Genomic DNA, 57671 nt, shown 5'->3' on the forward strand with positions numbered 1-57671 from the left:
CGCCTTCAAGGAGCTGCTGCGCGCGGCGGGGGAGAGGTTCGACCGCGTCATCCTGGACAGCCCGCCGCTCAACGCGGTGGTGGACGCGGCGGTGCTGGCCACGCAGGCGGACGGCGTGGTGATGGTGCTCAAGGCGGGGCGGACGGACCGGGGCGCGGCGAAGCGCGCGCTGCGCTCGCTGGCGGACGTGCAGGCGCGGATGTTCGGCGCCATCCTCAACGACGTGGACCTGCGGCAGCCGCGCTACGGCGACACGTACCTGGGCTACCAGGGCTATGGCCCGACGCAGGACGAGCCCAAGGGCGGGGTGGCGCCGTCGTGAAGGGCGCGGGCCTGCGGGTGCTGCACCTGGGGAAGTTCTACCCTCCGGCCTCCGGTGGCATGGAGGCGCACGTGCGCACGCTGGCGCTGGCGCAGGCGGCGCTGGGCGCGCAGGTGGAGGTGCTGTGCGCGAACCACTCGGTGGACGGCACCGGCACGAGCCACGAGTTCCACGGGCGCAGTCCCACGCGCGAGGACTGGGACGGGCCCGTGCGCGTGGTGCGCCTGGGCCGGCTCGCGTCGGTGGCGCGCATGGACGTGATGCCGTCGCTGCCGCTCGTGCTCCGGCGGGCGCTGGCGTGGGGCGTGGACGTGGTGCACCTGCACGTGCCCAACCCGAGCATGGTGCTGGCGCTGGACGCGGTGCCTCGCCTGCCCGCGGTGGTGGTGACGCACCAGAGCGACGTCATCCGGCAGAAGGTCGCGGGCGCGCTGTTCCGTCCCTTCGAGTGGATGCTGTACTCGCGCGCGGCGCGGCTCCTGGCCACGAGCGAGGCCTACGTGCGCGGCTCTTCGCTCCTGTCCACGTTCAGGTCGAAGGTCCGCATCCTGCCGCTGGGCATCGAGCTGGATGCGTACCTGCATCCCTCCGCGGAGGCGCGCGAGGCCCAGGCGCGGTGGACGGCGGTGGCGGCGGGCGGGCCGCTGTGGCTGATGGTGGGCCGGCTCGTCTACTACAAGGGCTTGTTCACGGCGCTGGAGGCGCTGGCGCACGCGCCGGGGCGGCTGGTCATCGTGGGCGAGGGGCCGCTGGCCGAGGAGGGCCGTGCGCGGGCCCGGGCGCTGGGCATCGAGGACCGGGTGACGTGGGCGGGGTATCTGTCGCCGGAGGCGCTCTCGGGTGCGTACCGGGCCGCGACGGCCCTGTGGTTCCCGAGCAACGCGCGCAGCGAGTCGTATGGCCTGTCGCAGGTGGAGGCGCTGGCGAGCGGACTGCCCGTGCTCAACACCGCCGTGCCGGACTCCGGCGTCTCGTGGGTGAGCCTGCACGAGCGCACCGGGCTCACCGTGCCGGTGGGGGATGCGCTGGCGCTGGCGGCGGCGGCGCGGCGGCTGGTGGAGGAGCCGGGCCTGCGGGAGCGGCTGTCGCGGGGAGCGCAGGAGCGTGCGAGGGCGGAGTTCGCCCATGACGTGATGGCGTCGCGCAGCCTGGACCTGTACGCGGAAGTGCTTGGACGCCGGCCCGTGGCGGAGGACCGGGGCGATGCCTCCGTCCGGCACGTCGCGGGCGGGCGCTGAGGGGCCGCACATGCACGGGGTTCGCGAGACCCGCGGCGAGCGTGGTGGTGGCGCGGAGGGTGGAGGCAGCTCCTCGCGTGAGCCGTATGCGTCAGGGGCTGCTCCGCTTCGCGTGCTGCACGTGTCCAGCGGAAACCTCTACGGTGGCGTCGAGACGCTGCTGCGCACGCTGGCGCTCACGTGCGCGGACCGGGAGGGCGGCGCGGTGCACGCGTTCGCGCTCTGCTTCGAGGGACGCATCGCGGAGGAGCTTCGCGCGGTGGGTGCACCCCTGACGTTGCTGGGGCCGGCGAAGGTGAGCCGTCCCTGGCGCGTGTGGGAGGCCCGGCGCTCGCTGGGGGCGCTGCTCCAGCGGGAGGCGTTCGACGCGGTGGTGTGTCACGCGGCGTGGCCCCAGGCCCTCTTCGGGCCGGTGGCGCGCGCGGCCGGTGTCCCGCTGATCTTCTTCCAGCACGACGCGCTGTCGGGCTCGCACTGGGTGGAGCGGTGGGCCCGGGTCACCTCGCCGGACCTGGCGCTGTGCAACAGCCGCTACACGGCGAGCACGCTTTCGAGCGTGTACCCGCGCACGCCGTTCAGCGTGCTCCATCCTCCCGTCCGCGACGGAGGCCCTGGGCTCACAGCTTCCGAGCGCGCGTCGCTCCGAGGCGAGCTGGGCGCGGACGCGGCGGAGGTCGTCATCGTGCAAGCCAGCCGCATGCAGGAGTGGAAGGGGCAGCGGCTGCTCCTCGAGGCGCTGGGCCGGCTGCGCCAGGTGCCTCGCTGGAAGGCGTGGCTCGCTGGCGGCGCGCAGCGTCCCGAAGAGGTCGCCTACGAAGAGGGCCTGAAGGCCCAGGCCTCGGCTCTCGGGCTCGGGGACCGCGTGCGCTTCCTGGGGCAGCGCTCGGATGTGCCCCGGCTGCTGCGCGCGGCGGAGGTGCACTGTCAGCCCAACACCGGACCGGAGCCCTTCGGTCTGGCGTTCGTGGAGGCGCTCTACGCCGGGCTTCCCGTGGTCACCACCGCGCTGGGCGGACCGCTGGAGCTCGTCGATGCGTCTTGCGGCGTGCTCGTGCCTCCGGAGCCGGAGGCCCTGGCCCAGGCGCTGCGCGCGCTCATCGGCGATGAGGCGGCTCGACGGAGGCTGGGCGGCAACGGCCCCTCTCGCGCGCGGGCGCTGAGCGATCCGGCCGAGTTCCTGGAGGGAGTGGAGGACGCGGTGCGCTCCGTGCTCCGGGGAGCTGCTCCGTGAAGGAGGCCCGCTCCGCGGCTGGCCCGCGCCCGCAGCTCCGGGGCCCTGGCGTGCTGCACCAGCGCTACGTGCGCCGTGTGCCGCAGCCCGCGACAACGCAGGCCGTGCCCACGCCGGCGCCAGCGTCACCGGGACTGCTGGGGTCGGGTCACGTGGTCGTGGCGTTCATCGCGCTGCTCTTCGTCTGCCAGCTCGCGCTGCTGGTCGAGGCGCTGGCGCCGGTGCGCGTGGTGTTCCGCATCCTGTCGTTCGGCACGAGCCTGGCGCTGCTGGTGCTGGTGAAGGGCCAGCGCCTCAAGCATCCGGCGATGCCCTTCCTGCTCGCGTCGGCGGGGCTCACCGCGCTGAACTTCTTCCATCCCGGCACCAACACCCCGCTCGCGGCGGCCGCGCAGATGGGCATCCAGGTGTCCGTGTTCGCGCCCCTCTTCTGGGCGAGCCGCCTGCGCATCGACGCGAAGATGTTCGGACGCGTCGTCCTGCTGCTCTTCCTGTTCAACGCGGCGAGCGCCTCGCTGGGCATCCTCCAGGTGACCTTCCCCGGACGCTTCCAGCCCGCGCTGTCCGCCATGGTCGAGAGCCAGGGCGAGGGCTACGTGCGCAGCCTCCAGTTCGAGACCGCGAGCGGCGCGCGCGTGTTCCGCCCCATGGGCCTGACGGACGTCCCGGGCGGCGCCTCCTCCGGCGCCTTCTACTCGGTGCTGCTGGGCGGGGCCCTGCTGCTCAGTCGCCAGGGCATGGCTCGCAAGGCGCTGGGCGCGGCGGGCATCTGCGTCGGGCTCATCTGTCTCTATCTGGGCCAGGTGCGCGTCGCGGCGGTGACGCTGCTGGTGTGCATGGCCGCCATGGCGCTGGTGCTCACCGTGAGCGGCCGGTGGGGGCGGCTCGTGACGCTGGCCGCGGTCGTGGGCGGCTTCGCGGTGGTGGCGTTCGGCTGGGCCGTGGCGGTCGGCGGCGACGCGGTGCTCTCCCGGTGGAGCACGCTCACCGCGTCCAACCCTTCGCAGGTGTATCAAGCCAACCGGGGCCGCTTCCTCGACGAGACCTTCGACGTGGTGCTCCCGGAGTTCCCCCTGGGCGCGGGCCTGGGCCGCTATGGCATGGCCAACGCGTACTTCGGCGACAACACCGACCGCGCGAGCCCTCCGCTCTGGGCCGAGATCCAGTGGACCGCCTGGGCCTATGACGGTGGATGGCTGGGGCTGGTCTGCTATCCGCTCGCGCTGCTGGCGACGTTGGGGTGGGGCTTCCAGGTGGCGCGGCGCCGCGATGATTCAGCGGGCGAGTTCTGGCTCTGGGGCAGCCTCCTCTTCGCGTATGACCTGGGCGCGATCGCGCAGACCTTCAGCTATCAGTTCTTCATGAGCCAGATGGGCATGGAGTTCTGGCTGCTCAACGCGGCCTTCTTCAGCGCGTACTGGAACCGGAATGCGGCCCTACACCCTCATCAGCGGTGACTTCGTCTCCACCGGAGGCATGGACCGGGCGAACCTCGCGCTGGCGGACTGGCTCGCGCGGCAGGGGGGGCCGGTGCGGCTGGTGGCGCACCGGGTGGAGGACTCGCTCCTGCGCTACCCCAACGTGCACTTCGTCCGCGTGCCCAAGCCCGCGAACGCGTACCTGCTGGGCGAGCCCCTGCTGGATGCCGTGGGGCGCTTCTGGGCCGCGCGCACGTTGGCGCAGGGCGGACAGGTGGTGGCCAACGGCGGCAACTGCGAGGTGGCCGCCGCCAACTGGGTCCACTACGTCCACGCCGCGCATGCGCCCGAGCCCGTGGGCAGTCCGCTGCGCAGGCTGAAGGGCCACGTGAGCCACCGGCTGCACCTGCGCGGCGAACTGCGCGCGCTGCGCCGGGCGCGGATCATCCTGGCGAACTCGGAGCGCACCCGGCGGGACCTGCTGGCCGCCACCGGCGTGGAGGCAGCCCGCGTCCACGTCGTGTACCTGGGCGGCGACCCGACGCGCTTTCCGCCCACGTCTCCGTCGCTTCGGCGCGAGGCGCGGGCGTCCCTGGGGTGGGCTCAGGAGCGCCGGGCGGCGCTGTTCGTGGGCGCGCTGGGCGACCGGCGCAAGGGCTTCGACACGCTCTTCCACGCGTGGGCGCGGCTGTGCGCGCGGCGCGAGTGGGACGTGGACCTGGTGGTGGCGGGGACGGGCGCGCAGCGGGAGCGCTGGGAGCGCGCGGCGCGTGAGCAGGGCCTGGGCGAGCGGATCCGCTTCCTGGGCTTCCGCGACGACGTGCCCCGCCTGCTGGCCGCCGCGGACCTGCTGGTGGCCCCCACGCGCTACGAGTCCTATGGCCTGGGCGTGCACGAGGCGCTGTGCGTGGGCATCCCCGCGCTGGTGAGCCGCGCGGCCGGCGTGGCGGAGCGCTACCCCGCCTCGCTCCAGGGGCTGCTGCTGGATGACCCCGAGGACTCGGGCGAGCTGGTGCGGCGCCTGGGGGAATGGCGGGCGCGGGGCGGGGACTGGGGGCCCGCGGTGGCGTCGCTGTCGTCGGAGCTGCGCGCCTGGACGTGGGACGCGATGGCGGCGGCGGTGGTGGCCCGGCTGGAGGCCTGAGCCTCAGCTCCCTCGTTGGAGCACCTGGTCGAAGAAGTCGAGGTGTGCCTTCGCGACCACAGGCCAGGCGAAGCGGGACACGGCGCGCTCCCGGCCTCGCGCGCTCAGGTCCTGACGTTGCGCGGGGCTCTCCAGCAGCTCCGCGAGCGCGGTGGTCCATGCCGGAGCGTAGGACTCCGGCAGGATGCGCCCGGCATCGCCCACGGTGTGCGGAATCTCCCCGGAGTCGCTGGCGAGCACGGGCACGCCACACGCGAAGGCCTCCGCGAGCATGCGGCCGAACTGCTCCTTCCACGCGGGCGTCGTCTGGCTGGGCGCGCAGAGCACGTCCATGGCGTTGAGCGCGCGCGGCACCTCCGCGTGCTTCACGCCAGTGACGACGCGCACCCGGTCTCCGTGGCGCGCGGCCCAGGCGCGCAGGTCCGACTCCAGGGGACCGCCGCCGACGAAGAGGGCGCGCCAGGGCGTCTGTAATCCGTTGAGCGCATCCATCAGGAGGCGCAGGCCCTTCTCCGGCACGAAGCGGCCCAGGTAGCCCACCACGGGGGGGCCTTCGGACTTCCAGCCCAGGCCTTCATGGAACGCTCGGCCCGCGTCCGGATCCGGACGGAAGTGCTCCACGTCCACGCCCACGGGGATGAAGTTCGAGGGTCGCTGCGCGTAGCCGGGACGGGCCATGAGCGTGTCGTGCACCGTCTGGCCCCAGGCGATCCACCCGGCGGCGCGGCGCACGACGAAGCGCTCCGCCTGCGCGAAGGGGGGCGGGTAGCGCTTGGCCAGGTTCTGGAACGTGCAGAAGACGAGCGGCACGTGGCGCGGCGTCAGGAGCGCCACCTCCAGGCCGGAGAAGACGTAGGGCTCCTCCCACAGGTGCACCAGGTCCACGCCCCGCGACAGTCGGGCGCGCAGCTCCGGTCCGTAGACGAAGCCGTGCAGCGAGCGGCTGAAGAACGCGCGCACGCCCTCCAGGTTCACGGCCTCGCTGGGGTCTCGCTGGAGCACCAGCGGGCCCAGGTCCCCGTGGAAGGACTTGGGCGCCACGGCGGTGACGTCCCAGCGTCCCGCGCCCACGCGGGACATCTCGTTGGCCAGCCGCCGGTTGAGGGTGACGACGTAGGAGTGCGAGACGGTGACGAGCTTCCGGGGACGCATCATGAGTGCCCTCGCGCGGGGACGAGGCTCCGGTACACGGCGAGGATGTCCCGGGCATAGCGCTCGCGGGAGAAGCGGCGCACGGCGGTGTCGCGGGCCGCCCGGGCGAGGGCGTCTCGCAAGGCGGTGTCCTCCAGCAGCCGGCGCAGGGCCTTGGCGAGCGTGTTCGCGTTGCCGGGTTCGATGGCCAGGACGTCCGCGCCATCTCGCAGCGCTTCGGCGGCGCCGCTCGATTGGGAGACGACGGCGGCCCGGCCGCAGGCGAGCGCCTCCGCGATGGTGAGGCCGAAGGGCTCGCGGCGGGTGCTCGCGTGCACGAAGACGTCCAGGGCCCGGTAGACGCGGGCGGGCTCGGGCTGGAAGGGCACGAGGCCCACGCGGCCAGTGAGGCCGTGGCGCTCCACCTGTTCACGGAGCTCGGCCTCGGTGAACTGTGAACCGGCGGTGCGGTAGAGCGGCGCGCCGACCAGGTAGAAGCGCACGGGCAGGGATGGTGCTTCACGCGTCAACCGCGCGGCGGCCTCCAGGAAGACGTCGTGGCCCTTCCAGCGCGCATACGTGGCCACCAGCCCCACGCGCAGCGTGCCCGGAGGCGCGGGCGGCAGCGCGGCCAGTGCATCCAGGTTCGCGCCGTCACCGGGCGCGGGAGAGAACCGCTCCACGTCCACGCCATTGGGCACGACATGCACGGGCACGTTCCGGAGCACCGCGCGCGCGTCGTCGCCCACGGCGTGGGAGTTCGCGATGGCGGCCGAGGCCAGCGGATGCAGGCCGGAGAGCGCGCGCCGCACGAGCGGACGCTCGCCGAGGAAGTCGTGCACGTGCCACACGCGCGGCGCTGCCAGCCCGACCGTGGCCGCGCTCAGCAGGTGCGTCTTGATGCCATTGGAGTGCAGCAGGTCCGGTGCCGCATCCCGCACCGCGCGTCTCAAGTCGAGGCCGTAGCGGCCCAGCAGCAGGGGCGTGGGGGCCAGCTCGCGCGTGAAGCGCCAGAGCGCCGCGCCGCCCTGTTCCCGCAGGCCGCTGTCCCCGAGCGCGGAGAGGCGGTCAGGCAGGGCGAGCACCCGCGCCTCCACGCCGAGCCCCCGAGCCGTCTCCACGAGCGGCCCGTCCGTGCCCGCGAGGAGGTGCAGCGACAGGCCGGGCTCCAGCGTGCGCAGGCACGCGAGGAGGTCCACGAGTGCGCGCTCGGCACCGCCCAGGATACCCACGGGGTTGAGGAACAGGATCCGCACGCGGACCCGACCGAATCAGACCCGCCCGGGGCGGTCAAGGCGATGCAGGTACGCATCCAGCACGGTGCGCGCATGGGCGCCCCAGGTGAAGCGCGCGGCCCGCGCATGCCGCGTCTCCGCCGATGGCGTGGGCCCGTGACCCGTGAGCAGTGCATCCACCGTCTCCGCCCATGCGGCCACGTCGCCCACCGGGCAGTACGTGCACGCGTCCGCGCCCACTTCGCGCAGCACCGGCAGGTCGCTGGCCACCACCGGGACGCCACACGCCAGCGCTTCGATGACGGGCAGGCCGAAGCCCTCCGCGTCGCTGGGCACCAGCACCGCGCGGGCGCGGCGGTACATGCCCGCGAGCGTGGCCCGCTCCTGCCGGGGTGGTTGCAGCAGCGCGTCCTTCAGTCCGAGCCGTGTCACCTGCGCCTGCTGGGCCGCGTCCAGCTCGCCGCCCTGCTGCACCAGCATGAGGTCCGGGTGGCGGGCTCTCAGGGCAGCGAAGACGTCGAAGAGCACGTCCAGGCGCTTGCGACGGATGGCGCTGCCCACGTGCAGCAGATAGGGCCGGCCCTCCAGCGGCGCGAGCACCGCGTCGCTGTCGTCTCCATGGACGGGTTCGAGCCGGTACTCGGGTGATACGCCGTAGGGCGCCCAGACCAGTCGCTCGGGAGGCACCACGCCGTGCGCGAGCAGTTCATCGCGGACCTGCTGCGTGCTGTGGAAGACGATGGCCGCGCGCTCCAATCCCTTGAGCGTCGCGCGAGCCATCATGCGGAACCACGTGGGGCGTGGTTCACGGTGGGGCTCCAGGACGGAGCGGAAGGCATCCAGGTCATGGCAGAAGACGCCGGTGCGCTCCGCGGGCAGCGCGTGGACGAGCTGCGCGTAGGTGTGGTCCACGACGTGGAACGCATCGTGGCCCAGGCGCTCCCGCAGCAGCCGCGCGGGATAGAGGCCGAAGCGCGTGAGCAGCCGGTCCGCGTTGAAGGCGGCCTTGCGGCTTCCCACGCGGGGCAGGGCGCGCACGGCGTGAGGGATGGACGGCCGCACGCGGGTGACGTCGACCTCGGCGGGAAACGCCGCGAGGCCGTCCGCGAGCGCCTCGCCCACCAGGTCCATGCTGGGCCAGCCCTCCTCGCGCGGATCCATCAGGACCTTCAACCGCAAGGGGCTCACGCGGTGTCTCCACGGCGCAGCAGGTGCGCCATCGTGCGCTCCAGCGCGAAGCGCTCACGGTACACGCGCGACGCTCGCTCTCCCTGGACCCGGCGCTCCTCCTCGTGCTCCAACAGGTGCTCCGCGAGCGCCAGCAACGCGCTGGGTGACGCCTCGTCCGCGAGGGCCACCGGCCGCAGTTCACGCCACAGCGGTTCGCTCAGGTGCCCGGTGTGGGTGACGATGGGCAGGCCCAGTCCCAGGCCGGCCATCGCGCTGCTGCGCCGGGCGCTGATGCCATCCGGGTAGGGCTGCAACATCAGCTCCGCCGCGCGCAGGTGCGCGGCCACGGCCTCCGGTGCCAGTCCGTCCCTTGCATGGAGCCTGCGGGCCAGCGCGGGATGCTTGCGTGAGAGCGCTTCACACCAATCCTGGCTGCCTCGTCCCAGCAGCAGCGCCTGCCGTTGTTCGTCCCGCTGCAACAACGGCACGAGCACCGCCTCCAGCCCCCCCACGATGGCTCCGCCATACGTGCCGAAGTGCGCCACCGTCGGGCCGCCTCCCAGCGCCTCGCGCACCGCGCTCACGGCCTCCACCGGGACGTCGAGCGGCAGGGGGCTGGGAATGGGACACCACCGGGCCTGGCTTCGCAGCGGCTCGGGCAGATGATCCGCCCAGGTGGGGATGGAGACGTAGGCGCGCTCCACGCCGAGCGCCAGCGTGCGCAGCATCACCCGCGTGACCCCCGCGAGCACCTGGTGCTTCCACGGCGCGCCGGGACTCCACGGGTACACCGCCTCGTGGAGGAACAGCGCGCGCTCGTCCTGCCGCCTCGCCGCGAACCAGGCGCAGAACGGCACGTTCATCGCCTTCAGCCCGAACGCGTGCGGCACGTACTGGAGCAGCAGCCTCCGAGGGCCGGGCGTCGCGTCCAGCTCGCGTGTCAGGCGCACCAGCCCCGGCGGCGTGAAGATTCCGGGCCACCGGTGCACGGTCACGCCCTGATCATCCGTGACGCCGTCCGCGCCGGACGTCCAGACGTGCACCGTCTCTCCCTCCTTCAGGAGGGCGTGGGCGATGCTCCGGGAGTGGTCGGAGACGCCGCCGGGAGCGGGCGGGTACTCCCCCGTCAACAGGTGCCACGCGCGGCTCACGGAGGGGCCCGCCTCGCGCGCAGGTGCTGGACCACGGCGCGCAACTCGCCCAGGAGCGACAGGCCGCGCCGCGTGGCCTCGCGCGCGAGCACCAGCGCGGTCAGCACCCCGGCCCCCACCAACGCCTGCACCAGCAGCCCGCCCTGTCCCGTCGCGAGCCGCGAGAAGCCCAGCGCCAACGCGAGCAGCGCGCCCACCGTGAGGAACGGCTCCATGACCTCGAACTCGAGCCGCGAGAGGTGCGGGTTGCGGCGCGACACCAGCCGCGCGGTGACCCACAGCTCCGTCAACGTGACGGCCGTCGCGCTCACGCCGACCCCGACGATGCCCCAGTGCATCACCGCCAGCGCGCCCAGGCCGAAGCGCAGCACGCTGGAGGTGGTGGCCACGTACATCCGCTCCCTCGCGTGGCCGCTGGCGTGCTGCTGCGAGTGCAGCAGGCCCTGCACCGCCTGCATCGACGCCTCGATGGTGAACCACTGCACCAGCGCGGACGCGAGGCTCCACCGCTCGCCGAACACCACCGGGATGAAGGGCGGCAGCGCGATGACGCCGAACGGAATGGCCAGGCACAGGAGCGCGCTCACGCGCCGGATGGACGTGCGCAGGTAGTCCGCCAGCGCGACCGTGTCCTGCTGCATGCGGCTGTAGGCCGGATACGCCACGCGGGTGAGGACGCTGCTCAGCGCCAGCGGCACGGAGGCCAGGGCGCTCGCCCAGTTCACCAGGCCCACCGCGTCCTTGCCCTCCATGCGCCCCACCACCAGCGGAATCCAACCCTGGAGCGCCGCGGGGATGATGCCCGTGAGCTGGAACCAGATGCCGAAGGACAGGAGGCGCTTGACGATGTCCCACCGGAACGCGCCCCGGGGCCGCCAGCCCGCCGCCGCCCAGAACATCACCATCCCCAGCCCGCCCCGCATCAGCCCACCGCCGATGAGCGACCACGCGCCGCAGTGCAGCCAGGCCAGCAGGATGGTGGTCGCCGTCTGCGCGATGCCCTCGATCAACTCGATGCGCGCGAGCGCCGGGAAGCGCAGCTGCCGCTCCAGCATCATGATGGGGATGACGCGCAGCGAGTGGAAGAACAGCCCCAGCCCCATCACGCTCACCATGGCGGCGCCCGAAGGGCCCAGCTCATAGGAGCGCGACAGCCACGGCGCGAGCAGCAGGATGACGCCCACGATGAGCACCGTGAACGCCTGGTGGCTCCAGAAGGCGGTGCTGATTTCATCCTGCGTGGGTTCGTGCTGCTGGCGCACCAGCGAGGCGCTGAGCCCCAGGTCCCCCAGGAACGCGCCCATCGCGGCGGTGAAGGCCACGATGGCGAACGCGCCGTAGTCCCCCGGGAACAGCAGGTGCGACAAGGCGAGCGAGCTCACCACGCGCAGACCCAGCGAGCCGAGCGTCCGCAGGCCCAGGGCGATGATGGAGCGCTGCGCGCGGACCTTCACGTCCGAGGTGTCCAGGGGCTGGGCCTCGGGGGCGTCCGGCGCGGGAGGGGGACGGCTGCTCATGGGAAGGCGGGGCGCTCCACGGAAGACACTCCGCCGGAGCCTATATGCGCCCCCGCGTCCGGCGAACAGGGGCTCGCGGAGGAGGGCGCCCCACGTCCTGGAAGGAGGGCCCGCATGCCACCCCGAGGAGCGGGCGGGCGGCCGCGGGGTGCCCGGCGCGGCGGCCCGGGCCGCGACCGCGCTGCGCAGATTGTGCCGCGTGCGGCCACCGGGGCCGCGAGCCGCGGGGGCGTGACATGGCCGATGCGTCAGTGAAGAACGGGCACCGTGTGGGGAACGGGACTCCGGCAGACAAGGCCCGCATCTGGGGAGGCATCGACCTGGGGGGCACGAAGATCGAAGCCGTCGTCGTGGACGCGCGCGGCGAGGTGCTGGGCCGCGCCCGCCACATGACCCCCGCGACGGGGGGCCCGGGCGAGGTGGTGAAGGAGCTCTACGGCACGCTGGACGAGGCCTCGCGGACCGCGGGCGTCAAGCCCGTGAAGCTCGCCGGCGTGGGCGTGGGCGTGCCGGGCTCGGTGGACGCGAACACCGGCATGCTGTCGCACACGGCGAATGTCGCGGGCGGCTGGGACGCGCCGTATCCCCTGGCGTCGGACCTGGGCGACCTCGTGGGCGGGAGCAAGGTGGTGCTGGGCAACGACGTCCAGGTGGCGGTCGCGGCCGAGTACAAGCTGGGCGCGGGGCGCGGCTACCGCTCGGTGCTGGGCGTGTGGTGGGGCACGGGCGTGGGGGGAGGCCTGGTGCTCAACGGCGTGCCGTGGCGCGGGCAGGGCTCCGCTGGGGAGATTGGCCACATGGTGGCGAAGCCCAACGGCGCGCGCTGTGGCTGCGGCCGGCGCGGCTGCCTGGAGGCCTACGCGGGGCGCGCGTGCATGGAGCGCAAGGCGCGCGCGGCCGCGAAGAAGGGGGAGAAGACCGTCCTCTTCGACATCATGCGCGAGAAGAAGCGCACGCGCCTGTCCAGCGGCGTCTGGGCGAGCGCGCTGAAGCAGAAGGATCCGCTGGCGACGCGGCTCATCGAGCGCGCCATCGACATGCTGGGCGCGACGCTCGCCTCCGTCATCAACCTGCTGGACGTGGAGGCCATCGTCCTCGGTGGCGGGCTGGGGTCGCGGCTGGGCCCCCTGTACCTGGGCCACATCCAGGACGCCATGCACCCGCACCTGTTCATCACGGAGCGCAAGCCCGCGATGCGCATCGCCGAGCTGGGCGACCTGTCCGGCGCCATCGGCGCTGCTCTGCTCGCCGGCCCTCGGATGTGAGCTATGAAGCGCGCGCATGCGCGTGCTCCTGGCCATCCACCACCCGCTGTCCCAGGACCTGGGCGCTCCCGGCGTGACGCTCGCGCTGGGCCGCGCGCTCCAGGCCCGGGGCTGCGCCGTGGACTTCTACAGCTACGGCGAGGCCTTCCCCGGCGTGGAGCGCCTCACCGCGCTCCACAACCTGCGCTTCCCGTGGGTGCTCTCCGCGCACCTGGCCCGCGCGGCGCGCCGCTATGACGTGCTCGACGTCACCACCGGGGACGCGTGGCCCTGGGCCCAGGCGGGCCGCCCCGGCGCCGCCCGCCGCCACGCGCTGGTGACGCGCAGCCACGGCCTGGAGCACTCCCTCTCCCGGCGGATCCGCGCCGACGCTCGCGAGGGCCGGCTGCGCCTGAGCTGGAAGTACCCGCTGTACCACGGCGGCTTCCGCCTCTGGGAGGTGGAGCGGACGCTGCACCTGGCGGACCACTCCATCCTCCTCAACGAAGGCGACGCCGTCTTCGCGCGCGAACAGCTGCGCGTCCCCGCCTCGAAGCTGAGCGTCATCGGCCACGGGCTCGACGCGGCCTTCCACGGCCTGTCCCTGCCGGCGCCGCCCGCCGAGGGCCCCTTGCGCCTCGCGATGGTGGGCTCCTTCCTCCCGACCAAGGGCATCGGGGACGTCATCGCCGCCGCGACCCGGCTGCGGGCCGAGGGGCTCGCCTTCACCCTGACCCTCTACGGCACCGGCGTCCCCGAGCCCGAGGTCCGCGCCGCCTTCCCGGCGTCGCTCCAGCCCCAGCTCCACGTCGTCCCCCGCTACGCGAACGCGGCGCTGCCCGGCCTGCTCGCGCGCGAGGAGGTGCTCCTCTTCGCCAGCCGCACGGAGGGCTACGGCATGGCGCTGGTGGAGGCCATGGCCGCCGGGCTCGTGCCCGTCTCCACCCCTGTGGGCGTGGCGCCCTCCGTCGTACACCCCGGCCGCACGGGCCTGCTCTTCCCCCTCGGGGACGTGGACGCGCTGGTGGCCTCGGTGCGCGAGCTGGCGGCGGATCCGCCCCGGCGGTACGCCCTGCGCCGCGCGGCCCAGGCGGAGGTGCGGGGACTCACCTGGTCCGACATCGCCGCCCGGACCCAGGCCCTCTATGAAGAGGTCCTGCGAGGCCGGGCTGACAGCAGGTAGTCAGGCGCATCGTTCCAGCCCCGTGACGTCGGGACATTGACGTGCCGCTCGGGGGGCCGTCACGATGCGGGGCGGACGCTCCTCTCGCATGGTCACCTTCTTCGTCGCCTTCCTCGTGTCGCTCCTCGTGGCGCTCGTGCTCACGTGGCGCGTGCGCGAGCGCGCGCTGGCGTGGGGCTGGCTGGACCCGGTGAGCTCCAGCCGCAAGGTGCACGTGCGGCCCATCCCGCGGCTGGGCGGCATTGGCATCGTGGGGGGCTTCTTCGCGCCGCTGTGCGCGCTGTTCCTCGTGGACTCGGGGGTGGGGGACCAGTTCCTCGCGCAGACGTCGCTCATCGTCGGCCTCTTCGTGGGCGGCGCCATCATCGCGGGGCTGGGCTTCTACGACGACCTCAAGGGCGCGGGCGCGAGGCTGAAGTTCTCCGTGCAGTTCGCGGTGGCGCTGGGCCTGTACGCGCTGGGCTTCCGCATCGAGGTGCTGGCCAACCCCTTCGGCGCGGAGCTGACGCTGGGGCTCCTGAGCCTGCCGCTGACGGTGCTGTGGGTGGTGGGCGTCATCAACGCGCTCAACCTCATCGACGGGTTGGACGGGCTGGCGGGCGGCGTCGCGTTCTTCGGCGTGGGCACCCACCTCCTGCTCGCGCTGATGCGCGGGGACGTGCTGCTGTGCCTGCTGATGGTGTCGCTCGCGGGCGCCATCCTCGGGTTCCTGGTGTTCAACTTCAACCCGGCCTCCATCTTCATGGGGGACACGGGCAGCATGTTCCTGGGCTTCGTGCTCGCGGCCGTCTCCATCAAGACGTCGTCGAAGAGCGGCACCGCGGTGGCGCTGCTCGTGCCGGTGATGGCGCTGGGCCTGCCCATCATGGACACGCTGCTGGCCATGGTGCGCCGCTCGATGCTGGGCAGGCCCATGTTCAGCGCGGACAGGGAGCACATCCACCACCGGCTGATGAGCCGCCTGCTGCTGTCCCACCGCACCACCGTGCTGGTGCTCTACGCGCTGTGCACGCTGTTCATGGTCACCGCGCTGGCGCTCCACTTCGCCAACAGCGTGCAGAGCGCGCTGCTGCTCAGCGGCATCGGCGTGGTCATCATGGTGCTGATGCGCAAGCTGGGCTACCTGGACATGCTGCGCCACATGGACGTGCTCCAGCAGACGCGCCAGCGCAACCTGGAGCTGCGCTCGCTGGTGCGCTCCGTCACCGCCGCGGTGCGCGCGGCCGGCTCGTTCCAGGAGGTGTGGAGCGCCGTCCGCCCGCTGTCCGCGGGGCTGAGCCTGTCCGCGCTGGAGCTGCGCCTGCGCCGCCCGCACGAGGACGCGAGCGGCGGCGTCGTCTTCGAGTCCCAGCACCCGGGGGCCGGCGCCGGGGCCGCGCTGGAGGTGCGCCTGGACGTGAAGGAGGCGGACACCCCGCGCGGCGCGCTGCGCCTGGTCTGGCGCGACGGCCGGGCCGCCATCGACCGGGACGAGGAGCTGGCCCTGGAGGTGGTGGCGGACGCGGTGGCGGAGCGCGTGGGCCAGCTCGTGGCGCTGGAGGCCGCGGACCCCGCGCGCATCATCGCGCTCCGGCGGTGAGCCCATGAAGGACGCCCTGGCCCTGCTGACCCTGCTCCGGGCGTGGCCCGAGGCGCCGGCCGCTCCTTCGCCCCTGGACGCGGGCGCCTGCGACGCGCTGGTGAAGGCCGCCGTGCGCCATGGGCTCGCGGGCTTCGTCGAGCACTCGCTCGCGAAGGCGGGCTGGACGCTGACGCCGGAAGCGGGAGCGCTCCTCACCCGCGAGGCCCGCTCCGCCGCGGCGCGGGGCATGCGCGTGCGGTCGCTGCTGTCGCGCAGCCTGACGGCGCTGGCGGCCCTGGGCGTGACGCCGGTGCTGCTCAAGGGCTACGGGCTGGCGCGCAGGCTCTACCCGGAGCCGCTCCAGCGCGCGACGCACGACGTGGACCTGCTGGTGCCGCGCGCGCGGGTGCTGTGCGCCGTGCACGCGCTGGAGGGCATGGGGCTCGCCACCCGGGCCGGCGACGTGGACCGGGACGACGCGCACCACGTGGAGCTCACCGGCCCCGACGGGCTGGTGGAGCTGCACTACCGCGCGCTCGCGGGCTACGGCCTGGCGCTGGAGGGCGACGCGCTGGTGGCGCGGGCCGTGGACGCGGCGCTGGACGGCCAGCCCGTGCGCTACCTGAGCCCCGAGGACGAGGCCGTGTACCTGGCCCTGCACGCGAGCAACCACCTGCTGCAGCGGCTGGCGTGGCTGCTCGACCTGAAGCTGCTGGCGCGGGCGCACCCGCGGCTCGACTGGGACCGGGTGGTGACGCGCGCGCGGCGGACCGGGCTGCCCCACCTGGTCTGGTACGCGTGGGACGCCGCGCACCGGCTGCTCGACGCGCCCGTGCCGCCCTGGGCCCTCAAGGCGCTCGCGCCGCCCCGGTGGCAGCGCGCGCTGGCGACGCGGCTGTTCTCCGGGCCCCGGCTGGTGGGCGCGGACCTGGCGCGCCACAAGCCCGCGTGGGTCGCCGCGAAGCTGGTCCTGGCGCCCCGGGCCCGGCCCATGGTGCGGTACGCGCTCCGGCGGCTGCGCGGCGCCCGGCCGCCTCCCGCGGCGGGGGCGGAGCCAGGAGCGCCACGGCCCGTCCGCTCGCCCGCTGGAAGACGGTGATTGCGGCGGGCGGGTCCGGCCCATTAAAGGTGCCGCACCATGGCGCCTGGCCTCCTCGACATGTTCAGGGTCCTGTCCTCCTTCGACCCGCCGCGCGGCAAGCTCAAGGGCGCGCCGTGGGAGGCCTACGTCGACTGGGCCATCTCCCAGGGCCTGGCGCCGCTCGCGGCGTACAACCTGGAGTACCGGATGGGCGGCGGCGAGGCGCCGGAGTGGGCCCGCGACCGGATGATGTCCATCTACACCGGCTCCGTGAACGACAACGTCATGAAGCTGGTCCACTTCAAGCGCATCGTGGATCAGCTGGAGGGCCGCAAGCTGCTGCTCCTGGGCGGCGCGGCCTTCGCGGAGGCGCTCTATCCGCACGTGGGCTTCCGGCCCGTGCTGGACATCCAGGTGCTGGTGCGCCGCATGGACGTGGACGGCTTCGCCGGCTACCTGTCCAACCACGAGTTCGTCCCGGAGCCGGACACGACGAACAGCGGCGCGGTGCGCGTCGTGTCCGACGGCCGCACCCCCATCCACCTCTACGCGGACGTGCTGGGCGCGAACCGGCGTGAGCAGTTGGCCGGCATCTTCGAGCGCGCCCGCCCCATGAAGGTCTACGGCCAGTCCGTCTTCCGCCCGGAGCTGGAGGACGTGCTGCTGCTCACCGCGCTGGACCAGGCCCACCACGGATACGACGTGCCGTGGCTGTCGTTCGTGGACCTGCGCGAGCTCGTCACCGGCGCCACCTGGATGGGCGGCGTGTACTCGCGCCCGCTGGACGTGCCGGCGCTCCTCGCGCGCGCGGAGGCGTTCGGGCTGGAGCGCGCGCTCTACACGTCGCTCTCCATCGTGGCGCGGCTGTTCCCGGAGGCGGAGGCGCAGGCCACCGCCGCCCTGCCGCCGCTGCGCCGCGCGACCCGCGAGCTGCTGGACCGGGGCGTGGTGGGTCCGGTGAGCACCCCCGGACGTTCCTCCGCCCTGCGGGGTGTGGACCGACTGCGCCGCCTCCTCACGGGGCGATAAGGCTGTCTGGCCGCTCGGCGTCCTGCGCGCCCGGGCTTTCTTTCAGTGCGCGGGTCGGCGTATGAGTTCATGACGCCACCTGTCGAAACCAGGACACTGAAAGAATGCGCATTGCCATTATCGGATCGGGCTATGTCGGACTCGTCGCGGGCACCTGCTTCGCGGACTCGGGCAACGACGTCGCGTGCGTGGACATCGACGAGCGGAAGATCCGCATGCTCCAGGATGGACAGATCCCCATCTACGAGCCGGGCCTGGAGGAGCTCATCCGCAAGAACGTGAAGGAGAAGCGCCTCACGTTCACCACGAACCTGGCCGAGGGCGTGCAGAACGCGCAGGCCGTGTTCATCGCCGTGGGCACGCCGGAAGGCGAGAGCGGCGAGGCGGACCTCCAGTACGTGCTCGCGGCGGCGCAGGCGGTGGGCCGCGCGATGAAGCAGTACACGGTGGTGGTGGACAAGAGCACCGTGCCGGTGGGCACCGCGGACAAGGTTCGCGAGGCCATCGCGAAGGTGACGGACGTGGAGTTCGACGTCGTCTCCAACCCGGAGTTCCTCAAGGAGGGCGCCGCGCTGGATGACTTCTTCAAGCCGGACCGCGTCGTCATCGGCGCGGACACCGAGCGGGCCCGGGCCATCATGGGGGAGCTCTACGCGCCGTTCGTGCGCACGGAGAACCCCATCCTGTTCATGGACACGCGCTCCGCGGAGCTGACGAAGTACGCGGCCAACGCGATGCTCGCCACGCGCATCTCCTTCATGAACGACATCTCCGCGCTCTGCGAGAAGGTGGGCGCGGACGTGGACTTCGTGCGCAAGGGCCTGGGCGCGGACAAGCGCATCGGCTACCCGTTCCTCTTCCCGGGCGTGGGCTACGGCGGCTCCTGCTTCCCCAAGGACGTGAAGGCGCTCGTCACCACGGCGCGGGAGTACGGCCTGGAGCTGGACCTGCTGCGCGCGGTGGAGCGCACCAACGAGCGGCAGAAGAAGCTGCTGGTGAGCAAGGCCGTGAAGCACTACGGGTCGCTGGAGGGCAAGAAGTTCGGCGTCTGGGGCCTGGCGTTCAAGCCGAAGACGGACGACATGCGCGAGGCGCCCTCCATCGAGGTCATCGAAGGGCTCATCGGCAAGGGCGCGTCCGTGATTGCGCACGACCCGGTGGCCGCGCACGCGTCCAGGCGCGTCTTCGGCGACCGCATCCGCTACGCGGACCTGCCCTACGACGCGCTGGAGGGCGTGGACGGCCTGTTCGTGGTGACGGAGTGGAACGAGTTCCGCCACCCGGACTTCGACCGCATGAAGAAGCTGATGAAGTCGCCGGTCGTGTTCGACGGCCGCAACATCTTCCAGCCCGCGCGCATGCGGGAGCTGGGCTTCACCTACTTCGGCATCGGCCGTAAATGAAGCAGCGGTCCGGAGGCTCGCTGGATGCGCTGACAGGGCTGCGCTTCCTGGCGGCCCTGCACGTCGTGTTGTTCCACTTCGGCACCCCGTGCATCCAGGGCGTGGCGCCGGAGTGGATGGTGCAGGCGGTGGCCTCCGGCTACGCGTCCGTGGGGGTCTTCTTCCTCCTGTCCGGCTTCGTGCTCGCGTACAACTACGTGGACGCGGCCGGCGGGATGCAGACCCCACCCCGGGCCTTCTGGAGCGCGCGCGTGGCGCGCGTCTATCCGGTGTTCCTCCTGATGTTCCTGCTGTCGGCGGTGGCCACGGCGCAGGGCTCGCTGGCGGCGAACTCCGTGCCGGTGGCCGCGGCGAAGCTGACCACGGCGGGGCTCACCACGCTGCTGCTGCTCCAGTCGTGGGTGCCGAAGCTGGCGCTGTACTGGAACCCGCCGTCCTGGTCCGTGTCGGTGGAGGCGTTCTTCTACGCCGTGTTCCCCGCGCTGGCCGGGCGGCTGGAGCGCTTCCGGGGCGCGCGCATGGCGGCGGCCCTCGCGGGCGTGTGGCTGCTGGGGCTGCTGCCGCCGGTGCTCTACATGGTGCTGCGGCCGGACGGGCCGGGCACGTTGAGCGCGGCGTTCGGCGGGACCTGGCTGGCGGTGGTGAAGTTCAATCCGCTGATGCGCCTGCCGGAGTTCCTGCTGGGCGTGCTGCTGGGGCTCGTCTTCGTGCGGGAGCGGGCGGCGGCGGCGCCCCGGCGCTCCGGCGCGGTGATGGCGCTGGCGGGCGCGGCGCTGCTGCTGGTTGGCTTCTCGCGGGGCGCGTCGATTCCGTATCCGCTGATGCACAACGCGCTGCTGGCGCCCGCGTCAGGGCTGCTGGTGTACGGGCTGGCGCGCGGCGGGGGGCCGCTGGGGCAGGTGCTGGCGCGGCCGTGGCTGGTGCACCTGGGCGGGGCCAGCTACGCGCTGTACCTGTTGCAGTACCCGGTCAGCGAGCTGGTGCACTGGATGCAGCGCTTCGTGGACCTGTCGTCGCCCACGCGCTTCCTGGCGGCGCTGCTGGTGTTGCTGGTGCCCGCGTCGGTGGCGGTGCACCGGTGGGTGGAGACGCCGTGGCGCACGCGGGTGCGGCGCGGGCTTCAGCCGTGGGTGGAGGGCACGGCCGCGCAGGCGGCTTCGGCGCGAGTGGCGCCAAGCGCCTGAGCCTCGCGACCGCCCGCCGTCAGCGGGCGAGGCCGCAGGCCTTCTTGCCTTCCTCGGTCTCGATGGCGCGGCAGTCGCAGCCGTCGAGCCTCGCCTCGCAGACGGCCTCGTCCTCGGCGGTGGGCTCCACGCGGCCCTCATTGTCGGCGGCAGTCTGTTGGCAGGCCTGCTTCTCCACCGAGTTCAGGGCGCACTCGCAGAGCTTCTCGGACAGCTCGCGGCAGGCGCTCTTGCACGCGGTGAGTCCGGAGAGGGAGGCGCAGAGGACGGCGGCGGTGAGGAGGAGGCGACGCATGGGGTCGGGCGAAGATGCCAGATGGTTCCCCGGATGCAAGCGGTGTCCCCGGGGTCGCGTTCATTCGGGTCCTGAACGGCCGTGCCCGGAGAGGAGGCGTCCAGGCGTCCGGGGGACGGGCCGCGGAGGCCCACGAGGAGCGTGACATACTCCCGCGCCGCGCATGGCTCCTGGCTCCCACCGCGTCTCCCGGTACACCGTCTACGCGGAAGTGGCGCTCGCGGCATTGGTGCTGCTGGGGCCGGTGGCGCTCGGCGGCGCGGCGCGCTGGGTGTCCTGGCCGCTGGGCTTGCTGTCCGGGGCCGCGGCGCTGCTGGCCGTCGTCGGGGCCCGGCGCCAGGGGAACACCCTCCGCGTGCCGCTCCTGGCCGCGCCGCTGGTGGGGGGCGTGGCGCTGTGCGCGCTGCAGCTCGTGCCGCTGCCACCGGGGCTGCTGTCGTGGGTGAGCCCGGAGGCCGCGGCGCTGCGCGCGGACGTGCTCGTGCCGCTGGGGCTCACGGGCTGGCGCCCGGTGTCGCTGGAGCCCTCCGCCACCTGGCGTGAGCTGGCGAAGCACCTGGCCTCCCTGCTGACGTTCGTCGCGGCGGCGCAGGTGTGCCGTGCGCGCGCGTCGCGGCAGCGGCTGCTCTCGGCGCTGGCGTTCACGGGCGCGGCGGTGGCGGCGGTGGGGCTGGGGCACGCGCTGTTCGGCGTGGAGACGCTGTTCGGGCTCCGGGCGTACGTTCATGCGCGGCCGCCGCTGGTGACGCCGTTCGGCAACCCCAACCACCTGGCGGGCTTCCTCGGGCTGTGCTCGACGGTGGCGGTGGGGCTCGCGCTGTCGAAGCAGCCGCGCGCGCGCGCGTGGCCCTTCGCGATGGCGGCGCTCGTCTCCGGCGCGGGCGTGCTGCTGTCGCTGTCGCGCGCGGGCATCGCGTTCTTCGTCTTCGGGCAGGTGCTGCTCGCCGCGTGGCTGATGAAGCAGCGGCGCGAGGCCCGCACGCCCGCGAGGCCCGCGTGGGGGCGGGGCGCGGCGGTGCTGCTGGGGCTGCTGGCCACGGTGTCGGTGGGCGCGTACCTCGCGGCGGATCAGCTGTGGGCGGAGGCGCGCACCGTGGACGGCGTGGAGTCCCTGCGCCACGGCAAGATGGAGCCCTGGCCGATGATGGCCCGCGCGGCCCGCGCCTTCCCGGTGCTGGGCATGGGACGCGGCGCCTTCGAGGCCGCCTTCCCGCGCTACCAGACCGAGCCCAACCCCAACACCTTCACGCACCCGGAGAACGCGGTGCTCCAGGTGGCGGCGGAGTGGGGCGTGCCGGGGCTGCTGCTGCTGGGGCTGGGCGGCTGGGCCTTCGTGAAGCGCGTGCGGCGCGAGGACCACGGGCCGGTGGAGCTGGCGGCGCTGTCCGGCGTGGCGGCGCTGGCGCTGCACAACCTCTTCGACTTCAGCCTGGAGCTGCCCGCGTGCGCGGTCGCGGTCGCGGTGGTGCTGGGCGCGGTGGCCCGGCCCCGCGAAGCCGAGCGCCTGGCCGCGCATCGCCCCAGGATGGGCGCGCTGTCCGCCCGTCCGGCGCTGGTGCTGGCGTCGGGGCTCACGGCGGTGATGCTCGTCGCGCTCGTGCCGGGCCGGCGGCGGATGGCGGACGCGGAGGCCCTGCTGGCGGAGCGCGTGGCCTCCCGTGCGCCGGGCGCGGAGGTGCGCGCGCTGGGGCTCTCGCTCATCGACGTCCACCCGGCGGACTACCTGCTGTACCGGTTGATGGCGATGGCCTCCGTGTCGAACGGCGCGGCGGGCGCGAAGGACGCCTTGGCCTTCGTCAATCACACGCTGTACCTGCGGCCCCTGGACGCGCCCGCGCACCGCGTGGCCGCGCGGGCCCTGCTGCACCTGGGCCGGCGCGAGCAGGCCTTCCTGGAGTACCGGCTCGCGCATGAGGCCGGGGACACGCGCGTGTTGCCTGGCGAGGCGATGCCCAGGGCCCGCACGGTCGAGGAGCTGAAGACCCTCACGCCCGAAGCCCCTGGACAGGTCGTGGAGCTAGCGGAGGCGCTGCTCGCCGTGCCCTCGCGTCGAGCCCTGGGCCTGGCCTGGCTCGCCTGGGCGCGCGAGCACTTCGAGGGCCGGCCCGAAGCCACCGCGCTGTGGATGCTGGAAGCGCGCGGCCGCCTGGCCCAGGGCGAGCTCCCCGCCGCGGAGGCCGCGTGCGCGGAGGTGGAGCGGCGCGCTCCGGACGCGCTGGCCACGCACCTGCTGCGCGCGGACGTGTGGCGCGCGCAGGGGAGGGGCGCGGAGGCGCTCCAATCGCTGGAGGCGCTCGCGCGGCGCTTCCCCCACGACGTGGAGCTGGCCTTCACGCTGGCCACGCGGCAGCAGGAGGCCGGTCTCACGCGGAAGTCCCGGGACACGCTGGCCGCCGTGGCGCCGTCCCTGACCGACCTGCCTCAGCGCGCGCGCCTGATGTCGCTGGAGGCGGACAGCTTTGAAAAGGAGGGCCTGCTGGCCCGTGCCCTGGAGCAGCGCCGCTCGGTCGTGGGGCTGCTGCCCGGCCCAGAGAGCCACTTCGCGGTGGCCCGGTTGCAGGAGCTGCTGTCGCGCTACGACGCGGCGGCGCGCTCGGTGCACGAGGGGCTGCGGCTCATGCCGTTCAATGACGCACGGCGCGCGGAGGGGGAGGCCTGGGCGGCGCGGCTGGAGGAGCGCGAGCGTGCGCTCCAGGACGCACACCAGGACAAGGCGCTGCTGGAGGAGGCGAAGACGCGGGACCTGCGACCGCCGGGCGCACCCGCGCTCAGCGACGTCCCCGCGCCATGACGGCGTCAGGCCGGAGCGCCGGAGTCTTCGAGCGGCGAGCCGTAGGCGGGCTCCTGCTCCTCCCGCGGCAGCGGCTGGATGAAGGACGCGACCAGGGGCCACTCCAGGCGCGCGAAGTCCTGGAAGCGCATCTCCAGGGCCTCCTCGTGCGAGCCCGCGCGGAACAGCAGCCGCTCGTTGACGCTCAGGGCTTCATCCATCGCGACAGGCAGGCCGTACAGCTCTCCGAAGGGAGGCTCCGCGCCCGTCTCGCAGCCAGGGAAATGGTCGGTGAACTCGGACTCGGCGGCGAGCCGCGCGGTGCGGACGCCCAACGTGTCTCGGACCTGCCGCAGGTCCACGGTCGACATCGCGGGCACGACCACGATCCAGGGCTGACGGTCCGCCAGCACGATGACGGACTTGGCCACGCGCCGGCCGGGCACGTTGAGTGCGTCCGCGAGCTCCATCGCGGTCACCGCCCGGGCGTGGGCATATCGCTCGAAGGGGACGCGGTGCCGCCGCAGATAGCTTTGAATGGCTTTCGGAATCATGGGGGACCTCACCTCCTCAGGCGTTCAAGGTGTGTCCGGACGACGCGAGCGGCCAATCGCCATTCAAGCAGGGCGGCCGTGGCCGCCTGCCCCCGTCCGGTGCGCCGGGGGGCAGGCAGGCGGGGCACTCCGGGTCACCGCTGGAAGTCGTACACGCTGCCCAGCTTGAGCAGGCGCGTCAGCTCGTCGAGCGCGGTCATCGTCTCGCGGGCGAGCAGCGGGTCCCGCACGTCGTCCGGCTTGAGCACGTCGCGGTAGTGCTTGCGCACCCACGCGGCCAGCGTCTCGTGCAGGGCCTGGGAGTAGAAGACGTCCGCGGTGATGGCCGCGCGCTCCGCGTCCGTGAGCGTGATGCGCTGACGCAGGCACGCCGGGCCGCCGCCGTTGTTCATGGACTGCCGAACGTCCAGGTAGTGCACGGCCTTCACCGGGTTGTCTCCGGCGACGACGCGCTCCAGGAAGGCGCGGGCGGTGGGCGTCTCGCGGCTCTCGGTGGGCGCGATGATGGCCATGGTGCCGTCCGGCAGCGACAGCACCTGCGAATTGAACGGGTACGCGCGCACCGCGTCCTTCACCGGCAGCTCGGCGTCCGTGGCGACCTCGAAGCGGAAGGCGTCCCCCAGCTTCTCGCGCAGCGTCTGGAGGAGCTTCGGGTGCTCCACGAACGCCAGCGCGTGCAGCATGAGGAAGCGCTCGTTGCCCACCGCGAGCACGTCCGTGTGGAACGCGCCCGCGTCGATGCCGTCCGGGTGCTGCTGCGGCAGCAGCACCTGCTCCGGCGCCAGCTGGTGCAGCCGCGCCAGGGCCTGGCTGGACTCCAGCGTCTGGCGCGCGGGGAAGCGCCGCGGCCCCTGCACGTCCTGCCACGCGCTGCGCCCCCAGGCGAGCAGGTGCACGGCCTTGTGGCCCGGGGTGAAGAGGCGCGTGTGGTTGGCCGCGCCCTCGTCCGCGAAGTGCGCGCCGCCCGGCAGCGGGGCGTGCACCTGGAAGTGCTTCGCGTCCGCGAAGATGGCGCGCAGCACCGCGTGCGTGGTGTCCGCCTCGATGGCGCGGTGGAACATCTGCGTGAGGTTCGCGGGCGTCAGGTGCACCCGGCCGTCCGCGGTGTCCGCCGACGGCGCCACCGTGGCCGCGTTCGCCGTCCACATGGCGGAGGCGCTGGAGGTGAGGCGCAGCAGGTGCTCCGCGTCGCGCGCGGCGCGGGTGATGACCTCCTCGTCGGAGCCCGTGAAGCCCAGAGCGCGCAGGGTGCGCAGGGAGGGGCGCGGCTGGGGCGGCAGCACCGCCTGGCCCACGCCCAGCTCCGACACGAAGCGCATCTTCTCCAGCCCCTGGAGCGCCGCCTCCCGGGGGTGACTGGGCTGGCCGCCGTGGTGCTGTGACGCCAGGTTGCCCGGCGAGAGGCCGGCGTAATTGTGGGTCGGGCCGATGAGGCCGTCGAAGTTGTATTCGCGCATGGGATATGGAGACGCGTCGTGGAGCGTCCTCCTTTAACAAAGCGCCTCAAGCGTTACCTGCGCTACCTGCTCATCGCAGGGATGTTGCGCCTGCTCCAGTTCCTGTCCCTGGACACGGCCCGCGCCCTGGGCATGACGCTGGGCGGCTGGGCCTACGCGCTCGCGGGCGGGGAGCGCAGGAAGGCGCTCAAGTCGCTGGCCCGCGCCTTCCCGGAGCGGACGGACGCGGAGCGCGACGCGCTCGCCCGTGGCGCCTTCCGCCACCTGGCTGCCGCGGCCCTGGAGGTGGCCTCCACGCGCGCGCTGGACGCCGGGCTGGAGGCCCTGGTGTCCTGGCCGGACGCGGACCGCCGCGTGCTGGAGGCCGCGCTGGCGAAGGGGAAGGGCGTCGTCTTCGTGTCCGGCCACGTGGGCAACTGGGAGCTGCTCGCCCGGCGCGTGGCGAAGGCGGGCTACCCCAGCCAGAGCATCGCGAAGGAGACCAGCGACCCGCGCCTCACCGCGCTGGTGGAGGACTTCCGGGCGAAGGGCGGCGTGCGCAGCATCTGGCGCGGCCAGGAGGGCGCGGCCCGGGCCATGCTCCGCGCGCTCCGCGGCGGGGAGATCCTGGGCATCCTCATCGACCAGGACACCCGGGTGCAGTCCGTCTTCGTGCCCTTCTTCGGGGCGCTGGCGGCCACCCCGCGCGCGGCGGCGGACCTGGCGCTGCGCACCGGCGCGGCGGTGGTGGTGGGCTTCTGCCAGCGCGACGGCGCGGGCTACCGGCTCACCATGGAGGAGGTGCCGCACCCGGATGGGACGGAGCGTGAAGCCGCCGTGCAGGCCCTCACCGCCGCCCTGTCGCAGCGCATCGAGGCCGCCATCCGCAGGGCTCCCGAACAGTGGGTGTGGATGCATCAGCGCTGGAAGACGCGTCCTCCCGAGGACGTTCCCCCGGCCCTGGCTGACGCACCGCCCGACCCGGCGCGGTGATAAGGAGGGCCTCGTGCCGCGCCTGCTTGCCCTGACCTTCCTGGGACTCCTCGCCACCGCCTGCTCGCCGCGCCATCCGGCCCCGGGCGCCGGGAACGAGCCGCGCCCGGACGTGGTGCTGGAGGGCGCGCGCCTGCGCTCCTACGAGGGCGACACGCTCCAGGTCTCCGGCACCGCCGCGCGCGTCCTCTACCGGCGCGCGGGCGGCGAGGTGCAGGCCACCGACGTCGTCGTGCGCCTGCCTCCTGGCAAGGGCTCGCCGGCTTCCCAGCAGGCGGGCACCACCATCACCGCGCCGAATATGGACGGCAGCCTCGCGTCCAAGCGGTGGACGGGCACCGGGGGCGTCGTCGTGCACACGGGCGAGGGGCTGGTGGCCCACACGCCCCGCCTCACCTACGACGCGGACGCGCGGCGGGCCCATGGCGATGAGGGCGTGACGATGAAGGGCCCCGACTACCAGATGCGGGCGGACCGCTTCACGCTGTCCGCCGCGGACCAGACGTTCACCTTCGAGGGCACGGTCCAAGCCGTGCTGGGTGGAGCGACGGAGTGATTGAGTTCCTCGTGATGGCGCTGTTCCTGGCGCAGCCCACGTCCCCCCAGGCCGCCGCGGCTCCCGCGCCTGGCGCCCCGGCCGTCGCGCAGGCCACGCCGACGGCGAAGCCCGGCGCCCCCGCCGCCACGCCGGCCGCGAAGCCTGGCGCCCCCGCCACCGCGCCCGCCGCTCCAGCCCCGGCCACTCCGCCGCCCGCGCCGGGCACGTCCCTGGCGCCCGTGGGCCTGCGCAACCCGGTGGACCTGTCCGCGGACCACGTCACCGGCGACCGCAACCAGGCGGTGCTCACCGGCAACGTGGTGGTGAAGCACCAGACCATGGACATCCGCTGCGACAAGATGACCGGCTACTACAACGCCACCCGACAGGTGACGCGCGTGGTGTGCGCCGGCAACGTGCGCGCCGTGGACGGCGACCGGCAGGCCCGGGGCGAGCGCGCGGACTACGACGTGCCCTCGGGCGTGCTGGTGGTGACGGGCTCCCCGGAGGCCCGCCAGGGCAACACCTACCTGACCGGCACCAAGGTGCGCCTCATCCTGGGCAACGAGCGCCTGGAGGTGGAGAACGCCCGCATCCTCGTCGACTCGCCGGCCACCACGCCCCTCCCCGGTACCCGCAAGAAGGCCCCCGCGCCCAAGCCCACGGGCGGCACGGCGCCATGAGCGACGCGAAGCTGTTCGCCGAGGGGCTCCAGAAGTCCTTCCGCCGCCGCCAGGTGGTGCGCGACGTGTCCTTCAATGTCGCCCCCGGTGAGGTAGTGGGCCTCCTGGGCCCCAACGGCGCCGGCAAGACGACGAGCTTCAACATGGTGGTGGGCCTGGTGACGCCGGACGCGGGCCGGGTGCGCGTAGGCGACGAGGACCTCACCCACCTGCCCATGCACCGCCGCGCCCGCCGGGGCGTGGGCTACCTGCCGCAGGAAGCCTCCGTCTTCCGCAAGCTCACGGTGCGCCAGAACTTCCTCGCCGTGCTGGAGCTCCAGAAGGGGCTCACCGCCCAGGACCGCAAGCAGCGCGCGGACGCCCTCCTGCAGGAGTTCGGCCTCTCCCACGTCGCCGAGTCCTGGGGCGAGACCCTCTCCGGCGGCGAGCGGCGGCGCGCCGAGATCGCCCGCAGCCTCATCCCCGCCCCCCGCTTCATCCTCTTCGACGAGCCCTTCGCCGGCGTGGACCCCATCAACGTGGGCGACCTCCAGCGGCAGATCCACCTCCTGCGCGAGCGGGGCCTGGGCATCCTCATCACCGACCACAATGTCCAGGACACCCTGGGCATCTGTGACCGGGCCTACATCATCGCACAGGGGCAGATCCTGGAAGAGGGGACCCCCGAGCAGATCGCCGGCTCGGCCCGCGCCAGGGCCGTCTACCTGGGAGACCGCTTCCGTCTCCAGGCCCCATGAAAACCCGCTCTCTCTGTGCGCCTCCAGATGCTCGCGGTGAAGTTGGCCCCGCTTTTGCGTCGACGTCTGAACATCTGCCAGGCAGGCAGGGGTTGGCACAACCTGTCGGATTTCCAGCGGATTTTTGACACTGCAAATCAGAAACCATGCGCTGGGGCACTGGACGTGGCCGGGGGGCCTTGTTAGGTTGGCACGGTCCTTGATTGGAACCTCCAATCAGGTGGCACGCAAGCCTTCTGGAGACGCCCCCACATGGCGATGGAACTCAAACAGAGCCTGAAGCTCGCCCAGCAGCTGGTGATGACGCCCCAGCTGCAGCAGGCCATCAAGCTCCTCCAGCTCTCGCGCATGGAGCTCCTGGACCAGGTCCGCGAGGAGATGGAGCAGAACCCCCTCCTGGAGCAGCCCGAGGAGGGCATGCCCGGCGAGGTGGCCGACAAGGAGCCCGGCGAGGCCTCGCTCGAAGCAGACAACACGGAAATCGCGCGAGACGTGGACCTGCCGTCGGCGACGCCGGAGACCGCCCAGGAGTTCAAGGCGGACGGCGAGGGCCCCCCGGAGATCGACTGGGAGTCCTACCTCAACAGCTACCAGTTCAACGAGCCCACCACCGCCTCCAACAAGGGCAATGTGGCCACGGACGACCTGCCGTCGTTCGAAGCCAACATGGTGAAGAAGGAGGACCTGGTCGACCACCTCCAGGAGCAGCTGGGCACGCTGCGGCTCAACGAGGCCGAGCGCCGCGTGGGCGTGCTCATCCTGGGGAACCTGGACGACGACGGCTACCTCAAGCTGCCGGAGGTGGAGGGCGACCCGCTCATCCGCCTGGCCAACGAGGCGGACGTGCCCATGCACGTGGCCGAGCGCACCCTCCGGCGCATCCAGAACCTGGAGCCCCGGGGCTGCGGCGCGCGCGACCTCCAGGAGTGCCTGCTCATCCAACTGCAGGCGATGAAGGACCCGAACGCGGCGCTGCTGGGCCTCATCATCAAGCGGCACATGAAGTACCTGGAGAGCAAGAACCTGCCGGCCATCGCCAAGGACCTCAAGGTCACGTTGGAAGAGGTGGTCGCGGCGGCGAAGCTGCTCCCGAAGCTGGACCCGCGGCCGGGCCGCAACTTCAGCGGGGATGACGCGCAGTACATCACCCCCGACGTCTTCGTCTACAAGCTGGGGGACGACTACACCGTGGTCCTCAACGACGACGGCCTGTCCAAGCTGCGCATCTCCGGCATGTACCGGAACGCGCTCAAGACGGGCGCGGTGAGCCCCGGTCAGACGAAGGAGTTCATCCAGGACAAGCTGCGAAGCGCGATGTGGCTCATCCGCTCCATCCACCAGCGGCAGCGGACCATCTACAAGGTCACCGAGAGCATCGTGAAGTTCCAGCGGGACTTCCTGGACAAGGGCATCGCGCACTTGAAGCCGCTCATCCTGCGCGACGTGGCGGAGGACATCGGCATGCACGAGTCCACCGTCAGCCGCGTCACCACGAGCAAGTACGTGCACACGCCGCAGGGCATCTTCGAGCTGAAGTACTTCTTCAACTCGTCCATCGCGCGCGTGTCCGGCGAGGACACGGCCAGCGAGGCCGTGAAGCATCACATCAAGCAGCTCGTGTCGCAGGAGGACCCGCGCAACCCGTACTCGGACCAGAAGATCGTCGAGCTCCTGCGCGCGCAGGGCACCGAGATCGCCCGCCGCACGGTGGCCAAGTACCGCGAGGTGCTGGGCATCCTCCCCAGCAGCAAGCGCAAGAAGTACTTCTGAGCCGTCCGCCGCCGCCGGCCCTGCACGCCAGGGCCGGTTTGGGGCATGAAGCGGTCCATGGACCCCGTGCTCCCCTCCGATGTCGGCGTTCCCCGCCGCGACCCCGCGCCGCTCGTCGTCCCGCCCGTCGTCCTGGAGGGGCGGGCGGCGCGGCTGGAGCCCCTGCGCCTGGACCACGTGCCCGCGCTCGCGGCGCTCTGCGAACCCGAAGTCTTCACCCACTTCTCCCGCGTGCTGCGCACGGAGGAGGACGTCGCGGACTACGTCTCCGCCGCGCTGCGGGCGGCCGCCGCGGGCACCGAGCGGCCCTTCGCCATCATCGAGCGGGCGAGCGGCGAGGTGGTGGGCACCACGCGCTACATGGAGATCTCCCGTGAGCACCGGACGCTCGAGATCGGCTCCACCTGGCTGGGCCGCCGGGCGTGGCGCACGCGGGTGAACACGGAGTGCAAGGCCCTGCTCCTCACGCACGCCTTCGAGGCGCTGGGCGTGATGCGCGTGCAGCTCAAGACGGACCGCCGCAACGCGCGCTCCCGGGCGGCCATCGAGCGCCTGGGCGCTTCCTTCGAGGGCATCCTGCGCCACCACATGCTGGTGCGCGGCGGCGTGGTGCGGGACAGCGCGTACTACGCGTTCATCGACACGGAGTGGCCCGGCGTGAAGGCGCGGCTCGAAGGACTGCTGGCGCGGGAGTGATAGGGTGCCGGGCGCCATGACCTCCCCCCTCCCGAGCCCGCGTCGAACCTTCACCCGCCTCACCGCCCTGGGGGCGCTCGTGGCGCTCACCGGCTGCGGCGGCGGTGAGACGCGGGTGATGACGCTGGCGGAGCTGTCGGACCGCTCGCTGACCTTCGCGCTGACGGACGTGGACGACGCGGAGACGCCGGACGCGCAGGGCGCGCACCGCTTCACCGTCAGCTACTCCGTGAAGGCGGACGGCCCGTGCTCGCGCTTCGCGGACGACGTGACGGCCACCCTCAACGGCCAGCCCATGACGCTGGTGCCGGGCAGCGCGTCGGACGTGGGCGGGCGCTCGGAGGCGTGTGAGAACAGCCGCGCCTACTTCAACTACGACCCGGCCGCCTGGGGCCGCGAGCCGGTGGAGGACATCGTCGTGCAGCTCCAGGACTCGAGCGGCACCGTGCGGCTGGTGGTCCGGAACGCCAAGGCCAAGCGCAAGTTCACGTTCCAGGGCGAGGGCGCTCCGGACAAGCTGCGCGTGGGGCAGTCCTATGACTTCCTCTGGGAGCCGTCCACGGAGGTGCCCGGTCCGGTGGAGGCGCTGCTCTTTCGCGAAGGGGGCCGCGCTCCCGGCGAGCTCGCCGTCGCGCAGGACGGCAACAAGGTCACCCTCCCCATCCCCGCGGGCACCCCGCAGGCGAACCACACCCTGACGCTGAGCGCGGACCTGGAGGGGGTCGTGGCCGAGTGCGCGGGCGTGGCGTCGTGCTCCGGCGCCATCTACCACGCGCAGGACTTCGTGCTGGCCGTGGTGCCCTGAGGCGCCCTGCGCCTGGGGGCCTCCAGGCGGGGGAGCCGGGCAGGCGGCCCGCGCGCGATTGCCGCTCCACGCCAGCGCCTCCACCGTGGGGGCAGAGCCTTCTCTTCCCACGGAGCGATGACATGGCCCGCGACCCCGACCCGCGCACCGCCGGTCCCCAGCCGCCCTTCCCGAAGCAGACGCAGCCCGCGCCCGGCCACGAAGGCCGCATGGAGCCGGAGCCCGACTACGGCGAGCAGTCGTACAAGGGCCTGGGCCGGCTGCAGGACCGCGTCGCGCTGGTGACGGGCGGCGACAGCGGCATTGGCCGCGCGGTGTGCCTCGCCTTCGCGCGCGAGGGCGCGGACGTGGCGTTCGCGTTCCTCAGCGAGGGCGACGACGCGGACCACACCCGACGCGTCATCGAGTCCTCCGGGCGTCAGGCGCTGCCGCTCGCGGGCGACCTGGCGCTGGAGGCCACCTGCAAGCGAATCGTCGAGGACACGGTGAAGCGCTTCGGGCGCATCGACGTGCTCGTCAACAACGCGGCCTACCAGGGCAAGGCGGTGGAGCGGTTCGAGGACCTGGACGCCGAGCGCGTGGAGCGCGCCTTCAAGGTCAACATCCTCGCGATGTTCCACCTGGTGAAGTACGCGCTGCCGCACATGAAGCCGGGCGCGACCCTCATCAACACCGCGTCCATCCAGGCGTATCAGCCCTCGCCGTCCATCCTCGACTACGCGTCCACGAAGGGCGCCATCGTGGCCTTCACCAAGGGCCTGTCGCAGGAGCTCATCGGCCGGGGCATCCGGGTGAACGCCGTGGCGCCGGGCCCCGTGTGGACGCCGCTGATTCCACAGTCCTACGACGGGGAGAAGGTGCGGGAGTTCGGCGGGAACTCGCCCACGGGGCGGCCCGCGCAGCCCGCGGAGCTGGCGCCCTCCTACGTGTTCCTCGCGTGTGACGAGTCGCGCTTCGTCAACGGGGACATCCTCGGCGTCACCGGAGGCATGTTGCTGGCCTGAGCGCCACGCACTCGGGGTGGGGGATTGCCGTCCGGAAAATGAGGCCCGGGTCGGAATCCCCACCGCCTGCCCGGCAGCGGACACAAGACGTGTCCTCTGGCGGTCGCTTGCGCGAGCGCGAGCCGTGAACGGGAAGTTCCAACCTGGGGGACCGGGTTGCTTTCGGCGTGGGCTCCGTTTCTGATCTGTGACGGAGCTTACCTCTCTCCCTAGGAGGCAGCCACGCATGCAGCTCAACATCACCTTCCGTCAGTTCGGAGCGTCGGATTCGCTGAAGGAGTACGCCCGTGAAAAGGTCGAGCGGGTGAACCGACTGCTGGACCGGGCTGGTGAGGCCCACGTGGTGCTGTCGTTGGAGCGGCACCTGCACCATGCGGACATCACCATCCACTCGGGCGCCTGGATCCTCCGGGGGCGTGAGAAGAGCGATGACATGTACGCGTCCATCGACCTGGCGATGGACAAGATCGAACGCCAGCTGCGCCGCTACCGGGACAAGCTCAAGTCGCACCACGGCCGTGAGAAGGTCCACCACCGCCAGGACCTAGTGAAGGTCCGCCACGACATCTTCGAGGTCCACGACGAGGAGTCCGCCGAGGCCGCGCCCGCCGAGGTCGCGCCCATCCCCTCCTCGCCCGCCGCCCAGGCGCCGGTGGCCGAGTCGGGCGTCGCCCGCCTGGTGCGCACCACGCACCTGGCCATCCAGTCGCTGTCCGTGGATGACGCGGTGATGCAGATGAACTTGATGAACAACGACTTCTACGTGTTCCAGAACCAGCAGTCCCAGGCGCTGTCCATCGTGTACCGCCGCAAGGAAGGGGGGTTCGGCCTCATCGAGCCGCACCTGCCCGCCGCGCCGGTGGCCGCCACCGGCACCTGAGCGGCCGGCTGGGAACCGGGTCCGGGGGCCTCCCCGGCCCGGGCCCGGGATGGGGCAACGCCCAGGCTGACGCGCAGTGAGCGAAGCGCCTGTGACCGCCCAGGCGACCCTTGCGCGAATCCAGAGTGAGGAGTAATTGCCGGCCGAGGAATCATTGCCGGCCCGGAGCGCCAGTGCGGGAGCGCCATTGAGAATCGCCGATTTCCTCAGCCCCCAGGCGGTCGTCGCGGACATGCAGTCCAAGACGAAACCGGAGGTGCTGCGCGAGCTGAGTGCCACGTTGGCGCGGGCGCACCCGACGCTGCGCGAGGACCGGCTGGTGGCGGTGCTCCAGGAACGCGAGAAGCTGGGCAGCACGGGCATTGGCGAGGGCGTGGCCATTCCGCACGGCAAGCTGGCGGGCATGGACAGCCTCCAGGCGGCCTTCGGCGTGTCGCGCGCGGGGGTGGACTTCGAGTCCATCGACGGCAAGCCCACGCACCTGTTCTTCGCGCTGGTGGCGCCGGAGAACAGCGCGGGGGTGCACCTGAAGGCGCTGGCGCGCATCTCGCGGCTGTTCAAGAACCCGCGCTTCCGGGCGGCCATCCTGGAGGCGCCCACGGCCGCGGACATCCACTCCCTCATCGTCCAGGAAGACGCGCGGCCCTGAGGGCCTGACCGGAGACGCCCCGCATGGACGTCGTCCTGCGTCCCATCAACGATCGCTTCTTCCACGAGCAGGTGCTGCCCTTCTTCACGCGCGCCATGGGGGATGCGTGCGGCGCGCTGGAGGCGCTCGCCAACCACCTGGGGGACGCGCAGGCGTTCACCCTCTGCCAGCGGCTGGCCTCGTCGGCGTTGCCGGGGGGCGTGGGGTCGGTGGACTCGGACGGGTGGATGGACCTGGTGGACCGGCTGGTGTTCCAGCCCTGGCGCGAGGCGCCCGGCGGCTGGGAGGTGGGCGGCGCTCCCGGCGGCTACGCGGACGAGTGGGACGAGGCGCTGAACCTGGCGCTGATGGTGGAGGACCCGGCCTATCCCTACTGGGACATGAAGGCGGCGCGCGTGGTGCGGGACAACTTCCGCCGGCGCCCCCCGGGTGAGCAGGGGCTGGCGTCGCTCCTGGCCGGGCAGTGGGACCCCTTCCCGGAGTTCCCGCCGGACCGCGTCTTCGTCACGCAGGGCCGGGGCGAGTACGCGGTCCGTGAGCGGTTCGCGTTCGCGGACTGGGCCTGGCGGCCGGCGAAGACGGTGCTGCACTGGCAGGTGAACCTGCCGCGCAAGCTGGAGCGGCTGCTGACGCGCGAGCTGGAGCGCCTCAAGCTGCCGACGTTGCCGGAGCGCGACGAGGTGCTGGGCTACTGGACGGGGAGGCTGCCCCAGCCGCCGCCCTTGTCCGTGCTGTTCTCCGGCCTGGGCCCGGGCGCGGCCACGTGGATCCGCGAGCTGGGCGCGCTCACGCTGCACCTGCGCACCGCCGCGCAGACGAAGCAGGGCCTGGCCGCGCTGGTGACGCGCGGGACCACCGTGCGGCTGTGAGCTGACGGCCCGGGGCCTGGGCGGCGCTTCCCGGGTTTCCTTGTCCTGCTGTTCCCGGCCATGCTCCGGGCCATGCGCCACTTCTTGTCTCCGGTGGGGGCCCTGCTCCTCGTCGCCGCCGCGCTGCTGACGGGCGGCTGCTCCTCCTCGAAGAAGGCGGAGGCTCCGCGCACGGACCCCACGTCCCTCCCTGGGGCGGACGCGGCCTACGCGGTGGGGGTGACGCAGTCGCTGACCTATGAGGACGCGGTCCGTCACCGCACGCTGAGGCCGGTGGTCTGGTACCCGGTGGCCCCCGGCACGCCGATGGATGACCGCGCGCCGTCGGACCTGTTCAAGCCCTTCTACGGCGCGAAGGACGCACCGCTGTCGGACGCACGAGAGCGCTGGCCGGTGGTGCTGCTGTCACACGGCAGTGGTGGCTCGGTGATGGACCTGTCGTGGTTCGGCTCGAACCTGGCGGCGCACGGCTTCGTCGTCGTGGGGGTGAACCACCCGGGCAACACCTACGGAGACACGAGCCCGGAGGGCTTCGCGCGCGCCTACGAGCGTCCGCGGGACTTCACGGTCATCCTGGACCACCTGTTGAGGGATCCGAAGTGGGGCCCGCGAGTGGACCCGGAGCGCATCGGCGCGTCGGGGCACTCCATGGGGGGATACACGGCGCTGGCGCTGGTGGGGTTGAACCTGAACCTGGAGTGGATCGAGAAGCGCTGCAAGACGCCGGGCACTCGCGAGGAGGTAGGGTGCGAGGCGCTGCGCGACGTGGACTACAGCCGCATCGACATGAAGCTCGCGCGAGCGTCGTACCTGGACCCGCGAGTGAAGGCCGCGTTCGCGATGGCGCCGGGCATGGCGGCTTCCTTTGAAGCGAGAGACACCGCCGACATCCAGAGGCCCGTGGAGCTGGTGCTCGCGAAGGGCGACGAGCTGATGCCGCATGAAGCCCACGGCATGCACCTGGCAGGGCTGCTGCCGCCCGCGACCACGACGACGGTGGTCCTGGACGACGCCGGCCACTTCACCTTCCTGCCCGAGTGCTACCCGAAAGGCTTCGACGTCATCGCGCTGCTGTGCCGTGACCCGGTGGCGGGAACGCGCCCGGCCTCGCACGCACGGACGAACGCGGAGGGCGTGGCGTTCTTCCGCCGCGCGCTGGACGTGCGCTGATCAGGCCGGAGGCGCGGCCTTCGGTGGGCTCTCCAGGAGGATGGTGACGGGCCCGTCGTTCACGAGCGCGACCTTCATGTCCGCGGCGAAGACGCCGGTGCCCACGGTGAGGCCGCGCTGGCGCAGCGCCTCGCAGGCTCGCTCGTAGAGGGCCCTGGCGCCGACCGGCTCCATCGCGTCGATGAAGCTGGGCCGGCGGCCCTTGCGCGCGTCGCCATAGAGCGTGAACTGGCTCACGACGATGAGGTGCTTGGACGTGTCCTCCAGCGACAGGTTCATCTTGCCGTCGGCGTCCTCGAAGATGCGCAGCGTGGCCAGCTTGTCCACCATCCACGTGAGGTCCGCGTCGGTGTCGCCCTTGCCCACGCCCAGGAGCACGAGCAGGCCCGGGCCCATCTCGCTCACGCGCTTCCCGTCCACCGTCACCGACGCTTCCAGCACCCGCTGCACCACGGCCTTCATGTCTTCGTCACCTCCGCCCCTGCTTCCTGCCAGGGACGCCTGGGGCCTTCAAGTCACCGCCCCTCGTGGCGCGGATCCATCGCGTCGCGCAGCGCATCGCCCAGCAGGTTGAAGCCCAGCACGGTGAGCGCCAGCGCGATGCCTGGAAAGAGGGCCACGTGCGGTGCCACCAGCAGGTACTGCGTCCCCTGGTCCACCAGCGCGCCCCACGACGGCGTGCCCGGCGGGACCCCCAGCCCCAGGAAGCTCAGGGACGCCTCCGCGACGATGGCGCCCGGCAGCGCGAACGTCGCCTGCACGAGCAGCGGCCCGGCCGCGTTGGGCAGCAGATGCCGCACGAGGATGCGGCCCGGGCCGCTGCCCAGGGCCCGCGCCGCCTGCACGTAGTCACGCTCGCGCAAGGTGAGCACCTGTCCGCGCGTCAGCCGCGCGTAGCCCGTCCACCCGGTGAACGAGAGCGCGAACACCACGTTGGCGAGGCTGGGGCCCAGCACCGCCGTGATGAACAGCGCCAGCAGGATGCCGGGGAACGCGAGCAGCACGTCCACCAACCGCATCAGCGCTTCGTCCACGAGCCCGCCCGCATGGCCCGCGATGCCGCCCAGCGTGATGCCCACCGCGGCGGAGAGCACCACCGCGAAGAAGGACACCTCCAGCGACACGCGCGCGCCGTACAGCACGTGCGTGAGCACGTCGATGCCGTTCTCCCCCGTGCCCAGCAGGTGGCCGGACGTGGGGGGCGACAGCTCGCGCGTGAGGTCGATGGCGTCCGGCGCATGGGGGCTGAGCCACGGCGCGAACAGCGCGGTGAACACCCAGACGCACGCCACGGCCCACCCGAACCGGGCGCCCCACGAGCGCAGCCGGAGGCGATGGGCCGCGCTCATGCGCGCCTCCGCACGCGGGGGTCCACCCACGCATAGGCGAGGTCGGTGAGCGTGTTGACCAGCACGTAGCAGAACGTGAAGAGGAGCACCGTGGCGCGCACGGTGTTGTAGTCGCGCTTCTCGATGGCGGTGAGCAGCAGCGTGCCCATGCCCGGCCACGCGAACACCTTCTCCGTCACGATGGCGCCGCCCAGCAGCGCGCCGAACTCCAGGCCCAGCACGGTCACCAGCGGCAGGAGCGCGTTGCGGAACGCGTGCTTCCACAGGACCGCGCGGGGCGACAGGCCCTTGGCCCGGGCCACCGTGACGTAGTCCTCGCGCAGGGCCTCCAGCATCGTCGCGCGCGTCATCCGCGCGAGGAACGCGGCCAGCGCGGTGCCCAGCGTGAACGCGGGCAGCACCAGGTGCCGCCACGACTCCGCGCCCGACACCGGCAGCCAGTCCAGCTTCAGCGCGAACAGGATGATCAGCACCGGCCCCAACCAGAAGCGGGGCAGGGCGACACCCGCCACGGACACGCCCATCGCCGCCGCGTCCACGGGCGTCCCCCGCCGCGCCGCCGCCATCACGCCCAGGGGCAGCGCCAGCACCAGGGACACCGCCATGGCCGCCACCGTGAGCAGCAGCGTGTAAGGCAGCGCCGCGCCCAGGGCCGGCAGCACCTTGCGCTGGAACGGAGGCAGCGACGTGCGCAGCTCGCCAGTGGCCAGGTCTCGGGCGAACGTCCAGAGCTGCGCGTACCACGGCAGGTCCAGCCCCACGGCCTGCCGCAGCGCCGCGCGGTCCACCTGCGTCGCCTGCTCGCCCAGCATCACGTCCACCGGGTCGCCGGGCACGAGGTGCAGGAACAGCGACACGAGCAGCAGCGCGCCCACCATCGCGATGCCCGCGGACACGAGCCTCCGGGTCACGGTGTGTCTCCGCGCCCGGGCGTCACTTCCCGCGCCTTCGCCAGGGGCAGCAGCAGGCCGTGCGCGCTGGGCTCGAAGTCCGCGAGCCGCGAGGACACCACCGCGATGCTGGCCTCATGCCACAGCGGGATGACGGGCAGCACCGCGTCCAGCTCCCGCTGCGCCTCCGCGTACAGCGTCCTCCGCTCCTCCCGCGTCGCCTGCGTCGCCGCGTCCAGCACCCGGTCCAGCGTTGGAGCCTTCAGCGCGCCCCGGTTGAACCCACCCCAGTGGTTCTCCGGCCCCGGGACGTTCGCGGAATGGAACGCGCCCCGCAGCAGGTCCGGCTCCATCACGGCGGCCCACTTCAACGTGAACAGCTCGAAGCGCCCCCGGCGCACGTCCTCGAAGAACGTGCCGAACTCCAGCGCCCGCACCTCCACCGCGATGCCGCCCTGCGCCAACTGCTCCTTGAGCACCAGCGCCACCGCGCGACGGAAGCGGTCCGTGCTCGTCTTGAAGGTGAAGGACAGCCGCGGCCGTCCTCCGGGCCCGTCCGGGTCCGGATACCCCGCCGCGTCCAGAAGCCGGGCCGCCGCCTCCGGCGCGTAGCCGCACCCAGCCGTGGGCGTGAAGGCCCAGTGCTCGCGAGGCAGCATGCTGGACGCGGGCTCCGCCAGGCCGTGCAGCTTGTGCTCCACCAGCGGGCGCACGTCGATGAGGTGGCACAGCGCCTGGCGCACGCGCGCGTCCGCGAGCGGCCCCTCGCGCAGGTTGAGCCCCAGGTACGTGAAGCCCGTGCCCGGCTTCGTCACCACGCGCAGGTGGGGCGCCTCGCGCAGCGCGGGCAGCACCGCCGGGGACACGCCGTTCACCACCAGGTCCGCGCGGCCCTTGAGCAGCTCCAGCACCCGCGTCGTCTCGTCCCGCACCACCCGGAACGTCAGCCGCGACACGGCGGGCCTCCCCGCGTACCAGCCCTCGAAGGGGACCAGCGTCAGGTGCTCCTCGTCCGGCCACGACTCGAACCGGAACGGGCCCGCGCCCACCGGGTGCGCGCCTTGCGCCTCGATGCCTCCGGGCCCCGCGCGCTCCTCGGGCAGGATGGCCGCGGACAGCTCCGCGAGCAGCGGCGCGTACGGCCGCTTCAGATGGAAGCGCACCGTGCGGGCATCCACCACCTCCACCCGCTCCAGCGGCTCGTAGCGCTCGCGCTTGGGGCTGCCCAGCTTCGGATCGCGCAGGGCGTCGAAGGTGGCCTTCACGTCCTCGGCGGTGAGGGCGCTCCCGTCGTGGAAGGTCAGGTCCGGGCGGAGGACGAACTCCACCACCGTCGCCGAGACCTCACGGAAGGACTCCGCCAGCTGGGGCACCGGACGGCTCGCGTCATCGAAGGTGATGAGCCCCGGGCTGACGAGCTGCGCCAGCCGCTGTCCATGGGCCGTGAGGGCGAAGCGGTCATCCAGACTGTCCGGCGGGGCCTCCAACAACACCGTGATGCCCGCGGGGGGCGCCGGGTCGCGGCACCCAGCGCCCAGCACCAGCGCCAGCGCGAGGACGAACACCCGGGTGGCACGGGAGGGCAGGGGAGGCATGGCGTCTGTCACGAGGTGGATGTCAGGCGGGACGTCCATGCTGCGCCAGCCGTCTTCCTGTTTCCAGGAAGCAGGCAGGCGGGCAGGGGCATGATGGACGTGGATCCACTCCCCACCCTTGCCGCCCCTTTCCTCCCTTCTTCATAATGGATTCGCGACTTCCCTGGAGCGTGCGTGCAGGTTTTTCGAACCAGACCCTTCTGGGCAGCGACCGCCATTGCCTTGTGGCTGCCTTCCGTCACCCTGGCCGCGTCGCCGTCCGCCGAGAAAAAGGCTGAGCGCGAGGCGCTGAAGAACGCGCTCGTGCAGGTGATGCAGCGCACCGCGCTCAAGAGCAGCCGCGTGGGCGTCCACATGCAGAGCCTGGACGACGGCACCGTGGTGTTCAGCCACAACGCGGACGAGCTGCTCAACCCCGCCTCCAACGTGAAGCTCGTCACGTCCTCCGCGGCGCTCGTCTCCCTGGGGCCGGAGTACCGCTACGAGACGGAGTTCCTCGTCGACCCGGAGCTGCCCGCGGACGGCAAGGTCAAGACGCTCTACGTGCGCGGCAAGGGCGACCCCACCGTCACCACCGAGCGCCTCTACAGCATGACCTCCGAGCTGCTCCACGCGGGCCTCAAGGAGGTGCAGGACATCGTCGTGGACGACTCCTGGTTCGACGCCGAGCGCACCCCGCCCGGCTACGACCAGGAGGACTCCGACCGCGCGTACATGGCGCCCACCGGCGCGGTGAGCCTCAACTGGAACGCGGTCGCCGTCTACGTGCGCTCCGCCCCCGGCGGCAAGGCCGCGGTCGACATGGAGCCCCCCAGCGACTACTTCGTCGTGGACAGCGCCGTCACCAGCGGCCCCGGCCGCGCGCGCCGCGTGTCCGTGAAGTCCGCGGCCTACGGCGACAAGCAGAAGATCACGGTCAAGGGCCAGGTCCCCGACGAGCGCGGCCCCGTGAGCGTCTGGAAGAAGATCGACAACCCGCCCATGTACTTCGGCGGGACGCTCAAGCAGCTGCTCGTGTCGCGCGGCGTGAAGGTGCGGGGCAAGGTGAAGCTGGGCCTGACGCCGTCCCGCGCGAAGGTCGTGCACGTGTCCCAGTCCGACACGTTCGACATCGTCCTCAAGCGCCTCAACAAGCTGTCCAGCAACTTCGTCGCGGAGACGCTCCTCAAGACGATGGGCGCGGAGCTGCGCGGCTCGCCGGGCTCGTTCGCCAAGGGCATCGACGTGGTGGAGGAGTTCCTGGCCCGCGACGTGGGCATCCCGCGCGGCACCTACGTGATGAAGAACGGCAGCGGCCTCAACGACGCCAACCGCTTCTCCACCGCGCAGGTGGACCGGCTGCTGCGCCACATGTACGAGCGCTTCCCGCTGGCCCCGGAGTACCTGTCCTCGCTGGGCATCGCCGGCAAGGACGGCACGCTCAAGTACCGCTTCGACGGCACGGACGCCGTGGGCCGGCTGCGCGCCAAGACGGGCACCCTGGAGGGCGTCTCCGCGCTCAGCGGCTACGTGCAGTCCGCGGGCGGGGAGAAGTTCTCCTTCTCCATCATGGTCAACGACTACGCGGGCCGCGCCGGCCCCGTCGTCGCGGGCATGGACGCCCTGGGCGCCGCCGTGGCCGCCACCGGCTCCACGCTGGGGCCGGGCAACGCGCTGGCCTCCCTCAATGAGGGCCAGAAGGCGCAGGGCGGCCTGCCGGACATCGCCAACCGCGTGAAGACCTACCTGGAGCTGGGCAAGCAGCGCGATCAACGCAACATCGGGTTCCTGCGCACCGCGTGGCGCAGCGAGCGCGACCCCGCCGTGCGCGCCGTGCTGGCGGAGAGCCTCTACCAGTCCAACCCGCACGACTACCTGGGCACCCGCACGCTGCTGGACAGCTACTCCGCCACGGACGACGTCTACGGCCGCCTGCGCCAGGTGGCCCGCGCCCTGTCCGTGGGCGTGCCCGGCGTGAGCAGCATGGTGGAGCTGGCCTCCGGCGGAAACACGGAGGCCCTGGCCCGCGTGCTGGAGCTGTGCCGCGCGGCCGGCGTCGCCCAGGACCTCCAGGCCCAGGAGGAGCTGGCGGACGGCCTGGGCGAAGTGGCCCGCACGGCCCCGGACGAGCTGGTCGCCGCCCTGCGCGCCGCCAGCCCCGCCGAGCGCGACGCCACCGTGCCGCTCCTCGCCCAGGGCCTGGTGAAGGCCGGGGACACCACCCACCCGTTCTGGAAGTCCCTGCGCAAGCTCGGCTCCGGGGGAATGGACCCGCAGCTCGTCGCCTTCGCCAAGGGGCTGGACTCCACGCTCACCACCCAGATGGCCGAGGCCCGGGCCTCCCCGCGCGCCCAGCCCGTCCAGGTGGTGGCCCCCGCCTCCGCCACGCCCAACGTGGTCCCTGCCTCCGGCGTCCTCCGCCCGGGTGGGTAGGCCCCCTGGGGCAGCTCCGCCCGCCCGGACCGCGGGCGTCCGGGCGGGCCCGCCGTGCTGCCGGCTCCCCTCACACCCAACACCCCGGAATCCTTGAGGTTTCCCGCCCGGGGAGCAGGCGGGCGTCCGCCCAGACCGTCCCCGGCCGGTTTCTAGCGGGGGGAATGTCAGTGGTGGATGCTATGGGCTGAAGGACCTGTCGGGGCGTGTGGCCCCGGAGGTTGTGCCTGGCCCTCGGTGGGCCGGGTATCGGGAGGAAACATGGCTGGAGGCGTGAACAAGGTCATTCTCATCGGCAACCTCGGGGCGGACCCCGAAGTGCGCTTCACCCCGGGCGGTCAGGCCGTGGCGAACTTCCGCATCGCGACGAGCGAGAGCTGGAACGACAAGAACGGCCAGAAGCAGGAGCGCACCGAGTGGCACCGCATCGTCGTCTGGGGAAAGCTCGCGGAGCTGTGCGGCGAGTACCTCAAGAAGGGGCGGCAGTGCTTCGTCGAAGGCCGTCTGCAGACGCGCGAGTGGATGGATAAGGAGAACAGGAAGAACTACACCACCGAGGTCGTCGCCACCTCCGTCACCTTCCTCGGCGGCCGTGACGCCGGTGAGGGCTACAGCGGCGGCAACGGCGGCGGGCGCCGGCAGCAGGGCCGCGACGACTACGGCCAGCCGCCCCCCATGGACGACGGCGGCGGCATGGGCGGCAACCCCGGCGGCGGGGAAGACGACATCCCGTTCTAACGCCGTGGGGGTTCCCCCTGAAAAGCGAACCGGCCGCTCCTGGCTATCAGGGGCGGCCGGTCGTGTCTCCAGGGGCCGGCCTTCTCAAGGGCCCGGCCTCACTGCGCTCTTCGTCAGCCGACGTCCATGCCCGTCGGGCCGTACGCCGCGCCCGCCGTGTAGAGGGCGTAGATGGTGCCCCAGGCCATGGCCAGGAGGATGAGGAAGATGAGGATGGAGAAGGGCTCGAAGCGGCGCATGGAGCGGTCGCTCGCGAAGATGCCCCAGCCCATGGCGAAGGTCTGGAGGCCGTTGGCCAGGTGGTACGCGGTGCCCAGCGTGCCCAGCAGGTAGACCATCAGCGTGGGGCCGTGGAAGTGCATCTCCCGCGCGATGTCCACGAAGGGCTCCGCATGGCCCTCCACCAGGCGCGGGTGCAGGAAGGCCAGCCAGATGTGGGCGCCCAGGAACGCGAGCACGCCCAGGCCCGCCACGCGCTGCACGAGGTACTTGAGGTTGCCGTAGTTGTTGTACGCGAGGTTGTTCGGCTTGAAGCTGAAGATGCGCACCATGCCCCACGCGGCGTGGATGAGCAGCGGCAGCATGACGATGATGAACGTGAACGCCTGGGCGAACGGGTTCGCGTACTCCGTCACCGACTTTTCCCAGGCCGTCGCGCCGTAGAAGGCGGACAGGTTGTCCCACAGATGGTTGATGACCCAGATGCTCAGGGGCACCACGGCGAGGAACGACCCCAGCCGCGACTTCAGCAGGGGCGTCCGGTCGGTGATGGCTTCGGCGGTGGCTTGGGTGCTCATCGAGTCTCCAGCGGGGCGCGCGGATGGGTGGGGTGAAGACCCCCGCGAGCCCAAGTCAGGGCCTGGGTGCTACGGCCAACGGGCGGTTTATAGCCGTTCCACCCCGCCGGCTGGATTTCTTCCGCATCCGCCGCCGCCGCCCGCGCCAGCCGGGGAACACCGACTCATAAGCCCGGCCGATGCCAGCCCCCCGCCCTGACTGCTGGCCGCCAGGCGGGCGTCCCGTCCCCGTCCCTCTTCCATTGGCGGGCGCGGACGGGTGGGGCACGCTAACCAGCCCTATGCCCGATGAGCTTGTCAGTGGATTGTTGAAGGCGTCGGACCTGCGCCTGGTCCTGGCCACCACCGGGGACCTGTCCCGCCAGGCCCGCGCCACGCACCAGAGCATGCCGGCGGCCGCCGCCCTCCTGTCCCAGGGGCTCACCGCCGCCGCCCTCATGGGCTCGCTCCGCAAGGGCACGGACTCCCGGATCAACCTGCAACTGGAGTGCGACGGCCCCCTGCGCGGCCTCTTCGTGGACGGCGACGCGAACGGCGTCGTGCGCGGCTACGTGAAGAACACGCTGGTGGAGTACTCGGGCGCGGAGGGCCGCTACCACTGGCGCCCGGTGCTGGGGAACCGGGGCTTCCTGTCCGTGCTGCGCGACCAGGGCGGCGGCGAGTACTACCGCTCGTCCGTGGAGCTGGAGCACTTCGACCTGGTGGCGGACCTGGAGCGCTACTTCCACCAGTCGGATCAGGTGCCCTCGCACCTCCTGATGGCGCAGCTGCCCGGCCTGGTGGACGGCCAGGAGGATCCGCTGGCCACCGTGGTGGGCCTGCTGGTGCAGCCCCTGCCCGACGGGGACAAGGAGGCCTTCCGCGCGCTGGGCACCCGCCTGGGGGCGCAGTTCCAGGCGGCCGTGCAGGCGCACGCGCAGGACGGGGCGGTGACGCTCCTGCGCTCGCTGGTGCCGGAGGCGGACCTGGAGGTCATGTCGCGCTACCCGCTGCGCTTCACCTGCTCGTGCAGCCGCGACCGCGTGAAGCTCGCGCTCCTGGCCATGGGCCGCGAGGAGCTGCAGGACCTCCTGGAGAAGGAAGGCCAGGCGGAGGCCACCTGCCAGTTCTGCACGACGCGCTATGTCATCCCGGGCGCGGAGATTCAGCAGATGCTGGTGGAGGGCAGCGCCTGAGCCCGCCCCCGCGGACGGGGCCGCTGTCCTGAAGACAGACATCCTTATCGCACCGGAGGATGTTTCAGCGCCTCACATCCACCGGTGGAGCAGGCGCGGCGGTTGTGGCGGGGTCGCGATGCTCGGGATATGACAGGGCCGCCGCATCTCACCCGGAGCTTTCGTCGTGGCCATCAAGCGGGCAGCGCCGCCGAAGTCCCAGGACCCTCGCAACCCTTCCTCGAAGTCCGTGTCCTCCTCCACCCAGAAGGAGGGGGCGGAGAAGCTCGTCTCCATCCCCAATGACATGGTGCTGGCGCCGCAGGTGGAGGCCCCGCGCCAACCCACCGGCCGCGACCAGTCCCGGCACAGGTCCACGGGCGTGGTGGAGCTGTCGTGGGCGGAGTTCGACCGGCGGGTGCAGGCGCTGGCGCGCACCATCCGTCAGGCGTGGGAGCCGCAGGCGGTGGTGGGCGTGGCCCACGGCGGCGTGTTCGTGGGCGGGGCGCTTGCGGGCGCGCTCGGCTGCGAGTTCTTCCCCGTGCGCATCAGCCGCCGCAGCCGCGACAAGGCCGAGCGCTCCCTGGAGCGCGGCCAGCCCCAGGTGAGCGAGGAGATGCCCCGGGAGCTCAAGGGCCGCCGCGTGCTCATCGTGGACGACATCGCGTCCAGCGGGGACACGCTGGAGCTGGCCTCGGCGCTCGCGCGCAAGGTGGGCGCGACGGAGATCCGCACCGCGTGCCTGATTGCGCGGCCGGAGGGCTTCACGCCAGACCACGTGGGGCTGTCCACGGACTCGCTCTTCGTCTTCCCGTGGGACTACCAGCCGGTGATGGGCGACGCGCACCTCGACGACGACCCGGACAAGGCCGGGGCCTGAGTCCCGCGGCAAGGGCGCGGACGCGGCGATGATCATCGGGACGGCGGGGCACATCGACCACGGCAAGACGTCCCTCGTGAAGGCGCTGACGGGCACCGACACGGACCGGCTCCCGGAAGAGAAGCGCCGGGGCATCACCCTGGAGCTGGGCTTCGCCCACCTGCCGCTCCCGGGCGGACCGGTGGCGGGCGTGGTGGACGTGCCCGGCCACGAGCGCTTCGTGAAGGCCATGGCCGCGGGCGCGGGCGGCGTGGACCTGGCGGTGCTGGTGGTGGCGGCGGACGAGGGCGTCATGCCCCAGACGCGCGAGCACCTGGACATCTGCCGCCTGCTGGGCGTGAAGGCGGGCGTCGTCGCGCTCACCAAGGCGGACCTGCTGGAGGGCCTGGGCGACGACTGGCGCGCGCTGGTGGAGGCGGACCTGGCCGCGCTCACCACCGGCACCTTCCTGGAGGGCGCGCCCGTGGTGCCGGTGTCCTCGCGCACGGGCGCGGGCCTGGAGGCGCTGAAGGCGGCGCTCGCCCGCGCGGGCGCGGCGCTGCCCCAGCGCCCCGCGGAGGGGCCCGCGTTCCTCCCCGTGGACCGGGCCTTCACCATCAAGGGCTTCGGCACGGTGGTGACGGGCACGCTCCTGTCCGGCGTGCTGGCGGTGGACGACGCGGTGTCGCTGCTTCCCTCGGGGGCCGGCGCGCGGCCGGGCCCCTTCCGCGTCCGGGGCGTGCAGGTGCACGGTCAGCCGGTGGCGCGCGTGGAGGCGGGGCAGCGCGCGGCGGTGAACGTGGCGGACGCGCAGACGGAGGACGTGCGCCGGGGCATGGTGCTCACGCGCGCGGGCGAGCTGCCGGAGACGTCCATGCTGGACGTGGAGCTGACGCTGCTGCCCGCCGCGGAGGCCCCGCTGCCCGGGCGCCGCAAGCTGCTCCTGCACCTGGGCACCGCGCAGGTGGAGGCCACGGTGGCGCTGCTGGACCTGGACTCGCTCGCGCCGGGGGAGACGGCGCTCGCGCAGCTGCGGCTGGCGTCGCCGGTGGGGGCGCTCGTGGGCCAGCGCTTCATCCTGCGGGGGTCGCGCGCGCTGCCGGGGCGGGGCGCCACGCTGGCCGGAGGGCGCGTGCTGTCCATCGCGCCGCCGCGCCGGCGCCGGGGCGCGTCCGAGGTGGTGCGGCCGCTGCTGGAGGCGGACGCGGCCGGGCAGGTGGCGTGGCTGCTCCGGCAGGCGGGCTACGCGGGGCTCACGCAGACGGAGCTGTTCGGCCGCTCGGGCCTCCCGCCCAAGGTGCTCACGCGCACGCTGGAGCGCTCGGGCGCGAAGGGGCAGGTGCTGCTGGTGGACCGCGACCGGCGGCTCTACGTGGCGCAGGACGTGTTCGAGGGCCTGCGCCAGCGCTCGCTCGCGCTGCTCGCCGCGTTCCACGAGCGCGAGCCCATGCGCGAGGGCCTGTCGCGCGAGGAGCTCCGCCAGCGGCTCTCCGGCCAACTGGACGCGCGCCTGTTCCAGCGCGTGGTGCAGGCGCTGGTGGACCCGGGTAGCGTGGAGGCGGAGAAGGACCTCCTCCGCCTGCGGGGCCGGGGCCGCACGCTCACCCTGGGCGACGAGGCCGCGCGCACGCGCCTGTCCGCGGAGCTGGCCGCGGCGGGGCTCGCGCCGCCCACCGTCACGGAGCTGTCGCAGAAGCTGGGGCTCGCGCCCGCGAAGCTGCAGGAGCTGCTGAAGGTGCTGGTGGCGTCGGGCACGGGCGTGCGGGTGAGCGAGGAGCTGTGCTTCGACGCGGGCGCCCTGGAGGACCTGCGCGCCCGGCTGGTGACGTACCTGAAGGAACAGAGGGAGATCACCACCCAGGGCTTCAAGGAGCTGGTGGGTCAGAGCCGCAAGTTCACCATCCCCCTGTCGGAGTACTTCGACAGGGAGAAGGTGACGCTGCGGGTGGGGGACAAACGGGTGCTGCGTCGCGGATGAGCTCCAAGGCCTACAACGCGCAGGACCTGCGCGCCCTGGTGGAGCCCTTCACCCAGCCCATGCTGGTGCTGGAGTCGGAGGGGCGCGTCTGGGTGGCCAACGCCGCGTACGCGCGGCTGTTGGGCCTGCCCCTGGACCAGGTGGAGGGCCGCTCCTTCCTGGACTTCGTGCAGCCGGAGGAGCGCAGCAGGATCGGCGAGCGCTTCCGCCGGCTGACCACCGGCGCGCAGCTGGATGGACGCCCGCAGCTCTACAAGGTGCTCAGCGTCCACGGCACGCCGGGCGAGGTCTTCGTGCAGGCCAACCCCCTGCGGCTGGAGGAGGGCCGCTTCGCCCTGCTGCTCAGCTGCATGGTGATGCCGGACCACCCCGGTGAGCTGGTGGTGGCGGAGCGGCTGGTGGACACGTCCGCGGGGCTGGTGTCCGCGCGCTCGGAGGAGGGCGTGCGGCGCGTGGCGCTGGCGGGCCTGGAGGCCGCGGGCTTCCGCGCGCGCATCCTGCGCTGGGACGGCACGCGGCTGGTGGTGCGCGACGGCGTGGCCCTGCCGGCGGATTCGCACCTGGCGCTGGAGGCCCTGTCGGACGGGCGGCCGGTGTTCGGCGGCGCGGACCAGGCGCAGCCCACGCACGCGTACCTGCCGGTGGGCGGGCCCCAGTCCGAGGTGCTGTGGGTGGCCGGCCCGTGGGTGGCGCCCCGGCACGGCTCGGTGCTGACGCTGTTCGCGAAGGTGGTGGGCGCGGCGCTCGCGGACGCCCACCTCCAGGCGGACGGCGCGCGCAGCGCCTGGGAGGTGGAGGCGGTGGCGGAGATGGCGCGCTTCGTGGCGCAGCCCGTGCCCCCACCCCCGGAGATGTTCCTCGCGCGCGTGGCGGAGCTGCTCCATGCCCGCGCGGTGGCGCTGCACGTCGCCTCCGAGCCGGGCCAGGCCCCCGCGCTCGTCGCGCACGTGGGGTTGGAGGAGCGGAGCGACGCGGACGCCATCCTCGCGACCGGCGTGCTGCTGGCCGCCCCGCCCCTGGAGGGCGGAGGCGTGCTGTCGTCCGAATCGCAGGGGCGCGCGCTGGAGACGCTGTCCCAGGGCCGCTTCGGCAGCGGGACGGCGGCGCGGCTCACCCGCGGCGGTGAGTGCATGGGCGTGGTGCAGGCGCTGCGCGCGAGGGAGCGCCCCTTCGACGAACGGGACGCGCGGCTCCTGTCCACGCTCGCGGAGCTGCTGGTGACGCTCTTGGAGCAGCGCCGCCTCCGCGCGGAGTCCGCGCGCCAGCTCACGGAGACGCGCCTGCTGCTGGACCTGGCGCGCACCACGTCCGGCGTGCTGGAGACGGCGAGCATCCTGGACGTCGCGTCCGACTTCCTGGTGCACCTGCTGGACGTGTCCAACTGCTTCATCCTGCTCTACGACGAGCAGGCCAAGGTGCTGCGCGGCGCGGCGGCGTCCGCGGCCCACCGCGACCTGTTCCGCACGGTGGTGGTGCCGCTCGACAGCGACGACCTGGCCGCGCGCGTGGCCCAGGAGCGCAAGCCCCTCGCCGTGGAGGACCTGACGTCCGCGAGCAGCTCCGTGAGCGCGGTGCTCATCGACCGGCTGGGGGAGAAGGCCCTCCTGGGGCTGCCGCTCACCTCGCGCGAGGAGCTCATCGGCGTGGTGCTGGTGGACGACGTGCGCGGCCCGCGCCCCTTCGGCCCGGAGCTGATCGAGCTGGCGGAGGCGACGTGCGGCCAGCTGGCGCTGTCCATCGCCAACGCGCGCCTCTACGAGTCGCTGTGGGCCAGCTACGCGGAGCTGGCCGCCACCCGCGCGGAGATGGTGAAGCGCGAGCGCTTCGCCGCGCTGGGCGAGCTGTCCGCCATCGTCGCCCACGAGGTGCGCAACCCCCTGGGCGTCATCTTCAACGCGGTGGCCACGCTCCGGCGCATCATGAACCCCAGCGGCGACACGGCCATGCTGTTGGACATCGTCGCGGAGGAGAGCGACCGCCTCAACCGGATGGTCGCGGACCTGCTCGACTTCACCCGCCCGCGCAACCCGGTGCTCCAGCCGGAGGAGCTCCTGCGCGTGCTCCAGGACGCCTTCGAGGCCGCGAAGGCGCAGGCCTCCATGGAGCGTCCGGTGTACGTCTCCGTGGAGGTGGAGCCCGGCCTCGCCACGGTGCCCATGGACCGGCGGCAGATCCGCCAGGCCCTGTTCAACGTGGCCGTCAACGCCATCCAGTCCATGCCCCAGGGGGGCGAGGTCCGGGTGCGCGCGCGCCGGGACACCCACGGAGGACGCGAGCAGCTGCGCATCGACGTGATGGACCAGGGCCCGGGCATCCCCGGGGAGCTGCTCCACCGCGTCTTCGAACCCTTCTTCACCACCAAGGCCCAGGGCACCGGCCTGGGGCTGGCGGTGGTGAAGCGCATCCTGGAGGAGCACCGCGGTGAGATCGCCGTGGAGAGCGCTCCCGGACGCGGAACCACCTTCACCTTCTGGCTGCCGCTCACGCAGCCCCAGTCCCTCTCATGACCGACGCGACCACACCGGTTCCCCGAGGACGCATCCTCGTGGTGGACGACCAGCGCAACATGCGCGCCACCACCGCCCTGCTCCTGCGCGCGGAGGGCTACACCGTCTCCGAGGCCGCCACCGGCGAGGAGGCGCTCATCCTGCTCGCGAGGGAGCGCGTGGACCTGCTCCTCACGGACCTGAAGATGGAGCCCATGGACGGGCTCACGCTGCTCAAGCGCGCGGTGGAGGTGGCCCCGCGCCTCCAGGTCATCATGATGACGGCCTTCGGCTCCATCGAGAGCGCGGTGGAGGCCATGCGCATGGGGGCGTACGACTACGTCACCAAGCCCTTCAAGGAAGGCGAGCTGCGCTACCGCGTGGAGCGCGCCCTGGAGCGCGCCAAGCTCCAGGCGGCGGTGGACAACTTCGCCACGGAGTTCAACCAGCGCCACGGCCTGTCCGCGCTGGTGGGCCGCAGCCAGGCCATGCGCGAGCTCACCACGCGCCTGTTGCGCGTGGCCCAGAGCGACGCCACCGTCCTCATCCAGGGGGAGAGCGGCACGGGCAAGGAGCTGGTGGCCCGCGCCCTCCACGCGCACAGCCGCCGCAGCGGCCAGCCCTTCGTGCCCGTCAACTGCGCGGCCATCAGCGAGACGCTGCTGGAGACCGAGCTCTTCGGCCACGCCAAGGGCGCCTTCACCGGCGCGGTGAAGGCGCGCCGCGGCCTCTTCGAGGAGGCGGACAACGGCACGCTCTTCATCGACGAGGTGACGGAGACGAGCCCCACCTTCCAGTCCAAGCTCCTGCGCACGCTCCAGGACGGCGAGGTGCGCCGCGTGGGCGAGTCCACCGCGCTGCGCGTGGACGTGCGCATCGCCGCGGCCACCAACCGCGACATCGAGCTGGAGGTGAAGGAGAAGCGCTTCCGCCAGGACCTCTACTACCGCCTCAACGTGGTGCTGCTGCGCGTGCCCCCGCTGCGCGAGCGCCTGGAGGACGTGCCCGCGCTGGCGCAGCACTTCCTGGACCGGGCCAACGCCCGCAGCCCCCGGCCCCGGCGCCTGTCCGAGTCCGCCGTGGAGCACCTGATGACGTACAGCTTCCCCGGCAACGTGCGCGAGCTGGAGAACCTGGTGGAGCAGGCCGCCGCGCTGGCGGAAGGGGACGAGCTGCTGCCCGAGGACTTCCCGCTGCGCCCCCAGGGCCGCGTGCTCCCCACGTCCGAGCCCCCGGGCCTGCCCTCCACGGACGTCGCGCGGCCTGGGGGCGCGGAGGCCGCGGGCCCCACGCTGGCGGAGGTGGTGGAGGACGCGGAGCGCCGCGCCATCGTCCAGGCCCTGGAGCGCCACGGCGTGGACCTGGCCCGCGTGGCGGACGAGCTGGGCGTGTCCTCCACCACGCTGTGGCGCAAGATGAAGCGCCTGAACCTCCGGCCCCCCGCGGGCGCTCGCGAATAGCCTGCCAGCGAACTGGACCCCGCCTTCCAGTACGAGTTCAGCTCCGAAATCACCCCGTGCAGAGATGAAAGGAGCCAACCTCATGAATTCATTGGGTGTTTTCATCCCTGCAACGCGATTTCAGGGATGCAATGGGGAGGGCGGGGGTGGGAGTGTTGGACGGTTGTCCAAGTCCTTGAGAATACTGGAGTTCCGATCCAGACAGGCGCTGGCATGGCACCTGCTAAAGGCTAGCCCGGGACGCATCGAAGCGAGGCTGAAAGTGGTTCCCCCCCACCCTTTCAGCACTTCCGGTGTGTCACCTTGAGAAGACCCGCGGCCCGACACCTTCACAGGTGCCGGGCCGCCTTCTTTTCCGCTCCCCGCAGCGTCGCCGCCGCCCGCATGACGCGGCGCGGATCCATTTCACTTCTGCAATGCAGCCACGGCCATGACGCCGTGAGCCACGCCCCGCAACGACAACGCCCGCCAGGGCCAGGGGCCGAGGCGGGCGTCGGGTGCCGCGAACTGCCGGCGAAGGCCTACTGGCCGAACAGCGTGCCGGCCTGGGCCAGCCAGTCGGTGACGTGGCCGGGGAGGATGCCCAGCAGCACCACCGCGACGGTGGCGATGACCAGCGCGGCCTCCGTGCCCCAGTTGCGCTCCAGCGGCTGGGCGCCCTCGGGGACGGGGTGCATGAACATGTAGACCACGACGCGCAGGTAGTAATACGCGCCCGCCGCGCTGCTGAGCACCGCCACCACGGTGAGGCCCACCAGGCCCACGTCGATGGCGGCCTGGAAGATGAGCAGCTTGCTCATGAAGCCCACGGTGGGGGGGATGCCGCCCAGGGACAGCATGAAGGCCGCCATGGCGAACGCCCAGCCCGGCCGGCGCTGCGCGAGGCCCGCGAAGCGCTCCAGGTCCCACGCGGTGCCCTTCTCCTCGTCCTCGCGGCGCTCCAGCGCGGAGACCATGGCGAAGGCGCCCGCCGCGCTGAAGGTGTACGCCAGCAGGTAGTACAGGATGCCGCGCAGCGCGTCCGAGCGCGCCACGTCCAGCGGCGTGCCACCGGACAGCGAGGACGCGGACAGCAGGCGGAAGTGCTCGCCCGGGGCCGCGACGAACAGCGCCGCCACGCCCAGCAGCAGGTAGCCCGCGTGCGCGATGGAGGAGTACGCCAGCATGCGCTTCACGTTGCGCTGCGGGATGGCCATCAGGTTGCCGGCGATCATCGTCAGCAGCGCCAGCGTGGCGAAGAGCATCAGCGGCAGCTTGGGGTCCATGCCCTTGCCCACCGTGACGAACACGCGCACCAGCGACGCGAACGCCGCCGCCTTCACGCCCGCGCTCATCAGGGCCGTCACCGGCGTGGGGGCGCCCTCGTACACGTCCGGCGTCCACATGTGGAACGGCACGGCCGCCACCTTGAACGCGAAGCCCGCGGCGATGAGCACCGCGCCCACGTAGACGAGCGCCGGCGTGGTGGACAGCGCGCCCTGCAGCGGCGCCGCGATGTCGTTGAGCTTCGTGGTGCCCGTGGCGCCGTACAGGAGCGCCGTGCCGTAGAGCAGGATGGCGGAGGAGAAGGCGCCCAGGATGAAGTACTTGAAGCCCGCCTCGCTGGGGCGCGTGCCGCGGCGCAGGTACGCCGTCAGCGCGTACGTCGCGATGGAGAGCACCTCGATGTTGACGAAGATGGTGATGAACTCCGCCGACATCGCCAGCAGGCTCATGCCCGCGGAGGCGAAGAGCATCAGCGCGTAGAACTCACCGCGCTCCGCCCCGCGCTTGCGCAGGAAGCCCACCGCGCTCAGCGCCGCCAGCCCCAGGCCCACGCTCACCACCAGGGTGAGGAAGCTGGAGAAGGGGTCCAGCACGCCAAAGCCGAGGAACACCTCGTGGGGCGGCTCGAACATCAAGCCCACGGCCACGGCGCCGCTGGCCACCGCCGCCACGACGGTGAGCACCGCCTGGTAGCCGCGGGACGCCGTCGCGGAGAGGAACACCTCCGACAGCAGCAGGACGGAGGCCGCCACCACCATGATGATGGCGGGCAGCAGGGGAAGGAAATCCGCCAGGGTGAGATTTGGCAGGTTCATGGAGTCTTTCGAGGCCTACTCGCGAGCGGCGAGCGGCGCGGGAACGGAGGGGCGGGCCGCGGCGGCGGTGTCGGGCAGCGACATCACCTCCACGCGCAGCTGGGCGTCCTTCGCCTGGGTGGCGCCCGGAGCGCCCACGCTGGCGCGCGCCACGTAGCGGTCCGTGGACGGAGCGATGCGGTCCAGGAAGGGCTGCGGCATCAGGCCCATCACCGCCACCAGCACGATGAAGGGGGCCGTGGTGAGCATCTCGCGCACGTTCATGTCGCGCAGGTGCTGGTTCTCCCGGTGCGTGATGCTGCCGAAGAACACCTTCTGCACCATCCACAGCATGTACGCCGCGCCCAGGATGACGCCCAGCGTGGCGAACGCGCCGAAGCCCAGCGGCAGGCTGCTCTTGAACGTGCCCATCAGCACCAGGAACTCGCCGATGAAGCCGTTGGTGCCCGGCACCGCCACCGACGAGAAGGTGATGATGACGAACGCCGCGGTGAACACCGGCATCACCTTGGCGATGCCGCCGTAGTCCGACATCAGGCGCGTGTGGCGGCGCTCGTAGAGGAAGCCGAACAGGAGGAACAGCGCGCCCGTGGACACGCCGTGGTTGAGCATCTGGTATGCGCTGCCCGTGGCGCCCTCACCGGTGACGGCGAGCAGGCCCAGCATGCAGTAGCCCAGGTGGCTGACGGACGAGTACGCGATGAGCTTCTTGATGTCCCGCTGCGCCAGGCACATCAGCGCGCCGTACACGATGCCAATCACCGCCAGCACCGCGAGGAACGGACGGGCCGCGTGCGCCGCCACCGGGAAGAGCGGGATCGCGAAGCGCCAGAAGCCGTAGGTGCCCATCTTCAGCATCACGCCGGCCAGGATCATGGAGCCCGCCACCGGCGCCTGCACGTGCGCGTCCGGCAGCCAGGTGTGCACCGGCCACATGGGGACCTTGATGGCGAACGCCAGCGCGAACGCGGCGAACATCCACGGCCCATACGTGTGCAGCGTGGCGGCCAGGCCCGTGAGGCCCGCGCACGCGCCCTCCGGCCCACTGCTGCACGCGGCGAGCTGCTGATTGGCGGCGAGCAGGTTGTTGTAGAGCGTGCCGTAGTCGAACGAGCGCACGCCCGGGCCGCCGCTGATGAAGTACACGGCCACGATGGCCACCAGCATCAGCAGCGAGCCCACCAGCGTGTAGAGGAAGAACTTCACCGCCGCCATGCGGCGGTCCTCGGCGCCCCACACCCCCACCATCAGGTACATGGGGATGAGCATGGCCTCGAAGAAGATGTAGAAGAGCAGGACGTCCATCGACGCCAGCGCGCCCAGCATCGTCGTCTGGAGCACCAGCAGCGCCAGGTGGAACTCCTTGATGCGGTGCTGGATGTACGTGGTGGAGGCGAGCACCACCAGCGGGCCCAGGAACACCGTCAGCAGCAGCAGGCTCACCGCCAGGCCGTCCACGCCCAGGTGGTAGCTCATCCCGAACTGCTGGAACCACGGGACGCGGTACTCCATCTGGAACTCCGCGCCGGACGGGTCGAAGCGGAAGTACGCCCAGACGCCGAACGCCAGGTCCAACAGCATGCCCACGAAGGTGATGGCGCGGACCTGGCCGTGCTCGCTGGCGGGCAGCATCAGCACCAGCGCCGCGAACACGAGCGGCAGGTAGATGACGACGTTCAACAGGTGGGTGTCGAAGAAGCTCATGAAAGCACCTGCACGAGGGCGTAGACCGCGCCGCCCAGGATGGCGAGCGCCATGATGGCGGCGTAGGTCTGCGCGTCACCCGTCTGGAGCCGGCGCAGCCCGAGGCCCACCTTCTCCGTGACGTACGCGGTGCCGCGCACCAGCACCGTGTCGATGACGAGCGCGTCCACCACGCGGAAGAGGATGAAGGCCACGAACTTCACCGGCCGGATGAGGATGAACTCGTAGAGCTCGTCCACGTAGAACTTGTTCTGCGCCGTGCGGCGCACCGCGCGCGCGAACGCCGGCACGGGCTGGCCCACCCGCGAGGGGAAGAACTTCAGGTAGGCGAACGCCGCCGCCGCGCCGCCCGCGAGCGCCCACATCCACGCGAAGACGTAGTCCCCGATGGTCGGCGAGCTGGTGTCCAGGCGCACCGTCTCCGCCACGCGGGCCACCGTCTCCGCCGGGCGCAGCACCGGGGACAGGAAGTTCTCGAACACCGGCTGCGACCCGCCGCCCGTGCGGGGCATCAGGGGCAGGGCGTAGACGAAGGTCACGAAGGCCAGGAACGCCAGGATGACCAGCGGCAGCGTCATGTGCCACGAGCTCTCGTGCGCGTGCGCCAGCTTCGCCTCCGGGGACCGCTTGCCCGTGAAGGTCAGCAGGTAGACGCGCGACATGTAGAACGCCGTGGACGCGGTGATGAGCAGGCCCATCACGTAGACGAAGGTGGAGACCCACTCCAGGCCGTGCAGGTGGTTGTGGTGCACGCCGTGGAAGATGGCGTCCTTGGAGAAGAAGCCGGACATGATGGGGAAGATGCCCGTGATGGCCAGCGTGGAGACGAGGAACGTGGCGTGCGTCCACTTCATCTCCTTCCACAGGCCGCCCAGCTTCTTGATGTCCGTCTCGTCCCCGTTGCCGTGCATCACGCTGCCGGCGCCCAGGAAGAGGCAGGCCTTGAAGAACGCGTGCGTCATCAGGTGCATCTCGGCGGCCCAGAAGACGCCCATGCCCACGCCCATGAACATGATGCCCAGCTGGGACACCGTGGAGTAGGCGAGCACCTTCTTGATGTCGTCCTGCGCGAACGCGATGAGCGCCGCCAGCAGCGACGTGAGCGCGCCCACGATGGCGATGGTCGCCATGGCGGTGGGGGAGAGCACCAGCAGCGAGCTCATGCGGCAGAACAGGTACACGCCCGCGGTCACCATCGTGGCGGCGTGGATGAGCGCGGACACCGGCGTCGGGCCGGCCATGGCGTCCGGCAGCCAGACGTAGAGCGGCAGCTGCGCGCTCTTGCCCGCGGCGCCCAGGAGGAACAGCAGCAGCGCGGTGGTCATCACGCCGCCGAAGGTGTAGCCGGCCAGGGGCCCGGACTCGATGGGCGTTGCCAGGGACACCGCGCCGCCCGTGCCTTCCGGCAGGGCCAGGGCCATCTTCTCCAGGCCCTTGAAGGTGACGGGGCCCTTCTGGGAGAGGCCCTGCTCGTAGCGCTGCCGGCTGCTGCCCGCGGCGTTGTAGTCCCGCGCGTCCGCCTGGCGGTTGAAGGCGCCCACCGTGAGGATGAGCAGGAACGTGGCGATGAGGAACGCGAAGTCACCGATGCGGTTGGTGACGAACGCCTTGCGGCCCGCCCACGCCTTCGCGCTGTCCGTGTACCAGAAGCCGATGAGCAGGTAGCTGGCCATGCCGACGCCCTCCCAGCCCACGAAGAGCAGGACCAGGTTGTCGGCCATCACCAGCGTGAGCATCGCGGCGACGAAGAGGTTCAGGTACGCGAAGAAGCGCCAGTACCCGTCGTCGTGCTCCATGTAGCTGGTGGAGTACAGGTGGATGAGGAAGCCGACGCCGGTGATGATGAGCAGCAGGATGCCGGACAGGTGGTCCACCAGCAGGCCGAAGTTCACCCGGAAGGCACCGGCCGCGAACCACGTCCCGTAGTCGTGCGAGATGGCGTAGCGGACCACGTCCCGCTCGATGCCGAACGGGTTGGGGAAGTTCACCACGCGCCCGCCGGCCGCGTCGCTGGTGGCCCAGAAGGCCAGCACGCTCAGCACGAAGGCGCCGGCGATGGCGGAGCACGCAACCAGGT

The 57671-nt window shown here is 72.3% G+C and carries 48 protein-coding genes (2 of these 48 running past the window's edge); 32 read left to right on the forward strand and 16 right to left on the reverse strand.

What is annotated here, in order from left to right; all coding sequences use genetic code 11:
- The 5 genes in view from U8525_RS03420 to U8525_RS03440 are tightly spaced (at most 19 nt apart) and all read left to right on the forward strand, a layout consistent with a single transcriptional unit that may run on beyond the window.
- A protein-coding gene (locus U8525_RS03420; RefSeq protein WP_374261093.1) for a GumC family protein crosses the window boundary here: on the forward strand, positions 1-322 show its 3' end. It extends 1871 nt beyond the left edge of the window; only the last 322 of its 2193 coding nucleotides appear in the window; its start codon lies beyond the left edge, outside the window; the stop codon is at positions 320-322.
- Positions 319-1560, forward strand: coding sequence for a glycosyltransferase (locus U8525_RS03425; RefSeq protein WP_374261095.1), 1242 nt, complete (start codon positions 319-321; stop codon positions 1558-1560). Before U8525_RS03420 ends, U8525_RS03425 begins: the two co-directional genes overlap by 4 nt.
- A gap of 10 nt (positions 1561-1570) precedes the next feature.
- Complete coding sequence (locus tag U8525_RS03430; protein ID WP_374261097.1) at positions 1571-2791, forward strand: glycosyltransferase family 4 protein; 1221 nt, start codon at positions 1571-1573, stop codon at positions 2789-2791.
- Positions 2788-4248 carry an O-antigen ligase family protein gene (locus U8525_RS03435; protein WP_374261099.1) on the forward strand — a complete coding sequence of 487 codons (1461 nt, stop codon included), beginning with the start codon at positions 2788-2790 and terminating at the stop codon, positions 4246-4248. Before U8525_RS03430 ends, U8525_RS03435 begins: the two co-directional genes overlap by 4 nt.
- 19 nt (positions 4249-4267) lie before the next feature.
- Positions 4268-5353, forward strand: a complete 1086-nt coding sequence (locus tag U8525_RS03440; protein ID WP_374261500.1) for a glycosyltransferase family 4 protein — start codon at positions 4268-4270, stop codon at positions 5351-5353.
- Between the two features lie 3 nt (positions 5354-5356).
- Here the strand turns inward: U8525_RS03440 and U8525_RS03445 are convergent, their stop codons facing one another.
- The 5 genes from U8525_RS03445 to U8525_RS03465 are packed head-to-tail and all read right to left on the reverse strand — an operon-like array spanning position 5357 to position 11557.
- Positions 5357-6508, reverse strand: coding sequence for a glycosyltransferase family 4 protein (locus U8525_RS03445; protein WP_374261101.1), 1152 nt, complete (start codon positions 6506-6508; stop codon positions 5357-5359).
- Complete coding sequence (locus tag U8525_RS03450; protein WP_374261103.1) at positions 6505-7740, reverse strand: glycosyltransferase family 4 protein; 1236 nt, start codon at positions 7738-7740, stop codon at positions 6505-6507. Before U8525_RS03450 ends, U8525_RS03445 begins: the two co-directional genes overlap by 4 nt.
- Before the next feature lie 15 nt (positions 7741-7755).
- Positions 7756-8880 carry a glycosyltransferase family 4 protein gene (locus U8525_RS03455; RefSeq protein WP_374261502.1) on the reverse strand — a complete coding sequence of 375 codons (1125 nt, stop codon included), beginning with the start codon at positions 8878-8880 and terminating at the stop codon, positions 7756-7758.
- 23 nt (positions 8881-8903) lie between these two features.
- Positions 8904-10040 (reverse strand): hypothetical protein, encoded by a 1137-nt coding sequence (locus tag U8525_RS03460; RefSeq protein WP_374261105.1) that lies wholly within the window; start codon positions 10038-10040, stop codon positions 8904-8906.
- Positions 10037-11557, reverse strand: a complete 1521-nt coding sequence (locus U8525_RS03465) for an oligosaccharide flippase family protein (RefSeq protein WP_374261107.1) — start codon at positions 11555-11557, stop codon at positions 10037-10039. The genes U8525_RS03460 and U8525_RS03465 overlap by 4 nt, the downstream gene beginning before the upstream one ends.
- Positions 11558-11793: 236 nt before the next feature.
- Between U8525_RS03465 and U8525_RS03470 the strand changes: the two genes are divergently transcribed.
- The 7 genes from U8525_RS03470 (at position 11794) to U8525_RS03500 (ending at position 20242) form a co-directional block, all read left to right on the forward strand.
- Positions 11794-12822 (forward strand): ROK family protein, encoded by a 1029-nt coding sequence (locus tag U8525_RS03470; RefSeq protein ID WP_374261110.1) that lies wholly within the window; start codon positions 11794-11796, stop codon positions 12820-12822.
- A gap of 16 nt (positions 12823-12838) precedes the next feature.
- Entirely contained in the window at positions 12839-13984 is a 1146-nt protein-coding gene (locus U8525_RS03475) for a glycosyltransferase family 4 protein (RefSeq protein WP_374261112.1), read from the forward strand.
- A gap of 88 nt (positions 13985-14072) precedes the next feature.
- Positions 14073-15563, forward strand: a complete 1491-nt coding sequence (locus tag U8525_RS03480) for an MraY family glycosyltransferase (protein ID WP_374261115.1) — start codon at positions 14073-14075, stop codon at positions 15561-15563.
- 4 nt (positions 15564-15567) lie between these two features.
- Positions 15568-16644 (forward strand): nucleotidyltransferase family protein, encoded by a 1077-nt coding sequence (locus U8525_RS03485; RefSeq protein ID WP_374261117.1) that lies wholly within the window; start codon positions 15568-15570, stop codon positions 16642-16644.
- A gap of 39 nt (positions 16645-16683) precedes the next feature.
- On the forward strand, positions 16684-17655 hold the full coding sequence (locus U8525_RS03490; protein WP_374261119.1) for a nucleotidyltransferase family protein: 972 nt from the start codon (positions 16684-16686) through the stop codon (positions 17653-17655).
- 104 nt (positions 17656-17759) lie between these two features.
- Positions 17760-19058, forward strand: coding sequence for a UDP-glucose/GDP-mannose dehydrogenase family protein (locus tag U8525_RS03495; RefSeq protein ID WP_374261122.1), 1299 nt, complete (start codon positions 17760-17762; stop codon positions 19056-19058).
- A complete protein-coding gene (locus U8525_RS03500) occupies positions 19055-20242 on the forward strand; it encodes an acyltransferase family protein (protein WP_374261125.1) in 1188 nt (395 codons plus the stop codon). The genes U8525_RS03495 and U8525_RS03500 overlap by 4 nt, the downstream gene beginning before the upstream one ends.
- A 19-nt stretch (positions 20243-20261) precedes the next feature.
- On the opposite strand, the gene U8525_RS03505 is transcribed toward U8525_RS03500, so the two are convergent.
- Positions 20262-20537 (reverse strand): hypothetical protein, encoded by a 276-nt coding sequence (locus U8525_RS03505; protein ID WP_374261127.1) that lies wholly within the window; start codon positions 20535-20537, stop codon positions 20262-20264.
- Positions 20538-20700: 163 nt separating this feature from the next.
- Here U8525_RS03505 and U8525_RS03510 point away from each other — a divergent pair, with 163 nt between their 5' ends.
- Positions 20701-23328: an O-antigen ligase family protein gene (locus tag U8525_RS03510; RefSeq protein WP_374261129.1), complete on the forward strand. Its 2628-nt coding sequence runs from the start codon at positions 20701-20703 to the stop codon at positions 23326-23328.
- 5 nt (positions 23329-23333) lie between these two features.
- Here the strand turns inward: U8525_RS03510 and U8525_RS03515 are convergent, their stop codons facing one another.
- Both U8525_RS03515 and astB read right to left on the reverse strand, forming a co-directional pair.
- Positions 23334-23861 carry an aminoacyl-tRNA deacylase gene (locus U8525_RS03515; RefSeq protein WP_374261132.1) on the reverse strand — a complete coding sequence of 176 codons (528 nt, stop codon included), beginning with the start codon at positions 23859-23861 and terminating at the stop codon, positions 23334-23336.
- Between the two features lie 134 nt (positions 23862-23995).
- Positions 23996-25318, reverse strand: coding sequence for an N-succinylarginine dihydrolase (gene astB, locus U8525_RS03520; protein WP_374261135.1), 1323 nt, complete (start codon positions 25316-25318; stop codon positions 23996-23998).
- 18 nt (positions 25319-25336) lie between these two features.
- Here astB and U8525_RS03525 point away from each other — a divergent pair, with 18 nt between their 5' ends.
- The 12 genes from U8525_RS03525 to U8525_RS03580 all read left to right on the forward strand — a co-directional run bounded on the left by U8525_RS03525 (position 25337) and on the right by U8525_RS03580 (position 36091).
- Entirely contained in the window at positions 25337-26290 is a 954-nt protein-coding gene (locus U8525_RS03525; RefSeq protein WP_374261137.1) for a lysophospholipid acyltransferase family protein, read from the forward strand.
- A gap of 13 nt (positions 26291-26303) precedes the next feature.
- Positions 26304-26846, forward strand: coding sequence for an LPS export ABC transporter periplasmic protein LptC (gene lptC / locus U8525_RS03530; protein ID WP_374261140.1), 543 nt, complete (start codon positions 26304-26306; stop codon positions 26844-26846).
- Entirely contained in the window at positions 26843-27511 is a 669-nt protein-coding gene (locus U8525_RS03535; RefSeq protein WP_374261142.1) for an LptA/OstA family protein, read from the forward strand. Before lptC ends, U8525_RS03535 begins: the two co-directional genes overlap by 4 nt.
- Positions 27508-28248 (forward strand): LPS export ABC transporter ATP-binding protein, encoded by a 741-nt coding sequence (lptB, locus tag U8525_RS03540; RefSeq protein WP_374261145.1) that lies wholly within the window; start codon positions 27508-27510, stop codon positions 28246-28248. The genes U8525_RS03535 and lptB overlap by 4 nt, the downstream gene beginning before the upstream one ends.
- A gap of 252 nt (positions 28249-28500) precedes the next feature.
- Positions 28501-30018 (forward strand): RNA polymerase factor sigma-54, encoded by a 1518-nt coding sequence (rpoN, locus tag U8525_RS03545; protein ID WP_374261148.1) that lies wholly within the window; start codon positions 28501-28503, stop codon positions 30016-30018.
- 57 nt (positions 30019-30075) lie between these two features.
- Positions 30076-30714 (forward strand): GNAT family N-acetyltransferase, encoded by a 639-nt coding sequence (locus U8525_RS03550; protein WP_374261151.1) that lies wholly within the window; start codon positions 30076-30078, stop codon positions 30712-30714.
- A gap of 16 nt (positions 30715-30730) precedes the next feature.
- Entirely contained in the window at positions 30731-31519 is a 789-nt protein-coding gene (locus U8525_RS03555; protein WP_374261153.1) for a hypothetical protein, read from the forward strand.
- Between the two features lie 122 nt (positions 31520-31641).
- Positions 31642-32523: an SDR family oxidoreductase gene (locus tag U8525_RS03560; RefSeq protein WP_374261156.1), complete on the forward strand. Its 882-nt coding sequence runs from the start codon at positions 31642-31644 to the stop codon at positions 32521-32523.
- Between the two features lie 226 nt (positions 32524-32749).
- Positions 32750-33403, forward strand: a complete 654-nt coding sequence (gene hpf / locus U8525_RS03565) for a ribosome hibernation-promoting factor, HPF/YfiA family (RefSeq protein WP_374261159.1) — start codon at positions 32750-32752, stop codon at positions 33401-33403.
- Between the two features lie 187 nt (positions 33404-33590).
- Positions 33591-34052 (forward strand): PTS sugar transporter subunit IIA, encoded by a 462-nt coding sequence (locus tag U8525_RS03570; RefSeq protein ID WP_374261161.1) that lies wholly within the window; start codon positions 33591-33593, stop codon positions 34050-34052.
- 23 nt (positions 34053-34075) lie between these two features.
- Positions 34076-34921: a hypothetical protein gene (locus U8525_RS03575; protein ID WP_374261163.1), complete on the forward strand. Its 846-nt coding sequence runs from the start codon at positions 34076-34078 to the stop codon at positions 34919-34921.
- A 72-nt stretch (positions 34922-34993) separates the two neighbouring features.
- Entirely contained in the window at positions 34994-36091 is a 1098-nt protein-coding gene (locus tag U8525_RS03580; protein ID WP_374261166.1) for an alpha/beta hydrolase family protein, read from the forward strand.
- Here U8525_RS03580 and dtd read toward each other — a convergent pair whose 3' ends face one another.
- From dtd to U8525_RS03600, 4 genes are read right to left on the reverse strand one after another with little or no spacing between them, the layout of a single operon-like run.
- Positions 36092-36553: a D-aminoacyl-tRNA deacylase gene (gene dtd, locus U8525_RS03585; protein ID WP_374261169.1), complete on the reverse strand. Its 462-nt coding sequence runs from the start codon at positions 36551-36553 to the stop codon at positions 36092-36094.
- A gap of 53 nt (positions 36554-36606) precedes the next feature.
- Positions 36607-37440, reverse strand: coding sequence for an ABC transporter permease (locus tag U8525_RS03590; RefSeq protein ID WP_374261172.1), 834 nt, complete (start codon positions 37438-37440; stop codon positions 36607-36609).
- Positions 37437-38351, reverse strand: coding sequence for an ABC transporter permease (locus tag U8525_RS03595; RefSeq protein WP_374261174.1), 915 nt, complete (start codon positions 38349-38351; stop codon positions 37437-37439). Before U8525_RS03595 ends, U8525_RS03590 begins: the two co-directional genes overlap by 4 nt.
- Entirely contained in the window at positions 38348-39964 is a 1617-nt protein-coding gene (locus U8525_RS03600) for an ABC transporter substrate-binding protein (RefSeq protein ID WP_374261176.1), read from the reverse strand. Before U8525_RS03600 ends, U8525_RS03595 begins: the two co-directional genes overlap by 4 nt.
- A gap of 135 nt (positions 39965-40099) precedes the next feature.
- Here U8525_RS03600 and dacB point away from each other — a divergent pair, with 135 nt between their 5' ends.
- Both dacB and U8525_RS03610 read left to right on the forward strand, forming a co-directional pair.
- The gene (dacB, locus tag U8525_RS03605; protein WP_374261179.1) at positions 40100-42337 is read left to right on the forward strand and encodes a D-alanyl-D-alanine carboxypeptidase/D-alanyl-D-alanine-endopeptidase; all 2238 of its coding nucleotides are present in this window, start codon (positions 40100-40102) and stop codon (positions 42335-42337) included.
- A 261-nt stretch (positions 42338-42598) separates the two neighbouring features.
- Positions 42599-43075, forward strand: coding sequence for a single-stranded DNA-binding protein (locus U8525_RS03610; RefSeq protein ID WP_374261182.1), 477 nt, complete (start codon positions 42599-42601; stop codon positions 43073-43075).
- Between the two features lie 113 nt (positions 43076-43188).
- Here U8525_RS03610 and U8525_RS03615 read toward each other — a convergent pair whose 3' ends face one another.
- Entirely contained in the window at positions 43189-43872 is a 684-nt protein-coding gene (locus U8525_RS03615; RefSeq protein WP_374261184.1) for a succinate dehydrogenase, read from the reverse strand.
- Positions 43873-44153: 281 nt separating this feature from the next.
- On the opposite strand from U8525_RS03615, the gene U8525_RS03620 reads away from it, so the two are divergent.
- The 5 genes from U8525_RS03620 to U8525_RS03640 all read left to right on the forward strand — a co-directional run bounded on the left by U8525_RS03620 (position 44154) and on the right by U8525_RS03640 (position 51809).
- Positions 44154-45047, forward strand: a complete 894-nt coding sequence (locus tag U8525_RS03620; RefSeq protein WP_374261187.1) for an Hsp33 family molecular chaperone HslO — start codon at positions 44154-44156, stop codon at positions 45045-45047.
- 166 nt (positions 45048-45213) lie between these two features.
- A complete protein-coding gene (locus U8525_RS03625) occupies positions 45214-45906 on the forward strand; it encodes a phosphoribosyltransferase (protein ID WP_374261189.1) in 693 nt (230 codons plus the stop codon).
- 28 nt (positions 45907-45934) lie between these two features.
- Positions 45935-47863, forward strand: coding sequence for a selenocysteine-specific translation elongation factor (gene selB / locus U8525_RS03630; RefSeq protein ID WP_374261192.1), 1929 nt, complete (start codon positions 45935-45937; stop codon positions 47861-47863).
- Positions 47860-50370 (forward strand): ATP-binding protein, encoded by a 2511-nt coding sequence (locus U8525_RS03635; RefSeq protein ID WP_374261194.1) that lies wholly within the window; start codon positions 47860-47862, stop codon positions 50368-50370. Before selB ends, U8525_RS03635 begins: the two co-directional genes overlap by 4 nt.
- Complete coding sequence (locus tag U8525_RS03640) at positions 50367-51809, forward strand: sigma-54-dependent transcriptional regulator (RefSeq protein ID WP_374261196.1); 1443 nt, start codon at positions 50367-50369, stop codon at positions 51807-51809. The genes U8525_RS03635 and U8525_RS03640 overlap by 4 nt, the downstream gene beginning before the upstream one ends.
- 521 nt (positions 51810-52330) lie before the next feature.
- Here U8525_RS03640 and U8525_RS03645 read toward each other — a convergent pair.
- The 3 genes in view from U8525_RS03645 to nuoL are tightly spaced (at most 15 nt apart) and all read right to left on the reverse strand, a layout consistent with a single transcriptional unit that may run on beyond the window.
- Positions 52331-53890: an NADH-quinone oxidoreductase subunit N gene (locus U8525_RS03645; protein ID WP_374261199.1), complete on the reverse strand. Its 1560-nt coding sequence runs from the start codon at positions 53888-53890 to the stop codon at positions 52331-52333.
- A 15-nt stretch (positions 53891-53905) separates the two neighbouring features.
- Positions 53906-55594: a NuoM family protein gene (locus U8525_RS03650; RefSeq protein WP_374261202.1), complete on the reverse strand. Its 1689-nt coding sequence runs from the start codon at positions 55592-55594 to the stop codon at positions 53906-53908.
- A protein-coding gene (gene nuoL / locus U8525_RS03655; protein ID WP_374261205.1) for an NADH-quinone oxidoreductase subunit L crosses the window boundary here: on the reverse strand, positions 55591-57671 show its 3' portion. 148 nt of this gene lie beyond the right edge of the window; 2081 of the gene's 2229 nt are visible here — the last part of the coding sequence; its start codon lies beyond the right edge, outside the window; it ends in the stop codon at positions 55591-55593. Before nuoL ends, U8525_RS03650 begins: the two co-directional genes overlap by 4 nt.

This window comes from Corallococcus sp. RDP092CA (genome assembly GCF_041903675.1).
Taxonomy (GTDB): domain Bacteria; phylum Myxococcota; class Myxococcia; order Myxococcales; family Myxococcaceae; genus Corallococcus.

What these genes read in the sequence shown, in the direction of transcription:
- U8525_RS03430 (WP_374261097.1), top strand. Translation starts at nt 1,571, where the DNA reads ATGCACGGGGTTCGCGAGACCCGCGGCGAGCGTGGTGGTGGCGCGGAG.
- U8525_RS03440 (WP_374261500.1), top strand. Translation starts at nt 4,268, where the DNA reads ATGGACCGGGCGAACCTCGCGCTGGCGGACTGGCTCGCGCGGCAGGGG.
- U8525_RS03445 (WP_374261101.1), bottom strand. Translation starts at nt 6,508, where the DNA reads ATGATGCGTCCCCGGAAGCTCGTCACCGTCTCGCACTCCTACGTCGTC.
- U8525_RS03455 (WP_374261502.1), bottom strand. Translation starts at nt 8,880, where the DNA reads ATGGATCCGCGCGAGGAGGGCTGGCCCAGCATGGACCTGGTGGGCGAG.
- U8525_RS03465 (WP_374261107.1), bottom strand. Translation starts at nt 11,557, where the DNA reads ATGAGCAGCCGTCCCCCTCCCGCGCCGGACGCCCCCGAGGCCCAGCCC.
- U8525_RS03470 (WP_374261110.1), top strand. Translation starts at nt 11,794, where the DNA reads ATGGCCGATGCGTCAGTGAAGAACGGGCACCGTGTGGGGAACGGGACT.
- U8525_RS03475 (WP_374261112.1), top strand. Translation starts at nt 12,839, where the DNA reads ATGCGCGTGCTCCTGGCCATCCACCACCCGCTGTCCCAGGACCTGGGC.
- U8525_RS03480 (WP_374261115.1), top strand. Translation starts at nt 14,073, where the DNA reads ATGGTCACCTTCTTCGTCGCCTTCCTCGTGTCGCTCCTCGTGGCGCTC.
- U8525_RS03485 (WP_374261117.1), top strand. Translation starts at nt 15,568, where the DNA reads ATGAAGGACGCCCTGGCCCTGCTGACCCTGCTCCGGGCGTGGCCCGAG.
- U8525_RS03490 (WP_374261119.1), top strand. Translation starts at nt 16,684, where the DNA reads ATGGCGCCTGGCCTCCTCGACATGTTCAGGGTCCTGTCCTCCTTCGAC.
- U8525_RS03495 (WP_374261122.1), top strand. Translation starts at nt 17,760, where the DNA reads ATGCGCATTGCCATTATCGGATCGGGCTATGTCGGACTCGTCGCGGGC.
- U8525_RS03500 (WP_374261125.1), top strand. Translation starts at nt 19,055, where the DNA reads ATGAAGCAGCGGTCCGGAGGCTCGCTGGATGCGCTGACAGGGCTGCGC.
- U8525_RS03505 (WP_374261127.1), bottom strand. Translation starts at nt 20,537, where the DNA reads ATGCGTCGCCTCCTCCTCACCGCCGCCGTCCTCTGCGCCTCCCTCTCC.
- U8525_RS03510 (WP_374261129.1), top strand. Translation starts at nt 20,701, where the DNA reads ATGGCTCCTGGCTCCCACCGCGTCTCCCGGTACACCGTCTACGCGGAA.
- U8525_RS03515 (WP_374261132.1), bottom strand. Translation starts at nt 23,861, where the DNA reads ATGATTCCGAAAGCCATTCAAAGCTATCTGCGGCGGCACCGCGTCCCC.
- astB (WP_374261135.1), bottom strand. Translation starts at nt 25,318, where the DNA reads ATGCGCGAATACAACTTCGACGGCCTCATCGGCCCGACCCACAATTAC.
- lptB (WP_374261145.1), top strand. Translation starts at nt 27,508, where the DNA reads ATGAGCGACGCGAAGCTGTTCGCCGAGGGGCTCCAGAAGTCCTTCCGC.
- rpoN (WP_374261148.1), top strand. Translation starts at nt 28,501, where the DNA reads ATGGCGATGGAACTCAAACAGAGCCTGAAGCTCGCCCAGCAGCTGGTG.
- U8525_RS03550 (WP_374261151.1), top strand. Translation starts at nt 30,076, where the DNA reads ATGGACCCCGTGCTCCCCTCCGATGTCGGCGTTCCCCGCCGCGACCCC.
- U8525_RS03555 (WP_374261153.1), top strand. Translation starts at nt 30,731, where the DNA reads ATGACCTCCCCCCTCCCGAGCCCGCGTCGAACCTTCACCCGCCTCACC.
- U8525_RS03560 (WP_374261156.1), top strand. Translation starts at nt 31,642, where the DNA reads ATGGCCCGCGACCCCGACCCGCGCACCGCCGGTCCCCAGCCGCCCTTC.
- hpf (WP_374261159.1), top strand. Translation starts at nt 32,750, where the DNA reads ATGCAGCTCAACATCACCTTCCGTCAGTTCGGAGCGTCGGATTCGCTG.
- U8525_RS03575 (WP_374261163.1), top strand. Translation starts at nt 34,076, where the DNA reads ATGGACGTCGTCCTGCGTCCCATCAACGATCGCTTCTTCCACGAGCAG.
- U8525_RS03580 (WP_374261166.1), top strand. Translation starts at nt 34,994, where the DNA reads ATGCGCCACTTCTTGTCTCCGGTGGGGGCCCTGCTCCTCGTCGCCGCC.
- dtd (WP_374261169.1), bottom strand. Translation starts at nt 36,553, where the DNA reads ATGAAGGCCGTGGTGCAGCGGGTGCTGGAAGCGTCGGTGACGGTGGAC.
- U8525_RS03590 (WP_374261172.1), bottom strand. Translation starts at nt 37,440, where the DNA reads ATGAGCGCGGCCCATCGCCTCCGGCTGCGCTCGTGGGGCGCCCGGTTC.
- U8525_RS03600 (WP_374261176.1), bottom strand. Translation starts at nt 39,964, where the DNA reads ATGGACGTCCCGCCTGACATCCACCTCGTGACAGACGCCATGCCTCCC.
- U8525_RS03610 (WP_374261182.1), top strand. Translation starts at nt 42,599, where the DNA reads ATGGCTGGAGGCGTGAACAAGGTCATTCTCATCGGCAACCTCGGGGCG.
- U8525_RS03615 (WP_374261184.1), bottom strand. Translation starts at nt 43,872, where the DNA reads ATGAGCACCCAAGCCACCGCCGAAGCCATCACCGACCGGACGCCCCTG.
- U8525_RS03620 (WP_374261187.1), top strand. Translation starts at nt 44,154, where the DNA reads ATGCCCGATGAGCTTGTCAGTGGATTGTTGAAGGCGTCGGACCTGCGC.
- selB (WP_374261192.1), top strand. Translation starts at nt 45,935, where the DNA reads ATGATCATCGGGACGGCGGGGCACATCGACCACGGCAAGACGTCCCTC.
- U8525_RS03635 (WP_374261194.1), top strand. Translation starts at nt 47,860, where the DNA reads ATGAGCTCCAAGGCCTACAACGCGCAGGACCTGCGCGCCCTGGTGGAG.
- U8525_RS03640 (WP_374261196.1), top strand. Translation starts at nt 50,367, where the DNA reads ATGACCGACGCGACCACACCGGTTCCCCGAGGACGCATCCTCGTGGTG.
- U8525_RS03645 (WP_374261199.1), bottom strand. Translation starts at nt 53,890, where the DNA reads ATGAACCTGCCAAATCTCACCCTGGCGGATTTCCTTCCCCTGCTGCCC.
- U8525_RS03650 (WP_374261202.1), bottom strand. Translation starts at nt 55,594, where the DNA reads ATGAGCTTCTTCGACACCCACCTGTTGAACGTCGTCATCTACCTGCCG.